The organism is Catellatospora sichuanensis, assembly GCF_007483665.1.
Classification (GTDB): Bacteria; Actinomycetota; Actinomycetes; order Mycobacteriales; family Micromonosporaceae; genus Catellatospora; species Catellatospora sichuanensis.
Genome location: NZ_VIQO01000023.1, coordinates 115344 through 172454, shown reverse-complemented (window position 1 = coordinate 172454; position 57111 = coordinate 115344). Strand labels below are relative to the sequence as shown.

General features: G+C 70.9%; 51 protein-coding genes (2 of these 51 running past the window's edge). 24 read left to right on the top strand and 27 right to left on the bottom strand.

Annotation, left to right across the window (positions count from 1 at the left end; all coding sequences use genetic code 11):
* The 4 genes from FLL47_RS28940 to FLL47_RS28925 form a co-directional block, all read left to right on the top strand.
* Nucleotides 1-2637 carry the 3' portion of a fibronectin type III domain-containing protein gene (locus tag FLL47_RS28940; protein WP_144124341.1) on the top strand. The gene continues 957 nt to the left of window position 1, outside the view, so the window shows 2637 of its 3594 coding nt (coding positions 958-3594); its start codon lies beyond the left edge, outside the window; the stop codon is at nt 2635-2637.
* Nucleotides 2638-2763: 126 nt separating this feature from the next.
* A complete protein-coding gene (locus FLL47_RS28935; RefSeq protein ID WP_186315965.1) occupies nt 2764-3366 on the top strand; it encodes a DUF2975 domain-containing protein in 603 nt (200 codons plus the stop codon).
* The gene (locus FLL47_RS28930) at nt 3366-3590 is read left to right on the top strand and encodes a helix-turn-helix domain-containing protein (RefSeq protein WP_144124335.1); all 225 of its coding nucleotides are present in this window, start codon (nt 3366-3368) and stop codon (nt 3588-3590) included. Before FLL47_RS28935 ends, FLL47_RS28930 begins: the two co-directional genes overlap by 1 nt.
* Before the next feature lie 53 nt (nt 3591-3643).
* On the top strand, nt 3644-4132 hold the full coding sequence (locus tag FLL47_RS28925) for a hypothetical protein (RefSeq protein WP_144124332.1): 489 nt from the start codon (nt 3644-3646) through the stop codon (nt 4130-4132).
* A gap of 35 nt (nt 4133-4167) precedes the next feature.
* On the opposite strand, the gene FLL47_RS28920 is transcribed toward FLL47_RS28925, so the two are convergent.
* On the bottom strand, nt 4168-4767 hold the full coding sequence (locus FLL47_RS28920; RefSeq protein ID WP_144124329.1) for a hypothetical protein: 600 nt from the start codon (nt 4765-4767) through the stop codon (nt 4168-4170).
* Nucleotides 4768-5000: 233 nt separating this feature from the next.
* Here FLL47_RS28920 and FLL47_RS43705 point away from each other — a divergent pair, with 233 nt between their 5' ends.
* Together FLL47_RS43705 and FLL47_RS28910 are read left to right on the top strand one after the other, a co-directional pair.
* Nucleotides 5001-7520: a type II secretion system protein GspG gene (locus FLL47_RS43705; RefSeq protein WP_222106249.1), complete on the top strand. Its 2520-nt coding sequence runs from the start codon at nt 5001-5003 to the stop codon at nt 7518-7520.
* 15 nt (nt 7521-7535) lie between these two features.
* Complete coding sequence (locus FLL47_RS28910; protein ID WP_144124326.1) at nt 7536-9461, top strand: hypothetical protein; 1926 nt, start codon at nt 7536-7538, stop codon at nt 9459-9461.
* Nucleotides 9462-9552: 91 nt separating this feature from the next.
* Here the strand turns inward: FLL47_RS28910 and FLL47_RS28905 are convergent, their stop codons facing one another.
* Nucleotides 9553-10386, bottom strand: coding sequence for a hypothetical protein (locus FLL47_RS28905; RefSeq protein WP_144124323.1), 834 nt, complete (start codon nt 10384-10386; stop codon nt 9553-9555).
* Nucleotides 10383-10898 (bottom strand): SigE family RNA polymerase sigma factor, encoded by a 516-nt coding sequence (locus FLL47_RS28900; RefSeq protein WP_144124321.1) that lies wholly within the window; start codon nt 10896-10898, stop codon nt 10383-10385. Before FLL47_RS28900 ends, FLL47_RS28905 begins: the two co-directional genes overlap by 4 nt.
* Nucleotides 10899-11196: 298 nt before the next feature.
* On the opposite strand from FLL47_RS28900, the gene FLL47_RS28895 reads away from it, so the two are divergent.
* The 5 genes from FLL47_RS28895 to FLL47_RS28875 all read left to right on the top strand — a co-directional run bounded on the left by FLL47_RS28895 (nt 11197) and on the right by FLL47_RS28875 (nt 16317).
* Complete coding sequence (locus FLL47_RS28895) at nt 11197-12144, top strand: aldo/keto reductase (RefSeq protein WP_144124319.1); 948 nt, start codon at nt 11197-11199, stop codon at nt 12142-12144.
* 46 nt (nt 12145-12190) lie between these two features.
* A complete protein-coding gene (locus FLL47_RS28890; protein WP_186315964.1) occupies nt 12191-13261 on the top strand; it encodes an ADP-ribosylation family protein in 1071 nt (356 codons plus the stop codon).
* Between the two features lie 95 nt (nt 13262-13356).
* Entirely contained in the window at nt 13357-13665 is a 309-nt protein-coding gene (locus tag FLL47_RS28885) for a hypothetical protein (protein WP_186315963.1), read from the top strand.
* Between the two features lie 9 nt (nt 13666-13674).
* Entirely contained in the window at nt 13675-14511 is an 837-nt protein-coding gene (locus FLL47_RS28880) for a hypothetical protein (RefSeq protein WP_144124313.1), read from the top strand.
* A gap of 192 nt (nt 14512-14703) precedes the next feature.
* Nucleotides 14704-16317, top strand: coding sequence for a hypothetical protein (locus FLL47_RS28875; protein WP_144124309.1), 1614 nt, complete (start codon nt 14704-14706; stop codon nt 16315-16317).
* A 121-nt stretch (nt 16318-16438) separates the two neighbouring features.
* Here FLL47_RS28875 and FLL47_RS28870 read toward each other — a convergent pair whose 3' ends face one another.
* From FLL47_RS28870 to FLL47_RS28855, 4 genes are read right to left on the bottom strand one after another with little or no spacing between them, the layout of a single operon-like run.
* A complete protein-coding gene (locus FLL47_RS28870) occupies nt 16439-17452 on the bottom strand; it encodes a LacI family DNA-binding transcriptional regulator (RefSeq protein WP_144124306.1) in 1014 nt (337 codons plus the stop codon).
* On the bottom strand, nt 17452-18300 hold the full coding sequence (locus FLL47_RS28865; RefSeq protein WP_144124304.1) for a carbohydrate ABC transporter permease: 849 nt from the start codon (nt 18298-18300) through the stop codon (nt 17452-17454). The genes FLL47_RS28870 and FLL47_RS28865 overlap by 1 nt, the downstream gene beginning before the upstream one ends.
* Nucleotides 18297-19223 carry a carbohydrate ABC transporter permease gene (locus tag FLL47_RS28860; protein WP_144124302.1) on the bottom strand — a complete coding sequence of 309 codons (927 nt, stop codon included), beginning with the start codon at nt 19221-19223 and terminating at the stop codon, nt 18297-18299. The genes FLL47_RS28865 and FLL47_RS28860 overlap by 4 nt, the downstream gene beginning before the upstream one ends.
* Entirely contained in the window at nt 19224-20522 is a 1299-nt protein-coding gene (locus FLL47_RS28855) for an ABC transporter substrate-binding protein (protein ID WP_144124299.1), read from the bottom strand.
* 307 nt (nt 20523-20829) lie between these two features.
* Between FLL47_RS28855 and FLL47_RS28850 the strand changes: the two genes are divergently transcribed.
* Nucleotides 20830-22818, top strand: coding sequence for a beta-galactosidase (locus FLL47_RS28850; protein ID WP_186315962.1), 1989 nt, complete (start codon nt 20830-20832; stop codon nt 22816-22818).
* Nucleotides 22819-22963: 145 nt separating this feature from the next.
* On the opposite strand, the gene FLL47_RS28845 is transcribed toward FLL47_RS28850, so the two are convergent.
* Together FLL47_RS28845 and FLL47_RS28840 are read right to left on the bottom strand one after the other, a co-directional pair.
* The gene (locus FLL47_RS28845) at nt 22964-24520 is read right to left on the bottom strand and encodes a glycosyl hydrolase 53 family protein (protein ID WP_144124296.1); all 1557 of its coding nucleotides are present in this window, start codon (nt 24518-24520) and stop codon (nt 22964-22966) included.
* 152 nt (nt 24521-24672) lie between these two features.
* Nucleotides 24673-25200 carry a GNAT family N-acetyltransferase gene (locus FLL47_RS28840; RefSeq protein ID WP_144124293.1) on the bottom strand — a complete coding sequence of 176 codons (528 nt, stop codon included), beginning with the start codon at nt 25198-25200 and terminating at the stop codon, nt 24673-24675.
* Between the two features lie 170 nt (nt 25201-25370).
* Here FLL47_RS28840 and FLL47_RS28835 point away from each other — a divergent pair, with 170 nt between their 5' ends.
* Both FLL47_RS28835 and FLL47_RS28830 read left to right on the top strand, forming a co-directional pair.
* A complete protein-coding gene (locus tag FLL47_RS28835) occupies nt 25371-25826 on the top strand; it encodes a MarR family transcriptional regulator (protein ID WP_222106248.1) in 456 nt (151 codons plus the stop codon).
* 89 nt (nt 25827-25915) lie between these two features.
* Entirely contained in the window at nt 25916-26476 is a 561-nt protein-coding gene (locus FLL47_RS28830; RefSeq protein ID WP_144124290.1) for an NADPH-dependent FMN reductase, read from the top strand.
* Nucleotides 26477-26629: 153 nt separating this feature from the next.
* Here the strand turns inward: FLL47_RS28830 and FLL47_RS28825 are convergent, their stop codons facing one another.
* The 3 genes from FLL47_RS28825 to FLL47_RS43155 all read right to left on the bottom strand — a co-directional run bounded on the left by FLL47_RS28825 (nt 26630) and on the right by FLL47_RS43155 (nt 30188).
* Complete coding sequence (locus FLL47_RS28825) at nt 26630-26977, bottom strand: DoxX family protein (RefSeq protein ID WP_144124287.1); 348 nt, start codon at nt 26975-26977, stop codon at nt 26630-26632.
* A gap of 250 nt (nt 26978-27227) precedes the next feature.
* On the bottom strand, nt 27228-29969 hold the full coding sequence (locus FLL47_RS28820; protein ID WP_246158796.1) for a helix-turn-helix transcriptional regulator: 2742 nt from the start codon (nt 29967-29969) through the stop codon (nt 27228-27230).
* 72 nt (nt 29970-30041) lie between these two features.
* Entirely contained in the window at nt 30042-30188 is a 147-nt protein-coding gene (locus FLL47_RS43155; RefSeq protein ID WP_186315961.1) for a hypothetical protein, read from the bottom strand.
* Between the two features lie 366 nt (nt 30189-30554).
* Here FLL47_RS43155 and FLL47_RS28815 point away from each other — a divergent pair, with 366 nt between their 5' ends.
* The 6 genes from FLL47_RS28815 (at nt 30555) to FLL47_RS28790 (ending at nt 35764) form a co-directional block, all read left to right on the top strand.
* Complete coding sequence (locus FLL47_RS28815) at nt 30555-31559, top strand: ABC transporter substrate-binding protein (protein ID WP_144124284.1); 1005 nt, start codon at nt 30555-30557, stop codon at nt 31557-31559.
* A 10-nt stretch (nt 31560-31569) separates the two neighbouring features.
* Nucleotides 31570-32598 (top strand): FecCD family ABC transporter permease, encoded by a 1029-nt coding sequence (locus tag FLL47_RS28810; RefSeq protein ID WP_144124281.1) that lies wholly within the window; start codon nt 31570-31572, stop codon nt 32596-32598.
* 1 nt (nt 32599) lies between these two features.
* Nucleotides 32600-33658 (top strand): FecCD family ABC transporter permease, encoded by a 1059-nt coding sequence (locus tag FLL47_RS28805; protein WP_144124278.1) that lies wholly within the window; start codon nt 32600-32602, stop codon nt 33656-33658.
* Nucleotides 33655-34431 carry an ABC transporter ATP-binding protein gene (locus FLL47_RS28800; protein ID WP_144124275.1) on the top strand — a complete coding sequence of 259 codons (777 nt, stop codon included), beginning with the start codon at nt 33655-33657 and terminating at the stop codon, nt 34429-34431. Before FLL47_RS28805 ends, FLL47_RS28800 begins: the two co-directional genes overlap by 4 nt.
* A gap of 72 nt (nt 34432-34503) precedes the next feature.
* Entirely contained in the window at nt 34504-35214 is a 711-nt protein-coding gene (locus FLL47_RS28795; RefSeq protein ID WP_186315960.1) for a DUF998 domain-containing protein, read from the top strand.
* Between the two features lie 64 nt (nt 35215-35278).
* Entirely contained in the window at nt 35279-35764 is a 486-nt protein-coding gene (locus FLL47_RS28790) for a hypothetical protein (RefSeq protein ID WP_144124269.1), read from the top strand.
* Nucleotides 35765-35891: 127 nt separating this feature from the next.
* Here the strand turns inward: FLL47_RS28790 and FLL47_RS28785 are convergent, their stop codons facing one another.
* The 9 genes from FLL47_RS28785 to FLL47_RS28745 form a co-directional block, all read right to left on the bottom strand.
* Nucleotides 35892-36251 (bottom strand): DoxX family protein, encoded by a 360-nt coding sequence (locus FLL47_RS28785; protein WP_222106247.1) that lies wholly within the window; start codon nt 36249-36251, stop codon nt 35892-35894.
* 61 nt (nt 36252-36312) lie between these two features.
* Nucleotides 36313-38253 (bottom strand): asparagine synthase (glutamine-hydrolyzing), encoded by a 1941-nt coding sequence (gene asnB / locus FLL47_RS28780; protein ID WP_144124264.1) that lies wholly within the window; start codon nt 38251-38253, stop codon nt 36313-36315.
* Nucleotides 38254-38630: 377 nt separating this feature from the next.
* Complete coding sequence (locus tag FLL47_RS28775; protein ID WP_144124262.1) at nt 38631-39104, bottom strand: alpha/beta fold hydrolase; 474 nt, start codon at nt 39102-39104, stop codon at nt 38631-38633.
* Between the two features lie 24 nt (nt 39105-39128).
* Nucleotides 39129-39458, bottom strand: coding sequence for an alpha/beta fold hydrolase (locus FLL47_RS28770; protein WP_144124260.1), 330 nt, complete (start codon nt 39456-39458; stop codon nt 39129-39131).
* Nucleotides 39459-39629: 171 nt separating this feature from the next.
* Complete coding sequence (locus FLL47_RS28765) at nt 39630-40187, bottom strand: DUF5994 family protein (protein ID WP_144124258.1); 558 nt, start codon at nt 40185-40187, stop codon at nt 39630-39632.
* A 306-nt stretch (nt 40188-40493) separates the two neighbouring features.
* Nucleotides 40494-41966: a glycoside hydrolase family 130 protein gene (locus tag FLL47_RS28760; RefSeq protein ID WP_246158791.1), complete on the bottom strand. Its 1473-nt coding sequence runs from the start codon at nt 41964-41966 to the stop codon at nt 40494-40496.
* The gene (locus tag FLL47_RS28755; RefSeq protein ID WP_144124256.1) at nt 41963-42973 is read right to left on the bottom strand and encodes a glycosyltransferase; all 1011 of its coding nucleotides are present in this window, start codon (nt 42971-42973) and stop codon (nt 41963-41965) included. Before FLL47_RS28755 ends, FLL47_RS28760 begins: the two co-directional genes overlap by 4 nt.
* On the bottom strand, nt 42970-44115 hold the full coding sequence (locus tag FLL47_RS28750; protein WP_342780357.1) for a glycosyltransferase: 1146 nt from the start codon (nt 44113-44115) through the stop codon (nt 42970-42972). The genes FLL47_RS28755 and FLL47_RS28750 overlap by 4 nt, the downstream gene beginning before the upstream one ends.
* 157 nt (nt 44116-44272) lie before the next feature.
* Nucleotides 44273-45274, bottom strand: coding sequence for a glycosyltransferase family 4 protein (locus FLL47_RS28745; protein WP_144124251.1), 1002 nt, complete (start codon nt 45272-45274; stop codon nt 44273-44275).
* A 193-nt stretch (nt 45275-45467) separates the two neighbouring features.
* Here FLL47_RS28745 and FLL47_RS28740 point away from each other — a divergent pair, with 193 nt between their 5' ends.
* Complete coding sequence (locus FLL47_RS28740) at nt 45468-45728, top strand: hypothetical protein (RefSeq protein WP_144124249.1); 261 nt, start codon at nt 45468-45470, stop codon at nt 45726-45728.
* Between the two features lie 132 nt (nt 45729-45860).
* Here the strand turns inward: FLL47_RS28740 and mhpA are convergent, their stop codons facing one another.
* The 4 genes from mhpA to FLL47_RS28720 form a co-directional block, all read right to left on the bottom strand.
* On the bottom strand, nt 45861-47486 hold the full coding sequence (gene mhpA / locus FLL47_RS28735) for a bifunctional 3-(3-hydroxy-phenyl)propionate/3-hydroxycinnamic acid hydroxylase MhpA (RefSeq protein WP_246158789.1): 1626 nt from the start codon (nt 47484-47486) through the stop codon (nt 45861-45863).
* Nucleotides 47487-47692: 206 nt separating this feature from the next.
* Nucleotides 47693-50749 (bottom strand): ATP-binding protein, encoded by a 3057-nt coding sequence (locus FLL47_RS28730; protein ID WP_246158784.1) that lies wholly within the window; start codon nt 50747-50749, stop codon nt 47693-47695.
* A gap of 151 nt (nt 50750-50900) precedes the next feature.
* Entirely contained in the window at nt 50901-51377 is a 477-nt protein-coding gene (locus FLL47_RS28725; RefSeq protein WP_144124245.1) for an iron chaperone, read from the bottom strand.
* 346 nt (nt 51378-51723) lie between these two features.
* Nucleotides 51724-52782, bottom strand: a complete 1059-nt coding sequence (locus FLL47_RS28720; RefSeq protein ID WP_144124243.1) for a DUF5937 family protein — start codon at nt 52780-52782, stop codon at nt 51724-51726.
* 99 nt (nt 52783-52881) lie between these two features.
* Here FLL47_RS28720 and FLL47_RS28715 point away from each other — a divergent pair, with 99 nt between their 5' ends.
* Both FLL47_RS28715 and FLL47_RS28710 read left to right on the top strand, forming a co-directional pair.
* Nucleotides 52882-54129 carry an MFS transporter gene (locus FLL47_RS28715; RefSeq protein WP_144124241.1) on the top strand — a complete coding sequence of 416 codons (1248 nt, stop codon included), beginning with the start codon at nt 52882-52884 and terminating at the stop codon, nt 54127-54129.
* 198 nt (nt 54130-54327) lie between these two features.
* Nucleotides 54328-54885, top strand: coding sequence for a hypothetical protein (locus tag FLL47_RS28710; RefSeq protein WP_144124239.1), 558 nt, complete (start codon nt 54328-54330; stop codon nt 54883-54885).
* A 47-nt stretch (nt 54886-54932) separates the two neighbouring features.
* On the opposite strand, the gene FLL47_RS28705 is transcribed toward FLL47_RS28710, so the two are convergent.
* On the bottom strand, nt 54933-55739 hold the full coding sequence (locus FLL47_RS28705; protein WP_144124237.1) for an FYVE zinc finger domain-containing protein: 807 nt from the start codon (nt 55737-55739) through the stop codon (nt 54933-54935).
* 331 nt (nt 55740-56070) lie between these two features.
* Between FLL47_RS28705 and FLL47_RS28700 the strand changes: the two genes are divergently transcribed.
* On the top strand, nt 56071-56445 hold the full coding sequence (locus FLL47_RS28700; protein ID WP_144124235.1) for a hypothetical protein: 375 nt from the start codon (nt 56071-56073) through the stop codon (nt 56443-56445).
* Nucleotides 56446-56525: 80 nt separating this feature from the next.
* On the opposite strand, the gene FLL47_RS28695 is transcribed toward FLL47_RS28700, so the two are convergent.
* On the bottom strand, nt 56526-57111 hold the 3' portion of the coding sequence (locus FLL47_RS28695; RefSeq protein ID WP_222106246.1) for a Rid family hydrolase. The gene runs 86 nt beyond the window's last position; 586 of the gene's 672 nt are visible here — the last part of the coding sequence; its start codon lies off the right edge, out of view; its stop codon occupies nt 56526-56528.

Here is a 57111-nt window from a genome sequence, read left to right as displayed (position 1 = left end):
GGCATCTCCTGGGGGCCGCGCGGCAACTTCGGGTTCACCGCGGGCGGCATGGTCGACCTGGTGGAGAAGATCAAAGCGGTCGACCCGAGCAAGGTCGTCGCCTCCAACCGGGGCTACTGGTACTTCAACCCCGACGAGGGCACCTCGCAGTTCGCGGCCCGCTACCGGCACGCGATCAACATCTTCGTGACCGAGTCCTGGTACTACAACACGTACATCCCCGGCTTCTACGACACCAGCCCCGGCTTCGAGGCCAACTGGAACACCAACCCGGCCTCGCCGACCTATCGCAGCCGCGACAACTTCGGCGGCTTCTGGAAGGAGTACGTCGACGCCCAGGCCGACCAGGCCGACGGCTTCAACGTCGCCATCATCGACTTCCGGGTGCCCGCCGCGAGCACCCAGAAGTGGATGAACGAGGTCGTCAACAACTCGGGCTACCTCGGTTACGACGTCTCCGGCGCGAACCACTTCAACTCGGCGGTCTACGACGACGCCAAGAACTGGCTCGACGCCCAGGGGCTGGCCTCGCCCAGCCAGGCCGGGGCACATCCGACGAACCTCTACGGCGGTTTCGTGGCCGACGGGACCGTGGGGGAGTGGTCCGCGGAGACGCCGATCTTCAGCGATCCCGCGGGCGCCAACGCCAAGGGCATCACCAAGGTGTACGTGAAGTTCGTGGGCAACCGGTTCTTCATGATGGTCGAGGCGAAGCAGACCATCAGCCTCGCCCAGGAGATGATCTACTTCGACTACGACAAGGACGGGCCGACGGGCTGGCAGCCGTCCTGGCCCACCTCGCCCGACTCGCGCCTCTACCTGGAGAACCTGAACCAGGCATACCTGCTACCGCACGCCGGGGCGGGCCAGGGCGACGTGTTCAAGTTCAGCAGCCCCAGCGCGCCGACCAACCGCGGCTGGCCGGTGCGGGTGGTGCAGTCGGGCACCCGCGCCGAGTTCGAGTTCGACCGCGACTACGTCTTCCCGGCCTCGATGGCGGGCACCGAGGTGTGGACGTGGCTGCGGGTGGCCAACTTCGGCGGCTCGTCGGTCAAGTTCACCGTGCCGGGCGGCGGCACCCCACCGTCGGCGTCCCCGACGCCGTCCAGCTCGCCGCCCCCAGCGCAGCCACCGGTCATCTCGAACGTGCAGTACTCGAACGTCACCAGCACCGGCGCCACGGTCACCTGGACCACGAACGTCGCGTCGTCGTCGGTCGTCGAGTACGGCACCTCGACCGCCTACGGCTCGACGGCGACCGGTGCGAGCAACGTGACCAGCCATTCGGTGACGTTGTCGGGGCTGTCGCCGGGCACGGCATACCAGTTCCGGGTCCGGTCGGTCTCGGCCGGCGGCACTACGAACAGCCCCAACGGCACGTTCACCACGGCCTCGTCCGGCGGTTCCTATCCGGCGATCACGGTCGACGGGTCGGTCGGGGACTGGGGGAGCATCACCCCGGCGATGACCGGCAGCACCACCGTGCAGTCGGTGTCGGTGGCCAACAACGCCACCAACCTCTACCTGCTCGCTCGCGGCACGGGGCTCAACGTGTTCAGCCAGTTCTTCCTGAACACCGACAACAACCCCGCCACCGGGTACAACGCCACCGGCTGGAGCAACCCGTCCGGCGCGGACTACATGCTCGAGAACGGCAACCTGTACCGCCATGCCGGTGGCGGCTGGGCCTGGACGTCGCTGGGCGCGGTCACCTTCGTCCGCAACGACACCGCGGCCGAGGCGGCGATCCCGCTGTCCACGCTGGGGCTGAGCCCCGGCGCACAGCTGCGGGCGGGCTACCTGAAGAACAACTCCGCCACCGACCGGCTCCCGGCCGCGAGCGGCACGTTCCCGGTGGTGACCCTGCTCAACGGCTCCGGCGGCGGGGGCGGCGCACCGGTCGTCAGCAACGTCCAGTACGCCGATGTCACCAGCACCGGTGCGACGGTCACCTGGACCACGGACGTGGCGTCGTCGTCGGTGGTGGAGTACGGCACCTCCACCGCCTACGGCTCGACGGCGACCGGTGCGAGCAACGTGACCAGTCACTCGGTGACGTTGTCGGGGCTGTCGCCGGGCACGGCGTACCAGTTCCGGGTGCGTTCGGTCTCGGCCGGCGGCACCACGAACAGCCCCAACGGCACCTTCACCACGGCGTCGTCCGGCGGCGGCTATCCGGCCATCACCGTCGACGGCTCGGCCGGCGACTGGGCGAGCGTGACACCGGCGCTGTCCGGCGGCACCGGCGTGCAGTCGGTGTCGGTGACCAACAACGGCACGACGCTCTACCTGTGCGTCAAGGGCACCGGCCTGAACGTGCTCGGCCAGTTCTTCCTGAACACCGACAACAACTCCGGCACCGGCTACAACGCGGCCGGCTGGACCAACCCGTCCGGCGGTGACTACATGCTGGAGAACGCCAACCTGTACGACCACGGCGGCAGCGGCTGGTCCTGGACTCCGCTGGGCGCGGTGACGTTCGTCCGCAACGACACCGTCATCGAGGCGGCCGTGCCGCTGGCGAGCCTGGGCCTGAGCCCCGGCGCTCAGTTCCGCCTCGGCTACATCAAGAACAACACCACTGAGCGCCTGCCGATCGCGAGCGGCACGTTCCCCGTGGTGACCCTGCTGAACTGACGCCCGGCCGAGCGGGTGCCGGACCACCGGCACCCGCTCGCCGCCAGGCGAGCTTGACGCGCACGGCGTACCGGCATATCGTTTTTCGATATGCGTATCGTTTTTCGATATGACCGGGAGGCCGTCATGGGTGAAGGCAAGCAGCTCACGAAGTGGCTGGGACGGTTACAGGGGACGGCCACGTTCGTCTACATCGCGGCGCTATGCGTCGGCGTCGCGCTGTTCGTGATCGCGTTCATCCCCGGATCGCCGGTCGCCCTGGCGCTGCCGACCGAACTGCTGTCCGGCCTCGACCGGATCGGCGGCGTCGTGCCGGGCGTCGTGGTCGACCCGCTCGGCAAGGTCGTCTTCGAGGTCACCGACCCGACACTGGCGCAGCGGATGCTCTACCTGGCCACCGTCCTGCCCGGCCTGCTGCTGGCCGCCGAAGTCGCGCGCCGGCTGTCGGAACTGCTGAGATCAGCACGGGACACCGACCCGTTCACCACGCGGACGGTCCGGGAGCTGATCCTGGTCGCGAAGATCACGGCCTTCGGCGGTCTCGGCGTATGGGCGGTCGGCAACGTGGCGATGTGGCTGCTGTCGGCGACCATGCTCAGCTCCGGAGCCAGGGTCGATCCCGAGCAGTCGCCGTTGGGCTGGCTCGCGGTCGGCTTCATCTTCGCCGCGTTCGCGCAGCTCATCTCGCGGGGTGTGGCCATGCGCGCGGAACTGGACACCGTCATCTGATGGGGGAGCCGACCGAACACCGGATCATGGTGCACCTCGACGAACTGCTGGCCGCGCGCGGCATGACGCTGGTGGAGCTGTCCGCCCGGGTCGGGGTCACCGTGGCCAACCTCTCCGTCCTGAAGAACGGCCACGCCCGCGCCATCCGCTTCAGCACCCTGACCGCCCTCTGCGACGTGCTCGACTGCACCCCGGGCGAGCTGCTCGGCCTCGACGGCCCGTGAACACGGTCGGCGCGGGCCGACGCCCAGGTCGCCGACGGCGGCACAATGAGCCCGTGCTGAACGACGACGCCCAGCTTTGGCAGCTGCTGCGATCCCTGGACGACCCCGATCGCCTGGAGTATCCCATCGGCTACGACCACCGCGCCGAGCGCGCACGGTTCGAGCGGTTGGCACAGCGGCTCGACGCCGCGTTCGGCTGCCGTTGCGAGGTGGACCGCCATGTGGAAGACGCCAGTCTCCACGGCCGCATCGACATCCCCGCTACGGCGACAGCGACCGGTCGTCCACTCGTCATTGTCGTCAGCAACTTCGGCGGACTGGCCGTCCTCGCCGTCGACAACCCAGGTGTATGGACCGATGCCGAGGCGGCAGACCTGCTGCACACCGGCGACCGCGATCGCGCAAGCGCGGCGCTCGCCGAACTCGGCTACACCCATATCCCGGAAGGTCCCCTCTGGCGACGCTACGACGGCACGTGGGACCCAGCTGTCTTCTCGCCCGGGGACAACAGCTGGTGGGTTCGATACTTCGACTACCTTTAGCGCGACTCGTAGCCGGGCGCGGTCCCCTGACCGGCTCAGGCGCCCTCGCGTTCGAGCCGTTCCTGCCGCCGGGCCAACACCGTGCTCAGGCTGAGCTCGACGGTCTGCGTGCGGTAGTGATCCATCGCGTCCTGCCGGAGCAGTTGCAGGCATCCCAGGATCAGCAGGGCGAGTTCGGCCGTGGTCAATACGCTGCGCATGCCGGGATGCCAGGTCGGTAGGAGTCCGAGTTCGGTGAGCGCCCACCAGCGCTGCATCCCGTCGGTCGGAGCCGTGTAGTCGGAGTTGGCGGTGACAGCGCAGGAGAGCACGAAGAGGGCGACCGAACCGATGATCCACACCAGGTTGCGGGCGATCGCATACGGGCGGCGGATGAGCGGGCCCAGCACGCCGAAGGCCACCAGCATCGCCGCGGCGATCACGGCATGCCACCGCAGGTCCTGTTCCACGGTCTTCACGACCAGCTGCGGGTCGGCGACCTGCTGGGCGAGCACCGACGCCAGGAACCCCGGTTTCGCGTCGTCGAGCCGGATCAGGCCGACTGCCGAGACGACGGCATCGGTCAGCGCGACCGCCGCCAGGGCGATCAGCAGGTACGAGGAGAGCGAAACCGGGCGGGGCAGGCGTTGCGCCATGCGAGTGCCTTTCGCGTGGAGGCGTGGCAGTGGACGCTAACCATCCGAACGACGCCGGGCAAGCACATTCGTGGTCCCGGCCGATCGGCAGGCTGATCGGCCGAGGAGGTTGGACGACAAGCCGGGCGCCATCCCTCCGCCGGGTGGAGCATCTGTCGCACAGGCGATGGATCGCGCGCGGATCGGCCGTCGACCGCACACCATGTGCGTACACCTGACGGCGGGAGTGGGGCATGGATCTGGTCAACAGCAAACGGGTGCTTCTCACCGCAAGCTACGTCACCGTCGAGCTGACCGAGGAGGAGCGGAGTCACGCCGCCCGCGTACCTGGCCGCGCCCTGGACAAGCTGAGCTTCGTGCGCCAGCTCAAGGCCTCGCCCGAGGACGTCGCGTGGCTGGAGGGCATGGCCGGGTCGCACGGCGAGGAGTCCGTGCGAGAGGGGATGGCGTCGCTGGCCCGCCTCCTGCGCGGCCTGGACGATGCGGGCCGCCGGTCCGGCATCGCCCGCGAGGCGGCGACGGTGCCGGCCGCGGCGATCGAACGCTTCGCCGACCAGCTGGTCGAGCGGCGCGGCGGCGGGTTCACCTCCTTGGTGGCGCGGGTGTTCGCGCGCCGGGTGGGGGCGTCGCCGGTCGGTACGCTGCATCTGGAACGCCTGGAGATGTACCCGGCCGGCACCGAACAGGGTGAGCTGGTCTTCACCGTGCCGATGACGCCGATGGAGACGGTGACCATCTCCCACAAGGAGTGGTCGACCTCCAGCCAGGAGTACGAGAACATCGTCTCGGACTACTTCGAGACCTACAGCGAGCGCGGCGTCGCCGAGAAGACCGACGCGTCCATGTCGGCGGAGAACGAGCGGCGGCATTCGAGCGCGTTCGACTTCGGTGCTTCGTACACGGGTTCGGGCGCGGGCGTGTCGTTGACCGTCGCCGTGGGGTTGAAGAACGCGACGGAGACCCGCGAGTCCGTCAAACAGAGCGCACAGCGGTCCCGGGAGATCACCGAGAAGGCGTCGGCGCGGGCGCGGCAGGAGCACAAGGTCTCGGTGAAGCTCGCGACCCGGCAGGGTGTCGAGGACATTTCGCTGCGGACGCTGACCAACCCGTACGAGGACCGCGCGATCCGGGTCGACTACTTCCGCATGATGCGCAAGTGGCGCACCGACCTGTTCCGGTACGGGATGCGGTTGACGTTCGACCTCGCGGTGCCCAATCCGGGCGCGCGGCTGTGGGCGCAGTACCGCCGGCTGGCCGAGCTGGACCGCCAGCTCGCCGAACCGTTCGCCTTCAAGCTCGCACCGTACGAGATCACCGACGGGACCTGGCGCAACCTCGAACGCACCCACCAGATAACGCTCGACCCTCCGCCGAGACCGGAGGAGCCGAAGACCGTCAAGGTGGACCTCGAAGCGGGCAAGGGCGCGATCATCGAGTTCGTGCCACCGCCGGGTTACCGGGTCCAGCCGACGGTCACCTGCATCCTCAGCTACTGGGGCGGTTTCAACACCGAGCCGCTGCTGAACATCTCCGACGAGAACTGGCGCGCCAAGCGCAGGAAGCTCCCGAACGCCGGCAGCGGTTCGGGCGACGGTGTGTACGAGATCAGCCTGGACACGTTCGGCGGCGACGACCGCCGCACCGTCCAGCTGATCGCCGGGGCGGGCACCGAGATCAAAGCCAGCTTCCGCTACACCGTGAAGCTCACGCCGGAGCATTTCGAGGCGTGGCAGCACAAGTGCTGGACCGCGCTGCGGGAGGCGCAGGCCGTGGCGCACCGGGAGAACGCGGCACGCCTACAGGAGGAGCGGGACCGGCTGTGGCGCAGGCTCGCCGGCTCCGACACGCTGTCGCTTCGCCGGCTGGAGCGCGAGGAACTGGTGCGGTGCACGCTGCTGTGGCTGCTCGGCGCCGATTTCGACGCGGCACCCGACGACGTCGGCGAGGTGGTGCAGCGGCTGCTGCGGTTCGAGACGGACGACCTGTCCGACGACGGGCTGTTCGGCGTCGCGGGTGGCGCGGCGACGCGCCGCCTGAGCCAGTCCGAGTGGCTGACCGCGTCCGGCTTCGGTGACCTCGTGAAGTTCCTGCACCATGCCGTCGAGTGGGAGAACCTGCTCTACTTCCTGTACCCGTACTTCTGGGGCTCCGACGACCTCGGCCGCGAGAAGATGCTGTTCGACCACCCCGATCCGGCGCACCGCGACTTCCTGCGGGCCGGATACGTCCGCGTGGTGATTCCGGTGCGGCCGGGTTTCGAGCACGACCTGATCCAGCTGCTCGACACCGGCGTGTTCGGGGGCACGGGCAACTCGCCGTACCTGTCCCTCGGCGAGGAGGTCGCGGCTTTCGGGCGCACCAACTACACCGGCATCCCGCCGGCGAATCCCGAACTGCACGCGCGCCCGCTGCTGTACCCGCAGCAGCGGGCGACATGGGAGACGATGCAGCGGGTGGTGCGCGCCATCGAGGTGTATCACGAGGCGAACGGCCGGCACCCGGCACAGCTGTCGGAGCTGCCGATTCCCGGGCCGTTCACCGATGCCTGGGGCCGCGAGCTGGTGTACCGGCTGCCGGGTTCCGGCAACGACTACGACCTCATCTCGTTCGGTGCCGACGGCGCGGAGGGCGGCACGGGCCTGGACGCGGACATCTCCGCGGGGGCAGGTGCCTCGCTCGTGGCCAGCTGGTTCGACTACTCGCCGACGAGCGGGCTGGACATCAGCATCGACGTCAAGCCAGCGGCTGCCTGACGGCGCACGCGAAAGATGGCCGAGTTCGAATTCCTCCACACCCCGGGCGAGCTGGTGGAGCGCTACGGCGCGATGCTGCTCGGCTTCGAGGTCGAGTGGCCCATCATCGAGGACTACCTCGAAGTCACCGGCGGCGCGCTGGAGTTCCATCCGAAGCGCGGCTACCGCAGCGACTGGTCCGACGAGCTCAGCCGGCGAAGCTACATCGAGATCCTGGTCGAATGGCTCGGCGTCAGCGAGAGCCGGTTGCAGGCCGACGCCAGGGTCAAGGGGAAGCTGCGCTGGCCCGACGTTCTGACTTTCAAGGGTGCGCGGGTGCCGCCCGCGGTCGTCAACGGGGTGGACAAGCGCGACAGGTTCGAGTTCTACGACATCAAGCCCTGCAGTGACACCGGCCGCATCGCCGGCGACGAGAAGGTGGCCGACTGCGGCAAGACCTATTCCCGCTACAGGATGCCGTTCAAGCCGGGGACCGTGTACCCCGACCGGAACCCCAAGATTCTCAAACTGCGCTGGAGCCGGGCCTTCGATGCGGTCCTGCGCATCGGCATGGCCAGGAACGGTCTCAAGACCGCCAAGGTCGAGCTGGAGGTGTCGCGGGAGAAGCCCGGCATCCTGCTGTACCGGTTCAAGTTCACGTTCGAGTCGTACTCGGCGAAGAAGCTCACCCGGCAGATGGCGGAGAAGTTGGCCGAAGGCCTGATGATGGCGCTCATGGGCTGCGCCGCCGAGGAGGCGCTCGAACTGGGGCTCGGCGTGGCCGTGGCGGCCGTGGGCACCGCAGCGGCGGCCGGCAGCGCCGCTGTCGGCACCGCCATGACCGTGGCGGAGGCCGCGTCGGAGGCGGCCGCGGCAGCGAGAGCGGCGGGGGAGGCCGCGGCGGAAGCGGCCAGGGCCGCGAAGGCGGCGGCCGAGTACGCGGCGGAGACCGCGCGGGCGGCAAGGGCGGCCGCCGAGGCGTTCCTGGACCGCATGCCGGAGTCGTCGATCCCGCACGTCCGGGTGGACGTCCCGGACGGCTTGCCGGAACTGTTGGAGCTGTCCGGCTCCTTCGAGGACGCCATGATCAGCCGCGGCCAGGGCGTACCCGGCGAGGAGTACCTGGTCTGCTGCGACGAGGCGTACTTCCAGAACGTGGTGCTCGACCGGCGCTTCGCGGCGCAGGCCGCGGAGCTGCTGAAGGTGCAGGGCTACCAGCAGTGGAAGACGTACTCCGCGTATGCGGCGGGCCGGGCGGCGTGGAAGGCGCTACCGGACCGCATCGAGAAGGTTGGTTGGCTGTTCGACCAGCACCGGGACCTGTTCCCCACGCAAGCGGCCATCGTCGACGTGCTGCGCAGGCTGGTCGGCGCCGACCCGTCGCAGAAGGTCTCCGCCACGAACGTCGTCCTGGTCGCGAACGCCGCGCTCGTCGGCTACGCCGCGCCCGAACTCATCCGGAACACGTTCGTCCGCCAGCCGCGCGGGGGCACGCATCCTGAGGAGCAGAACGGGATGTTCGCGATGCCCGAACGCCTCCTGTCGAAGAAGACCGGCGGGGCGAACGCGGCCGGCGCGGGCGCGCGCAGCGGGCAGCCGACCCGGGCCGACATCCTCAAGCGGCTGCTCACCGTGCCCGTCGAGCCGTCGCGGGTCCGGCAGCTCAACGATGCGTTGGGCGACGTCGCGCAGCTGCGACGGGGCCTGCTCACCGGTGCCGGCTTCACGCTCGCGACGGCGGTGCACGGCATCTACCGCGCCGGCCTGCCGACCCGGCCCGATGACCGGGACTTCGCCAAGCCGCTCGTGTTGGAGACGTCACGCATGTTCGCGGTGCCGGCCGGGTCGAACAGTTCAGGACTGCGGAAGCTGGATCGGATCGACGTGGCGACGTACATGGCCGGCCCGCCCGGAACGACGGCCATCCCATGCCGGTATCTGGGCCGCCTGCGCGTCAGTTGAACGGCCCGCCACGAGGCGCTCAAATTCAGCACCTCGAGGGGAGACCGTGGGCGATCACGCGCAAGGCTCTCCGCGGTGATCGCCCGCTCAGTCACCGCTTCGGGGGTGTGGACGCCTCGACTCCCGGCTTGGCCGACGAAGTCGGCAGCGGACCATCCGCTGTCGGGATGAGGTTCAGCAGATCCTGGTCGGCGACTACGACCTTCAGATCGTCGACACTGATCACCGCGACTGCCTCTTTGTCATTGCGTTCCATGACCACTGCCCGGTGATCCGCATAGACGGCTCCGACGGTGACCGTGGTGTCGGAGTATGCGGTTCCGTAGAGCATGGGCTGGGCATTCACGCCCTCTTGGCAGAACAGGACCCTCATGCCCGACTTAGGAGCCGTGGCGTTCAGGTCGGCGCAGGAGTTGGGCACCCATTGGTTCTCGTACACATACAGGTTCACGGTCAGATGGCCGTGTTCGCGACCGTGACCTAGGTTGATCACGGTGTATGCGTTCGAGGTTCCCGGCTCGCCCCAATTGCAGAGGTCATGGGTGTTCTGTACGACGTAGTCACTGCGGTCGGGCAGCAAGCTCAGGACCGTCGCCACATACTTGGGCCAATGCTCGTTCGCGACCTCCTTGGTCGTGGGGTTGACCATGGGCGCGGCCTGACAGCCACCCAGACTCGAGGGCGGTGCGGCAGGTTTGGACGGTGCGGCAAATCCGGGCGAAACGGCCGGCGGCTTCTCCTGGATCGTGAACGGAAGGGACATGCCGCCCACGGCGGCCACCGCGGCCAGTGTCGTCAGGGCGCCACGCACGCGCCGCATGCGCTTGGCGCCCCGGAGTGCGGCATCGGCAAGGTCCGCAGGCCCGGCAACGTCCGACAGCCGCTGCATGGCTGCTTTCAGATCAGGCTCGTGTGGCGAATTCATACCAGCTCCTCGATGGATCTCAGTTCCGGATACAGCACACGAAGGCGGGTCAAAGTGCGATGAACCTGACTGCGAACGGTCCCGACCGAGGTGCCCATCAGCGCAGCCACCTCGGCCTCGGGCAGGTCCTCGTAATAACGCAGCACCACCACTGCCCGCTGCTTGCGGGTCAGCTCGCCCAGAACCCGTGACAACGCCAGTTTGAGGACTGTCTCGCCGGCCGGATCCTCGACCGCTCTCACCTCGGGCATTAGTTCCATCGTCTGTTCGCGACGGTTTCGGCTGACCCGCCAGATGCTGATGTGCTGGCGATACAGGATCTTGCGGAGGTACCCGTCCGGTGATCCCGATCGATGCACTCTGGGCCAGTGCAACGCCAGCTTCGTCAGCGCGACCTGAAGCAGGTCCTCGGCGTCCTGGTGATGCCCGGTGAGCAGGTAGGCGACGCGATACAGCGTCCCTTGCCGCAACGCCACGTACTCCCGGAACTCCCGCTCGGCGAGTTCGTCCATCAGGTTCCTCCCTCGTGTCACCCATCTACACGCGACCGGCGAGGCGTCACTATGTCGTGCGAGACACAAATTTCGCGGGCTTCACCGGAGACCTCGCCGTTCGTCGATCACCAAAGCACCGTCCTTCCCGCAGGGCGGGCCCCGAGGCAGTCGTATCCGCAGGCGCACAGGCGATACCGATTGGTTCGACAGTGCTTGCGCGTGCACTCCGGACGGTCGAGGTCGCCGTCCTTGCCCCAGCCGCACTCGAGAGTTCGGAGTTGACCTGGAGTGCGCTCCAGGTGCCACCATCGGCGCCATGACCGAGCTGAACCTCGCGTTGGGCACCATGCACTTCGGCACCCGACTGGACGACAAGGCATCGTTCGCACTGCTTGACGGTTTCGTCGACGGCGGTGGCACGATCATCGACACGGCCGACTGCTACTCGTTCTGGGCCGACCCGAGCGGGTACGGCGGTCAGAGCGAAGCGGTGATCGGGCGCTGGCTGGCCGCCCGGCCCGGGACACGTGACCGGGTCACGCTGAGCACCAAGGTCGGCGCGGAGCCGACGACCCCCGGGGACTGGCCCGCGAACAGGCAGGGCCTGTCCGCGGCCGCGATCGGCGGAGCCGTGCGAGGCAGCCTCAAGCGGCTGGGCACCGAGCACGTCGACGTCTACTGGGCACACATGGAAGACCGGTCCGTGCCGCTCGCCGAGACCGTGGCGGCCCTGGGCCGACTGGTCGACGACGGCCTCGTCGGACGGCTGGGCGCGTCGAACCATCCGGTATGGCGCGTCGAGCGCGCCCGCCGCATCGCCGACGTGAGCGCGACCGCCGGCTACTCCGCGCTGCAACTGCGCCACTCCTATGTCTACCCGCGTCCATGGGCGACGGTGCCCGACCAGGGCCACCGCTTCGGCTGGGTCACCGACGAGGTCCTCGACTACGTCGCCGCCGAACCATCGATGTCGCTGTGGGCGTACACGGCACTGCTCAACGGCGCCTACACCCGGGACGACCGGCCACTGCACGAGGTCTACGACCACCCCGGCACGGCCCGGCGCCTGGCCGCGCTCGCCGAAGTCGCCCGGGAACTCGGCGTGTCCCGTAATGAGGTCGTACTGTCCTGGCTCGTCGGCGGCCAACCGGCGCTCACCCCGATCGTCGGCGTGAGTACACCGGCACAGCTCGACGAAGCGCTGGCCGGAGCGCGGCGCACGCTGGACCCGCACCTTCGCCGGATCCTGGACGAGCCCCGCTGACGCCATGACCGCGGTGAGTCCGATCGGCCGCGTGTGGTGCGGTCCGATGGCGGTGCGCGCAGAGGCGGTGCGTGTGGCATCGTGGCGGGTCGAGCAGATCGCCGACGGAGGCAGGCGCATGGACGACGACACCGCGGCACTGCCGGACCGGGCACGGCGCGAGGCCTCGCTGTCCGTGATGCACGACCGTTTCGACGGTGTCGGGACGCGCTTCCGGGACGTGTACGGCCTGCGCCTACCGCGGCACATGGCGGTGTTCGCGGCGTTCTTCGACAGCCTCGGCAAGGAGGGCCGCGACCTGGCCGACGACGTCCTCGGCCTCCGTCCGGACGGCATCACCAGCTACTTCGACGCCGACGGGCTCGCGCTGACCGGCCGTGACGGCCTGGACGAGCGGCTGGAGAGCCGGTTCCGCTGCGACCCGCCGGAGTTTGTCACGATCATGTCGGGAGACAGCGACGGACTGCACTTCGGACTGTGGTACGACGATCCCGCCGAGCCGCCCTCGTTCGTGGTCCACAACTACGCCCGTGATTCGGCCGAGACCTGGACCGGTGGCCGACGGTCCGGGCTGGGCGAGATCCTGCGGCAGATCGACAAGCGGGACGAGGACGCCTCACTCGATCCGGAGATGGACGATCCGGCGGCGCAGCGGCGCCGGGACGCGCTTCGGCAGCTCGTCGAGGAGTTCGGTGACGCCGACCGGCAGGCGTGCGCGGTCGACGGGCCCAGTCGCTGGGCCGATGTGCACCGGCCGCCGATCCTCGGCGCGCTCTGCCCCGCTCTGCCCGCCGACGCAGGCGACCCGCGCGGCGGGTACGAGCGCTCCAACGAGCGCTACCAGGCCTACCGCGCAGGAGCCCCCGAGGTACGGGACTGGATCGCGCAGGCGGAGCGGGAACTTGCGGTCGGTGCGCCCGCGTACGCGCTGGTGCTGGGCCAGGAGTTGCACTGGATGGACGCCGCCGCCTTCCGCGCCGACTCGCTGCGGCTGCTGACCGGCGCGTACCGCGCGCTGGGCCGCGACGCCCTGGCGGGGATCGCCGCCGTGCATCACGCCCACCGCGGCCTGCGGTCGGTGGGCGTGCTGACGCGGGCCTCCACACCTCTCGCGTGACCTGCGCTGACTCGCAAGTCCGGTCGACCGTGACGGATCGCCTGTCAGCGTCAAGCCCGTGTCCGGCGAACCTGACCGCCCATCGCGACCTGGTCATGTCGTTCAGTGCGGGATCAGGGGCGCGTCCCAGTCGGCGTGCCGGGCCATCGACCCACCATCCGGAGCTCCGCGACATCCTCGGCCACGGCGCCGCTTCGCGCGTGCAGGCCCGCGCCATGCTGGCGGCGGCGGGCGCCACGGACCCGGACCGGGCCGGTGACCACTTCGTGGCCTGCGTGGACGGGCTGCTGTTCGACCGCCTCGCCGGGGCGGGCGCGTTGACGGCCCCGCCGCCCGGCACCCCCGAGAGCAGGGCTGACCTTACCGCGGCCGTGCGCGCCCCGCTCCGCGCGATGAGGACCTGAACCCCCCGCGTGACCAGCGCAGAGAAGAGCGCCGCGCCACACAGTGTAAGAAGGTGCCCTTCCACCATGTACAGACATCTGAAGGCGCCCTTCCTTCGGGCGGATTCGGGAGGGCGGCAGGGCGGGCAGGGGCTGTGTACGCTGCGCGCCGTGATCCCGATCCGGCCGCTGATCCGCACCCGCATCATCCTCGTACTGATCCTGACCGCGACCCTGGCAAGCCAGGTCCTCGCCGACGGAGTGCTCGCCGACAGCCTTTGGGAAGGGCCGTTGCGGGCGGCTGCGCCGCTGGGCGGACTCGGCGTGATGATTTACATGCTCATCCGCCGTTCCGGAGGCGCCGCGGCGTTCACCGTGACGGACCGGGCATTCGTCACGTCGTCCCACACGTCGCGCCTGCTGGGATTCGGGCTTCTGCTCTTGTCGGGCCGCACCGCCTTCGCCGACCTGAGCAATCACGGACTGGGCGCCAGACTGCTGGTCACGGCGTCCGTCGCGTGTGGCACGATCTTCGCCGTCATGATCTGGTGTGGCATGCCCACGCTGGAACTGCGTGCCGAAGGCATCAGGATGTCCGGACCCGGCGGCACGGACATCCCCTGGGAGGCGCTGGCCCCCGGGTTCCCTCGGCATCCCGCCGTGTCCAGTCGGACCCTCGCCCTGACCGTCGCCCGGCCCGACCTCATGCCCGCGCGAATGCGCCGCAGTCCCGTGCTCCCGCTCGGCTGGGACACCCACCCGCAGCTCGTGGCGGCCGCGATCAGGTGGTACGTCGACCACCCCGAGGACCGTGCCCGGATCGGCACTCAAGCCGAACACGACCGGCTCGTGGCGGCACTCAGCTGAGCTGTCCGGCCAGGGTGACGATGATGCCCTCGTGGCCGCGGACATAGCAGAGCCCGAGCACAGGGCCCGGATCCGTCACCACGGGTCCGGCGGCCGACGCGGGACAGCACACCGTCTCTCGTATACGGAGTTGCGATCACAGCAGCCGTTCGGTGCCCCCACCTGAGGAGCCGGGGCGGCTAGGCTCCGGCGGTGGCGAATGAGGAGATCCGCTGGGACCGGCTCTTCCACGCGTACGGCCTGGCAGCCGACCTACCTGCGCGTCTGGGCGCGCTGCGTGGCGACGACACCGACGCGGCATCCGACGCCGGGGTATTCCTGATCCAGCGGCTGCACGGCACCGGCCGGCTGACGCCCGCGACCGCGCCCGCGATCACCGCGATCCTGCCCCTGCTGCACGATCCGGCGCTTGACGGCGGCGTCCGCGACAGCCTGCTGTTCCTACTGGGCGAGGTGGCCCGGACCGCGGTCGGCGCGCCGAGCCCGCCACCGGTCGACGCCGCGGTGCTCGCCTGGCGCGATGCCTACCTCGCCGACCCGGCACGCCGGGCCGTTCATGAGTGGACGGACGAGGACGCCCCGGGCCGCGTGCTGCTCGCCCATGCGGCCCGCGAATGCTTCGATCTGTTGCCGACCGTCTTCGGCGCGGTATGGCCGGTGCCGGCGGCCTGGCCCGCATGGACCCGTGCCCTGGCCGCCTCGACCCTCGTCCCGCTCGTCCGGCACCCCGACCTGGCCGACCGGTGCCCCGAGGTGGTCGCCCACCACCGTGATGCGGCCCGGACCACCACCGACCGCCGCGAGTGCGCCGCGTACGTACTCGGGCTGGGCGAGCTCGGTGAGGCACCGCGGGAATGGCTGGACGATCCGCGTCTGGCGGTGCGGACCTGCGCCGCGCTGGCTCCCGCGCTGGCCGACGATCCGCAGGCGGTCGACCTGCTGGTGCGCGTCGCCGTGGCCCCGCGGGCTTTCGATCACAGCTTCGTCGAGCCGTTCGTGCCGCGCTCGCACCGCCTGACGGTCCCGACCCGGGAGCTGCCACGCCGACTGCTGATCCGTACGGTCTGCGAACGGGTCGCCGACTTCGGCAAGCTGCTCAGCGCCGCGTTCGCCGCCGCGGAACTGCACCGCACCGTCGAGTTCGGGCCGTACCTGCGGGTCGCGTTCCCCGACGGACTGCCCGCGGTGGGCGAGGCGACGGGCGACCAGGCCTCGTTCGCGCGGGTCATCGCCGATCGTGACGACCTGTGGGACGGCAGCCGGCCGGGAGCCGCCGCGATGTTCGCGGCGGCGGGCCTGCCAGCCGACCGGGACCGCTGGCGCGAGGTGCGGATGAACCCGGAGAGGTGTTACGACGTCTCGACGATCACCGTGCTGGGGCCGGGTCAGGCCGTCCGTATGCGTCCCAGCATGTATTTCGGGGTCGGCCGCACCGATCCCGAGCTGCCGTCCCGGATGCTGGCGGAGTTTGCGGACAGCGGCATGTCGGTGCAGGTGCAGGGACCGCTGCGGTTCACCGCCAGAGGGTCGGGGGAGCTGAGGGTGAATCCGAACGCGGACGGGCTCGACGCGGCGTACAGCGTGGCCCACTGCAGGGTGGCGACGAGCTTCGCGGCCGGGCTCAGCCTCTGGATGACGGTGCACCGGTGGGCTGACGGGGTGGCGTACCGGCAGCAGTTCGTGGACGGAGCAGCGATGGGCCCGGCGGAGACGGTCGGGCCGACCGACCAGGCCGACGGTGTGCTTTTCGAGTTCGAACTGGACGACGACTGGCTGCCGCCCGGCGCACGCCTGCCCGGCGCGTAGTGCGTTCGACCTCGACGGCTGCGACCTGCGGCCACTGCGCGACGGTGTTAATAAGGGCACCTTCCTCTACGTATTGCGATAAGAAGGTGCCCTTCCTTCGGGCGAGGCGGGTGCGCTGCCTTCAGGCGGATTCGCGGGTGACGAGTTCGGTGGGGAGGACGAGGGATTCGACGGTGTCGGCGCCGTCGATCAGCTCCAGGAGGAGGCGTACGGTCTCCGTTGCGACCTGTTCCAGGGGCTGGCGGACGGTGGTGAGTCTGGGGTGGGTCGAGCCCGCGATGGCGGAGTCGTCGAAGCCGCCGACCGCGACGTCCTCGGGGACGCGGCGGCCGCGTTCGCGCAGGACTGCGAGAGCCCCGGCGGCCATGAGATCGGAGCCGACGAAGACGGCGTCGAGGTCGGGGACGCGGTCGAGGAGTTCGTGCATGGCGGCTTCGCCGCTGTGGCGGGAGTAGTCGCCGTGGGCGATGAGCTTCTTGACCGCCTTGCGGCCGAGCACGTCGCAGAAGCCTTCGAGGCGGTTCAGGCCGCCGGGGGTGTCCAGCGGCCCGGTGATCGTGGCGATCTTCTTGCGGCCCTGGTCGACGAGGTACTGCGCCATCTGGCGGGCGCCTTCGCGGTCGTCGGCGGCGGCGTACGGGATGACGCCTTCGCGGCCGAGGACCGCACCGCACGCCACGGCCGGGATGGCGAGCCCTTCGATTTCGGCGAGCAGCGGGTCGCCGGAGTGGGCGGACAGCAGCAGCACCCCGTCGGCGTGGCCGCCGCGCAGGTAGCGGACCACGCGCTCGCGGTCGCCGTCGTCCCCGGCGACCATCATGACCAGGGCGACGTCGCGCTGGGCGAGCCGCCGGGTGGCCACCCGCAGCAGCACGCTGAAGTTCGGGTCCTCGAACAGCTTCTCCTGCGGCTCGGACAGCACCATGACGACGGTGCCGGTGCGCTGGGTGACCAGGCTGCGCGCGGCACGGTTGACGACGTACCCGGTCTCGGCGACGGCGCGGGTGACGGCGGCGAGCGCGGCGGTGCTCACGTAGGGGTCGCCGTTGAGGGCGCGGGACACCGTGCCCCGGGAGACTCCCGAGGCACGGGCCACGTCGTGGATCGTGGGACGCCGCTTGTTGGTCACGGTCATCAGCTTTTCACAGACCCGCCGGACAGGTCCGTACGCCAGTACCGCTGCATGGTCAGGAACAGCGCGATCAGCGGGATGATCGACAGCAGCGCGCCGGTGATGACGAGGTTGTAGAGCGCGGGCTGGTTGGCTCCGGTGGCCAGCAGCGTGTAGAGGCCGACGGTGAGCGGGAAGCGTTCGTCGTCGGCGAGCATGATGAACGGCAGCAGGAAGTTGTTCCAGATCGCGACGAACTGGAACAGGAAGATCGTCACCATGCCGGGCAGCATCAGCGGCACCGCCACCACCCGCAGCAGCCGGTGCTCGCCCGCCCCGTCGATGCGCCCGGCCTCCAGCAGCGCGTCCGGGATGGCCGCGGACGCGTAGATACGGGCCAGGTAGATGCTGTACGGGTGCAGGATGCTCGGCAGCAGCACGGCCCAGTACGTGTTGGCGAGCCCGGCCTTGGCCAGCAGCAGGTACTGCGGCACCGCGAGCACCACGGCCGGGACCAGGATGCCGCCGATCAGCACGTTGAAGATCATGTTGCGGCCGAAGAACCGGAACTTCGCCAGGGCGTATCCGGCCAGCACCGACACGGCCGTGGACAGCAGCGCGCCGACGCCCGCGTACAGCGCGGTGTTGGCCATCCACTGCCAGAAGATCCCGTCGCGGTATGCCGACAGGTCCGCGATGTTGCTGAACAGGCCGGTGCCCGGTGCGAACGCGTTGGTGGTGAACAGCTCCCCGCGTGTCTTGGTCGACGCGGCGAGCACCCAGCACACCGGCAGCAGGCAGTACAGCGCCCCGAGCAGCAGCACCGCGGTGGGCGCGAGACCCAGCGGTCTGCGTACCCCCTTGGTCGTCATCTTTCCTCCCCGAAGGCCTGGCGGCGCACCAGGCGCATGAACAGCAGTGACGGCACGACCGAGATCGCGGCGATGACCAGCGACGTGGCCGCGGCGCTGTAGAGGTCGCCGGTGACGAACGCGTCGCGGTAGACCTTCATCAGCGGGCTCCAGGTGGAGCTGACCGCGTTGGAGATGGGCCGCAGCGTCATCGGCTCGGTGAACACCTGGATCGTCGCGATGATGGAGAACACCGTGGTCAGCACCAGTGCGGGGGCCAGGATGGGCACCTTGACCCGCAGCGCGATGGCGAGTTCGCCCGCGCCGTCGATGCGGGCGGCCTCGTAGTAGTCGCGGGGGATGGCCCGCAGCTGGGTGTAGAGGACCAGCATGTTGAAGCCGGTGCCGCCCCAGATCGCGACGTTGACCATGGAGAACATGACCGTGCTCGGGCTGAGCAGGTCCACGTTCTCGAAGCCGAACGTGCGCAGCGTGGCGTGGATCGGGCTCAGGCTGGGCAGGTAGAGGAAGCCCCAGAGCAGGGTGGCGACCACGCCCGGCACCGCGTACGGCAGGAAGATCGCGATGCGGGAGAAGCGGGCCAGCCGCACCCGGGCCGAGTCCAGCAGCAGTGCGAACACCAGGGCCAGACCCAGCATCAGGGCGAGGACCAGGCCGGCGTACCCGAGCACGCGCAGCCAGCCCGCCCAGAACTCCCCGTCGGCGACCGCGGTGCGGTAGTTGTCCAGCCCGACGAAGATCTCCGTGCGCGACTTCTTGCCCAGGCCCAGCCCGGAGAACTGCACCCGGCGCAGGCTCAGGTACGCGGTGTACCCGATGGGCGCGGCGATGAACAGGGTGAACAGCACCACCGCGGGGGCCAGGTAGAGGTAGGGGGTGGCGCCCGCGCGATCAGCGCGGGCGCCCCGGGTTGGCGTGGTCATCTATAAGCTCGCCAGCGGGGAGCCGGACTTCTTCATGTCGGCGACGGTCGCGTCATGCATCGCGCCCAGCGCGTCCGTGAAGGAGGACTTGTTCTGCAGCGCCTTGTCGAAGGCGTCCTTGTACGCGCTGTACGCGACGTTCACGTTGGGGCCGAAGGTGAAGCCCCGCGCGGTGCCGGCGATGTTCGTCGCCTGCTGCCAGAAGTCGGCCTGGTTGGCGAAGTACTCCGGTGCGGTGGTCATCAGGTTCTGGCCGCTCTTGGCCGCCGGGTAGATCGCGGCTTCCTTGATGAGCAGGTCGAGGGCTTTCGCGTCGGTGTTCAGCCAGGACGCGAACTGCGCCGCGGCCTTCTTGTGCTTGGAGCCCTCAGCGATCGCGATGGACGAGCCGCCCCAGAAGCCGGAGTAGTTCTCCCCGGCGCTCCACTGCGGCAGTGGCGCGATGGCCCACTTGCCCTTGCCGTCGGGGGCGTTGCTGCTCAGCACACCCGGTGCCCAGACCGCCGACGCCCAGCTCATGATCTTTCCGCCGTTGAGTGCCGCGTTCCACTCCGGCGTCCACGGGGCCTGCGTGTCGACGACGCCGTCCTTGGCCAGGCCGCCCCAGAAGTCGGCGACCTTCTTCGTCGCGTCGTCGTTGATGCCGACCTTCCAGGCCTCGCCGGTGATGGACCACCACTTGGCGCCCGCCTGCTGCGACAGCCCGGCGAACCAGCCCGGGTCCTTGCTGGAGAAACCGCCGAGGTAGACGGTCTTGTCCTTGGCGTGCACGGTGCGGGCCGCGGCCGCGTACTCGTCCCAGGTCTTGGGGACCGCGATGCCGTACTTGGTGAACAGGTCGGTGCGGTAGTAGAACATCATCGGGCCGCTGTCCTGCGGCAGGCCGTAGACGCCGTCGGTGCCCAGGGTGACCAGGTTCCAGATGCCGTCGGAGAACTGATCGCGTACGCCGGCGACCTCGCCCTTGATGTCGGCGACCGCCTCGGCGGCCACGAACGAGGGCAGCATCTGGTATTCGGCCTGCACCAGGTCGGGTGCGTTGCCGGCCTTGGCCGCGGTCAGGAACTTCGCCGCCGCCTCGTCGCCGCCCGCCTGCTTGCTGACGGTGACCTTGATGTCGGGGTGCGCCGCGTTCCACACCGCCGCGATCTTGTCCATGTTGGGAGCCCACGTCCAGAACGTCAGCTCGACCGGTCCGGTCTCCTGCGGGGTCTCCTCCTGCCCACCGCCCGAACAGCCCGCTGCCAGGGCGCCGACCAGCATTGCGGACATCACCATCCTGAGCCGCTTCGTACGCATAGGTCCTCCGTTGAATGGCGAATTCTCTGTGAACGTTCACAGTGCGGCAAAGTGTGCTCGCCCATATCGAGCCCGTCAAGACTCCGTGTCCGAGGCGTTACACGCCCCGCCCGCCGGCCCCGCCGCCCCGCCCTCGCCGCAACTCTTAAAGACTTGGCCTGTCAAGGGTTCGCCGATGCCGCGACTCTTTAAGAGTTGCGCCAGGAGGGGCGGGCGGGACGGACGATGATCGCCCGGCTCTTTGCGGGGGGCGGGTGGTCCGTTACTGTGCACGTTCACAGACGTGCCGTGCTTGTCAGGGGGATTCGTGTCCGAGACCGAACATGTGGTGCCGCGGCTGCGCGGGCTGGCCTTCGGCGGCGACTACAACCCGGAGCAGTGGCCCCGCGAGGTGCAGGAAGAGGACGTCGCGCTGATGCGCCAGGCCGGGGTCAACCTGGTCAGCCTCGGCATCTTCGCGTGGGCGCTGCTGGAACCGGAGCAGGGCCGCTACGAGTTCGGCTGGCTCGACGAGATCATCGACCGGCTGCACGCCAACGGGGTCAGCGTCGACCTCGCCACCCCCAGCGCCGCCCCGCCCGCCTGGTTCGCCCGCCGGTATCCGCACACCCTGCCGGTCAACCGCGACGGTGTACGCATCGGCTTCGGCAGCCGCGAGACCGCCTGCCCCAGCTCGCCCGAGTACCGGCACGCCACCGTCGAGCTGGCCCACCGGCTCGCCGAGCACTACCGCGACCACCCCGGCGTGGTCATGTGGCACGTGCACAACGAGTACGGCGCCCCGCTGGGGGAGTGCTACTGCGACGCCAGCGTGCAGGCCTTCCGCGACTGGCTGCGCGAGACCTACCACGACCTCGACGCGCTCAACGCCGCCTGGGGCACCACGTTCTGGAGCCAGCGCTACGGCGACTGGGACGAGATCGACGCGCCGCGCGCCAACCACACCGTGGTCAACCCGGCGCAGCGGCTCGACTTCGCCCGCTTCAGCTCCGCCGAGAACCTGGCCTGCTTCACGCTGCAGCGCGACGTGCTGCGCGCGGCCACCCCGCACCTGCCGGTGACCACCAACTTCATGGTCACCAACTGCAAGTCCATGGACCTGTGGCGCTGGGCGCCGGAGGTCGACGTGGTCTCCAACGACCACTACCTCAACGCCGAGCAGCCCGACAACCACATCGACCTGGCCATGGCCGCGGACCTGAGCCGTTCGCTGGGCGGGGGCCGGCCGTGGCTGCTGATGGAGCACTCGCCCGGCGCGGTCAGCTGGCAGCCCCGCAACATCGCCAAGCGCCCGGGGGAGATGCGCCGCAACAGCCTCGCGCACGTGGCGCGGGGTTCGGACTCGGTGCTGTTCTTCCAGTGGCGGGCCTCGCGGGCCGGGGCGGAGAAGTTCCATTCGGCGATGCTTCCGCAGGCCGGCACCGATTCGGACCTGTGGCGCGACGTGGTCGCGCTGGGCGGCGAGGTCGACAGGCTCTCGGGGGTACGCGGCACGCGGGTGGCCGCCGAGGTCGCCGTGGTCTGGGACTGGGAGTCCTGGTGGGCGCTGGACCTGGAGTGGCGTCCGAGCGTGGACCTGAACTTCCGGGAGCGCGTCGAGGCGTACTACGCCGCGCTGTGGCGCGAGCACGCCACCGTCGACTTCGTCCACCCGGCCGCGGACCTGTCGGCGTACAAGCTGGTCGTGGCGCCCAGCGCTTACCTGCTCGGGGAGGCCGCGGCGAAGAACCTGCGGTGTTTCGTCGAGTCGGGCGGGCACCTGCTGGTGTCGTACTTCTCCGGGATCGTCGACGAGCACGACGCCGTGCATCCGGGGGCATACCCGGGCGTGCTGCGCGACGTGCTGGGACTGTCCGTCGAGGAGTTCCACCCGCTGCGCGAGCACGAGACGGTCGCGCTGTCCGACGGCGGCACGGCCCGGGTCTGGTCGGAGCGGGTCCGCCCGAAGGGAGCGGTGACGGTGACCGAGTTCGCCGCGGGCCCCGACGCCGGGCACCCCGCGGTCACCCGGCACGAGCTGGGCCGGGGCACCGCCTGGTATGTCGCCAGCAGCGTGGACGGGTTGCGGCCGCTGCTCTCGGCGGCCCTGGACGCGGCCGGGGTGTCGCGCCCGCGCGGCCTGCCGGACACGGTCGAGGCGGTGCGGCGGGGTGGCCACCTGTTCCTGCTGAACCACGGCGACGAGCCGGTGGTCGTGCCGGACGCGGCCGGCGTGGACGTGCTCGACGGGACGTCGTTTCCCGCCGGGGTGACGGTGCCGGCGGGCGGCGTGCGGGTAATCGACGTCGCCTGCTGAGCGGCCGTCGTCCGCGCGGTGCGGGGTGACGCCAGATGTCGGACATGTTGCCGATGTGTCTGTGAGCGTTCACATACTCGCAACAGTCGCGTCGGCTGTCAACGGCGGCGTCGCCGGGTGCCCTACCACCCGGCGGCGTCGCTCTTTACATGGAGCCGTACACCGACATCGCGGTCAGCGCGCGGGAGTTGTAGTCGAACAGGGCCTGGTTCTCCCAGCCGTTGCCCGACGACGGGTTGGCCGGGTCCCAGCCCGAGCCCGCCTGCGCGGTCCACGCCGGTTCCCAGTAGAAGACGCCCATGCCGCGCCCGTTGGGCACGTTCTTGACGATGTTCACCACGGCCTGGAACGCGTCGCGCTGCCCGGTCGCGCTCGCCGGGTAGCCGCAGGTGCTCGCCATGGACGAGTTGAAGATGTTGGTCTCGCCGTCGTCCTGCGCCGTGGTGAACCCGTACGCGGTCTCGGCGACGATGACCGGCTTGCCGTACCGGGAGGCCATGTCGTTGAGGTTGGCCTGCAGCCCCGACAGCGGCCCGTGCCAGTAGCAGTAGAACGACGCCCCGATCACGTCGAACGGCACTCCGTACGCCACGGCCTGGTCGAACCACCAGCGGAAGGTCGCGTTGTCGCCGCCCTCGGCCAGGTGCAGCATCACCAGCGTCGAGGAGTTGACCGCCTTGACCGCGTTGACGCCCGACTTGAGCAGCTGGGACAGGTTGCCCCAGTTGGACGTGCTGCCGGTCGGCAGCAGCATGCCGGGGTTGATCTCGTTGCCGACCTGCACCATGTCCGCCGTGGTGCCCTGCGCCTTGAGCGCGTTGAGCACGTCGTAGGTGTGGTTGTAGACCGCGGTGTTCAGCTGCGCCAGCGAGTAGTTCGCCCAGGCGGCGGGCTTGACCTGCTTGCCCGGGTCGGCCCAGGAGTCGGAGTAGTGGAAGTCGACCAGCAGTTTCAGGCCCTGCGCCTTGATCCGCTGCGCCATGGTCAGCACCCGGGCCTTGTTGTTGTAGCCGTCGGCCGGGTTCACCCACACCTTGAGCCGGGCGTAGTTCATACCCGCGTTCTTCAGGATGGCGATGGCGTCGCCCTGCGTTCCGGAGCTGGTGTAGTACAGCGCGCCGAAGTCCTCGTTCTTCTTCAGCGACGACAGGTCACCGCCCTTGACCTGCAGCGACGTGCCGCCGGTGGTGCCCTTGACGAACGTCACGTCGTCCACGTTGATCCACTGGTTGGCGGAGGCGCTGGAGTAGACGCTCAGCGTGCACGACGTGGAGGTGACGTTGGCCGTCACCGACACCTGCACCCAGGTGCTGCTGCTGGTCGGGATGTTGACCTGCGCCTGCGCGCCGCCGCAGTTCTTCATCGCCAGGTAGGCCGCCGACTGCCCGCCGCCCGAGCGCACCCAGGCGCTCAACGTGTACGAGCCGGTGGTCAGGCCGGTCAGGGTCTGGTACGTCTCGACGGTGTACGCCGAAGCCGACCAGTGCGTGCCGCGGTAGCTGCCGCTACGCCCACCCGCCTCGCTCTTCGACGCCGCGACGGTGCCCGACTCGGACCAGCCGGTCGGGGTCTGGCTCGCCCCGTTGGACTCGAACCCGGGGTTGGTGACCGTCGACGCCGCCGCGGCCGGCAGCGCGGGCGCGGCCAGCGCCGCCACCGCGGCGAGTGCCGCCGCGGCCAGCAGTGCCTTTGCTCTGTGCATGATTCCTCCTGATGTGTGAGTCGCTCACAGACACATCGGGGGGAGCATCCACAGCAGACCGGGCGGCAGCTGTGAACGTTCACAGAAAACATCGACGGAGGTGTGTTGTCAAGAGCGGTGTCCCTGACCTGCGGCGCGCCGCAGCGGCCGGCTCAGCGGTCGGCGTACTGCTGCCGGCTGATCGCGTAGAACCTGGTCGGCTCGCCGTCACCGGCGTCCCTGCCCGGCTGCTCGACCATGCCCAGCTTGCCGGCAACCCGGATGGAGGCGTGGTTGTCCGGGTCGATGGTCGCTGCGATCTCGTCCAGCGACGAGATTTCGAAGACGTGGCCCAGCATCGCCCGGCCCGCCTCCGTGGCGTAGCCGCCGCCCCAGAACCGCTGGTGGAAGACGTAGACCAGCTCGTCGAAGTTGCGATCACCGGCCCGGACCACGCCGCAGTAGCCGACGAAGTCGCCCGAGGACCGCTCGAACACCGCGGACGTGCCGTAGCCCCGTTCGGCGTACCGGCGCTCGCACACCTCGATCCAGTAGGCGACGTCGGCCCGGTCGAGGGTCGAGCCGTCGCCGACGTACCGCATCACCGCCGGGTCGGCGCACAGCGCGGCGAAGTCGTCGAGATCGTGGGGTTGAAAATGGCGCACCGTCAGCCGTTCGGTGCGGAACATGTCCTCGGTCACGGGCGCGACCTTACGGTGATCGTTTCGCGTGCGCGACCGGTTTGCCCGCGGCGGTGCCGGTGCCGCCGCCAGTGTGCCCCGACTCGCGGAACCGGTCGGACTTGACCTCAAGTGATCTTTAACTTCTAGCGTGGTCCGTATCCGTCCAGCCAATCGACAGGAACGGCATCGTGGTCATGAAGGACTATTCCCCCCAGGAGCTCGCCACCCAGCCCATCGGCTACTGGAGCGGCGAGGCATACCGGCGCGTCGTCGGACGTATCCGGGCGGAGCTGGCCGTGGAAGATCTCACCCAGCCGCACTGGTGGACGTTGAACCACGTCGCCGGCTCGCCCGGAAAATGGGACCGCGCCGCACTCGCGCAACGCCTGGCCCCGTTCGACGACCTCGACACCGACTTTGAAGCGGTGTTCGACGACCTGGCCGCCCGCGGGTGGATGAGGCAGGATGCCGCGCGGCTGACACTGACCGACGCGGGGCAGGCCGGGCTGGTGCGGGCGCGAGACCGCAATGCCGAGGCGCACGCCCAGATGCACGAAGGCATCAGCACTGCCGAATACGTCGCGGCGCTCAACGTACTGCGCCGCATGATCGACAATCTGGGCGGCAGCAGCGACCTCCCCTGAACGACCCGCCCGCATCGATCGCTTCGGCAGCCGACGGACCGCAGGTCGGCAGCAGCCGCCCTCGCGCTCAGACTTTCTCAGGAGAACACGTGCCCAACACCCAGGTGAGGCTTGCCGTCGTCATCGGCAGCGTCCGTCCCGAACGATTCGGCCCGACGGTGGCCGACTGGTTCGTCGGTGAGACACAGCACCGCAACGACGTCCGGGTTGATCTGGTCGACCTGGCAGCCGACCCGACCGGCTCGCCGCCGACCACGGAATCGTCCGGTCTCACGCACCGGCTCGACGCCGCGGATGCGTTCGTCGTGGTGACCCCGGAATACAACCACAGCTATCCGGCCGCGCTGAAGAACATGATTGACTCGCATGGCCGGGAGTTCCACGCCAAGCCCGTCGCGTTCGTGTCGTACGGCGGTCTCTCCGGCGGCCTGCGGGCCGTGGAGCACCTGCGCCCTGTCTTCGCGGAACTGCACGCCGTCACCACCCGGGACACGGTCAGCTTCCACGCCGCGTGGAAGCAGTTCGACGGCGCCGGACGGCTGAAAGACCCGGCAGCAGCCGCCGCCGCGGCGAGCAGACTGCTCGACCAGGTGACGTGGTGGGCGCGAGCGTTGCAAGCCGCGAAGGCGACCTCTCCGTACCCCGCCTGACGAGGTCACCATGGCCCACGCGGCCGTCCCGGTTCATCCGGGACGGCCGCGGCAACCAGTGGATCATCAGGTTCCGGTCGGCGTTGCTACAGTGCCTGAGCCCGAGCCGCAGGCCGAATCGCCTCGCGTCGGCGCCCGCCTCGGCGGCCCTGATCAGGCCGTGGAGGCCAGGACCAGCGAGGCGACGACCGGGCCCAGGTAGAGCAGCGGGAACGGGACGTGGGCGTACGACCTGGCGCGCAGCACGGTGATCACCGCGCCGGTGAAGTAGCCCACCAGCCCGATGCCCGCCAGCACGCCGACCACCGGGACGAACAGTCCGACCAGCAGGCCCAGTGCGCCCGCGGCCTTGGCCGCACCGAGCCAGGTCCACCAGGAACGGGGCACGCCGTAGTCGGCCAGCGGCTCGACGACCCACTTGGCCCCGGCGAAGACGGACGCGGCCGAGAAACCGACCCATGCGGCGGCCAGGACGGTGACGACGGTGTACGTGGTGGACATCAGATGTGCTCCTCAGCGTGCTGTCAGGTGCCTCTCACCGGTATGACTCGGCCCGTCGCCGGTATGTGACAGCCCGGCCGGATCTCTTTCGGACACCCGACCCGCCGCGCTGGATCGGCCGACTTGCCTGGCATCTGTGCGTATCTTCGACACGCATTCGCCCGTTTGCCTGGCAAGTCGAGCGATCTTGGGCACGGCACGGCACGGCACGGCGCGGCGCGTTGCGGTGCCGCGGGGCCGGGCGGGGTGGTCAGCGGGTGAGGGCGGTGGTGACCTCGGTGCGGGAGGCGACACCGAGCTTGCGCAGGATGCTCGACACGTGCACGGCCGCGGTCTTCGGCGAGATGTACAGCCGCCGGGCCAGCTCCGCGTTGGTCAGGCCGTCGGCGACCAGCAGCGCCACTTCCCGCTCGCGGGTCGTCAACGCGGCGACGCCGGATACCGTCTGGCGGCCGTCGGCGGGAGCCAGGCCCAACTGCGCCCGCAGCTGCCCGAGCTGCTCCACCCGCCAGCCGGTCCAGCGGCGCAGCAGCTCCCCGGCGCGCTCGACGCTGCCCGCCGCCTCGGCGTCGCGGCCCAGCGCCAGCAGGCAGCGGGCCGCGCCGAGGTGGGCGGTGCCGCGTACGGCCAGGGCCAGCATCGGCGACTCCGCGACCGAACGGTAGCCGTCCAGCGCCGCCGAGTCCTGCCCGCACACCTCGGCGAGCTGCGCCTCGACCAGCGCCCGCCAGTGGTCCCAGACCTGCCCGTCGAGCAGTTCGGAGGCGAGCTGCCGCAGCCGGGGCAGCGGCAGCCCGACGTACAGCGCCGCGGACAGCAGGTCATGCGCCTGCTCGCCGCTGCGCCACGCCTGGCGGCGCAGCCCGTCGAGCACCTGGTCGAGCAGCTTGTCGGCCCCGTCGAGGTCGCCGCGGCGGCAGGCCAGGTGGAAGCCGAGGCCGTCGAGCACCATCGGGTCGACTTTCTCGATGCCCGACAGGTCGGTGATCAGCCGTTGCACCCGGTCGAGGGTGCCCGATTCCAGGCACAGGCCGGCGAGGAACACCGCGTGGAAGTCGGCGCGGCGGCCGGAGTGGAGATAGCCGCGGTCGCGGGCGCGGCCCTCGTCGAGCGCGCCGATCGCGGCCTGCAGGTCGCCTTCGCGCATGGCCAGCCGGGCCAGACCCTGGAAGTATGCCGCGACGGCCAGCGACTCGAACCCGGCCCGCTCGGCGTCGCCGCGCATCCGTTCCAGCAGCTCGGCCTGCTCGGTCAGCGAGGACGTCTGGGGCATGTTGACCAGTCGGTTCAGCGCCCGCGCGGCCAGCACCCACTCACCGAGCTTCTCGGCCTCGTCGACGAGCCCGGACAGCGTCGCCCGGCCCTCCTCGGACCGGTCGGGGTGCCCGGTCAGCACGATGCCCTTCTCGACCAGGGCGGCCAGCCGGATCTGCGGCAGCTCGAACTCGGCCGCCAGGGCGAGGGCCCGGTCGGCCCATTCCAGGGCCTCGTCGTCGTGGTCGCGCAGCATCGCCGACTGCGCCACGGCGGTCATCGCCCGTGCCTTGTCCGCGCCGGGCGGCAGCTGGGCGATGAGTCGCTCGATGTCGGCGGTGACCCGCTCCAGCCACGGCTCGTCGTCGGTCTCCCACGCGAGCCGGATCAGCAGGTAGAGCGCGTCGGCGCGGTCGGCGGGCCCGCCGGCCAGGTCGCGCCAGCGCTGGGCGTAGCCGGCGGCGTCGCCGAGCAGCCCGGCCAGCCACGCCGCGCGGGCCGCGGCCGACAGCAGGGTCAGGTCTTCGGGGTCTTCGGCCATGCCCATCTCGGCCAACTGCAACGCCTGGTACGCCGACCCGATGGCCAGGTACAGCACCGCGCCGCGGCGGGCCGCGGACACCATGTCGGCGTACCGGCCGGCGGCCTGCGCGTGATGGGCGATCAGGGCCGGGTCGGCGTCGCCGCCGTCGAGCAGCGCCTCCAGGGCGCTCTCGTGCAGGCGGCGGCGCTGGCGGCCGAGCATCTGCCCGGTGATGGCCTCGCGCACCAGCGCGTGCCGGAAACTGAACTCGTCCTCGCCGGCCTCCACCAGCACCCCGCGCACCACCAGGTCGCGCAGGACGCCGATCAGCTCGTCCTCGCCGGCGCCGGTAACCGTCGCCAGCAGGTCGAACGGGGCCCGGCGGCCCAGCACCGCGGCGGCCTCGACCACCCGCTGCGCGTCGGCGTCGAGGCTGGCCACCTGGCGGCGCAGCACCTCGGCGAGGCTCCACGGCAGCGGCTGCTCGACCAGCGCGTCCAGGTCGTCGGGCTGGCATGAGCCGAGCAGTTCCTCGAGGAAGAACGGGTTGCCGCCGGTGCGGTGATACAGCGCGGCGGCGGTGCGGTACGACACCGGCTTGCCGGTGACCGTGGCCAGCAGGGCCGCCGTCTCCGCCTCGGTCAGCCGCTCCAGCCGCAGGTGCGCCACGGCGTGCCGGCGCTCCATCCGCTCCAGCAGCGACGCCAGCGGATGCCGGCTGCTGACCTCGTCCGGCCGGTACGTGCCGATGAGCAGGCGGGGGCCGTCGGTGTCGGCCAGGCGCTCGAACAGCGCGGCACTCTCCGAGTCGGCCCAGTGCAGGTCCTCGAACACGATCACCGACGGGTCGTCGCCGACCAGGTCGGCAACTAGTGCCAGCCCGGTGTGCAGACGCTCGACGGGGCTGCGGCGCGCGTCGGTGAGCGCAGCGAGCTGGTCGGCGTCGACCCGGGCGCCGTCGGTGCCGTCGATCGCGTCCAGCAGCAGCTCGTACGGCCGGGCCAGGGAGTCGGGTTCGGCCTGGCCGACCAGCACCACGGCCTGCTCGGGAAGGGTCGGCAGCAGCTCCCGGACCAGCCGGGTCTTGCCGATGCCGGGCTCGCCGCCGACGAACACCACCGCCGGCCGACGTGACGCCACGAGCTGCGTCAACTGCCGCAGCTCACGGTCACGCCCGACCATCGTCGAGCTCACCCCACCTCGCTGACTTCCCACGCGCGACAGCGTACCGGCGCAGACGGACAGGCCCGGGGCCCCTTTCGGGCTCCCGGGCCTGTGTGCTCGCTCTCATCGGTGTACGCGGTCACGCGTCTTGCCGCCCGACCGGCGGTGCCGCAGCACGCGTGCCGCGATCCGCTCCCGGGCGGCCTCGTCGATGAGCTCCTTGTGATGCATCTTGGCGAGATCGAAGTAGAACTCCGGTGATCCGAACATCGCAGACTCCTCAGTCCGTGCGTTGTCTTGCCGACAACATCGATGTTCGGCTCGCGCGGGCAGTCCTCCATCCGCAGTGATGGCGTATCTTCGCCGGCCGCGCTCTCCTAGGCACGCGTCCGGGCGGCCTAGGCATACCTAGACGACACCGGCGGGTCCCCGCAGCGCATCGAAGATGTCGAATACTCCCACCTCGCGCGACGATCAGAAGTGCGGGAGCGCGGTGTCGCGTTCGGACTGGGCGAGGAGAGGGCGATTTAGCGGGTGGTGACGTGGATCACCTCTAGGCTTCCCGGTGCTTGCAACCGCGGTTAGCCTTACCTAACTTTAGGCAACCCTTTCTTCAGTGAGAACGGAAACCTCCTCATGCGCATCTGGCGCCCGATCGTTGCCGCAGCGGCACTGAGCCTGACGCTCGCCGCCTGCGCATCGACCGATACTCCTGCCACGACCCCCACCTCGGCCGGCCCGTGGCAGTTCACCAACGGCAACGGCGAGGTCGTCAAGGCTGACAAGACGCCGACCCGGATCATCGCGCACGCCGGTGAGGCCGCCGCGCTCATGTCCTTCGGCATCAAGCCGGTCGGCGTCTACGCCGACGAGTCGGTCAAGACCGACCCCAACCTCAAGGGCCTCGACCTCACCGGTATCGAGATCCTCGGCGAGGAGTGGGGCAAGATCGACGTCGAGAAGGCCGCGGCACTGAGGCCGGACCTGATCGTCGGCGACTACTGGCCCGCCGAGAAGGCCCACAGCGGCCTCGAGGAAGGCGTCGACGAGAAGAGCAAGAAGCTCAAGGAGCTCGCCCCGGTCGTCGGCGTCTCGCAGGGCAAGTCGATCGTCGACCTGGCCGAGGGCTACGAGGCCCTCGCCAAGAGCCTCGGCGCCAAGGTGGACGCCCCGGAGATCGCCGCATCGAAGAAGAAGTTCGAGGACGCCGTCACCGCGTTCAAGGCCGCCGTCGCGACCAAGCCCAACCTGACCGTGCTGGCCATGTCCCCGGCCGACGACAAGGTCTACGTCGCCAACCCCGAGTTCGCGCCGGAGCTGCTGGACTTCCAGAAGTGGGGCCTGAAGGTCGTCAACCCCGACAAGCCCGACCCCGGTTTCCCGTACTGGGAGAACCTCAGCTGGGAGAACGCCGACAAGTACCAGCCCGACCTGATCCTGTGGGACGGCCGCTCCTACACCGCCACCGCCAACACCGAGTGGGGCAAGAAGCAGCCGACCTGGTTCTCGATCAAGGCCGCCAAGGCCGGCGCCGTCGTCTCCTGGCCCGCGTACTGGCTGCACACCTACGGCAACTTCGCCATCGAGTTGGACAAGCTCACCACGGCGATCAAGGCCGCGGACGAGAACGTCGGCAGCTGATCCTCCGCACATGAGCAGCTCAACAGTGCGAGCACGGCGAGCTCTGGCCCTCGGGCCCGGGCTCGCCGTGCTCGGCGTGATCCTCGCCCTGGTCGCCTTCCTCAGCATCACCCTCGGCTCGCGGGACATCGGCCTGGCCGACGTGCTGCGCGCCCTGGTCGGGCTCGACGGCGACGGCTCCATCGAGCACACCGTCACCGTCGACATGCGCGTGCCGCGCACCCTGCTCGGCATCGGCGTCGGCGCGGCCCTCGGCGTCGCCGGCGCGGTCCTGCAGGGCGTCACCCGCAACCCGCTGGCCGACACCGGCATCATGGGCGTCAACTCCGGTGCGGCCGCTTTCGTGGTCCTGGCCATCACCGTGCTCGGGGTGCGCGGCGTCGGCGTCTACATCTGGTTCGCGTTCGCCGGCGCCATCCTGGCGACCCTGCTCGTCTACGCGATCGCGTCCCTGGGCCGGGAAGGCGCCACCCCCGTGAAGCTCGCCCTGGCCGGGGCGGCCGTCACCGCGGGCATGGGCTCGCTCACCACCGGCATCGTCATGACCAACGTCGACGCCCTCCACGAGCTGAGGTTCTGGCAGGTCGGCTCACTCGCCGGGCGATACGCGCCGATCCTCACCGGCGTCGCACCGTTCCTGATCATCGGCCTCGTCGCGTCACTGGCCTGCGGCCGGGCACTCAACGGCCTGGCCCTCGGCGAGGACACCGCCCGCGGCCTCGGCCAGCGCGTCGGCCTCACCCGCGCCGCAGCGTTCGCGATCGTCGCCGTGCTCGCCGGCGCCGCGACCGCCGCCTGCGGCCCCATCGTGTTCGTCGGCCTGATCGTGCCACACCTGGCCCGGTTCATCTGCGGGCCCGACTACCGCTGGATCCTGCCCTACTCGATGCTGCTGTCACCGATCGTGCTGCTGCTCGCCGACATCGTCGGCCGGGTCGTCGCCCGCCCCGGAGAACTGCAGGTAGGCGTCGTACTCGGCGTCCTGGGCGCGCCGGTCTTCATCGGCATCGTCCGCTACGCCAGGTTGTCGGAGGCATGACATGACGGCTACCGCCACCCGAACCAGCGCCGCCACCGCGGCCACGCTGCGCGCCACCCGCCGCCACCGCGCCGTGCGCGCCTTCACCGCGACGACCGGCCTCACCGCCGCCGTAGCGGCCCTGTTCGTGCTGACCATGATGGTCGGCAGCTTCCGGCTCACCGCCGGTGAGGTCATCACCTCCGTGCTGCACCTGGCCGACACCCCCAGCGTCGACTTCGTCGTACGCGGCCTGCGGCTGCCGACCGCGCTGTCGGCGCTGACCGTCGGCCTGGCCCTCGGCGCGTCCGGCACCGTGTTCCAGCAGCTGCTGCGCAATCCGCTCGCATCACCGGACTTCGTCGGGATCACCGCCGGTGCGAGCCTGGCCGCCGTCAGCGGAATCGTGTTGGCCCAGGTGGGCGGACTGGCCGTCTGCGCGCTGGCACTCGGCGGCGCGGTCGCCGCCGCCTTGATCATGTACCTACTGGCCTGGCGTGACGGCATCAGCGGCTACCGCTTGATACTCATCGGCATCGGCATAGCCGTGTTCTTCGAGGGCCTCACCGGCTACATGCTCATCAAGGCGGAGCTATTCGAGGCCCGGCAGGCCATGCACTGGCTCACCGGCTCGGTCGGGCAGGCCAGCGACGACGAGCTGAAACTGCTCGGCGGCGCACTCGTCGTCCTGCTGCCGCTGGCCGTGATCCTGTCGCGCAAGCTGCGCGTCCTCGAACTCGGCGACGACACCGCCCGGGCACTGGGCTCACGCGTCGAGCTCACCCGCGCCGCGCTGCTGGCCACCGCGGTGCTGCTCGTCGCGCTGGCGGTCTCGGTTGCCGGGCCGATCGTGTTCGTCGCGCTGGTCGCCGGCCCGATCGCCAACCGGCTGCTCGGCCCCGCGACCGGCGGCATCGCCGCCGCGGCCCTGGTCGGCGCGGTCCTGTTGCTCAGCGCCGACCTCGTCGCCGTTCACCTGCTGCCCACCCCGCTGCCGACCGGTGTCGTCACCGGTGCCGTCGGCGCACCGTACCTGCTGTGGCTGCTCGCCACGACCAACCGAAAAGGAGCAGGCGGATGAGCCGACTGCGCGCCGAGGGCCTCACCCTCGGCTACGACGCCGAACCCATCGTCCGCGACCTCGACGTCACCGTACTCGACGGCAAGGTGACCGCGATCGTCGGCGCCAATGCCTGCGGCAAGTCCACGCTCCTGCGCGGCCTGGCCCGGCTGCTGCGCCCGCGCGAAGGCAACGTGCTGCTCGATGGCAGAGCCATGGCCGACCTCAGCACCCTGGAGGTCGCCAAGGTGCTCGGGCTGCTGCCGCAGGCCCCGGTCGCTCCCGACGGCATCACCGTCGCCGACCTCGTCTCCCGCGGCCGCTACCCGCACCAGGGCTGGTTCCGCACCTGGAACGACCGCGACCACGACGCGGTCGCCCGTGCCCTCGACGCCACCGACACCGCCGACCTGGTGAACCGCCCGCTGCGGCAGCTGTCCGGCGGCCAGCGCCAGCGGGTCTGGATCGCGATGGCCCTGGCCCAGGACACCGACCTGCTGCTGCTGGACGAGCCCACCACGTTCCTGGACATCAATCACCAGGTGGAGCTGCTTCGTCTGCTGCGCACCCTGAACGCGCAGGCCGGCAAGACGATCGTCGCGGTACTGCACGACATCAACCTCGCCAGCCGCTACTGCGACCACATCGTTGCGATGGCCGACGGGGCCATCGTCGCCGAAGGCGCACCGCGCGACGTCATCACCGCGGAGCTGATCGAGAAGGTGTTCGGCCTGGCCTGCGTGATCGTGCCCGATCCGGTGGCCGGTACGCCGATCATCGTGCCGGCCGAGTAGCCGGGCAGGCGCCCGTGGTGGCGACGACATGTCTGCGAGATGCGTGCCGGATCCGCGGAGGTAGGGTGGATCATGATTTTGGACAGATCCCGATGGTCGGCGGGGCTCGCCGTCGTCCTCGCGGTCGCGGGCACCGCCGCGGTGATGTACGCGCTCGGCGTGCTGCCCGAGCCGTGGACGCGGGGTTACGTCAGCGAGGGCGGTGTGGCCTCCAGCCCACGTGACGGGATCTACCGGGCCGGGATCGTGGCCCTGGCCGGCTCGCTGGCCCTGCTCGGGGTGGCGCTGCGGCGGCTGGTGCCGTACGTGTTCACGATGCTGGTCACCGCGAGCGTCTTCGGCGCGGTCTCGTCGGCGGTGTCGTGTACGCCCGGGTGCCCGCTGCCGCCCTACGAGCCGTCGACGGCGCCGGATCTGGTGCACGCCGGTGCGAGCGTGTTCGCTGTCGGGCTGGCGGTGCTGGCGATGGGTGCGGTGGCACTGATCTCGTTGCAGCCGGTGCTTCGGCGTACCGCGCGGGTGTTCTTCGGGGTGACCTTGCCTTTGGTGTTGTTGCTGGTGTTCGGTCTGCTGGCGATCGGCCGGGGGTTGTTCACGAGTGTGCTGGAGCGGGTGGCGCTGGCGCCGGTGGTGCTCTGGGTCGTGGCGACCGGCGTGCTGCTGTGCCGCGGGCCCTTCACGGTCGCCTCACCTGCGACACAGATCGCGGAGCGGCCGAAGACGGTCTCCGGGGTGGCGCGGGCCAACGGCAGGGACGCAGCAGATCGGGCCACGGCCGGATAGCCGACAGATCCGGGTGCGGTTCCCCTCTCGCGGCAGATCATCGGTCTACTGCACTATGTCGACCGTGGACATTCTTGGACCGGTGCTCGGATTCCTCGGCGGCGCGCTGGCCGTCGGGCTCGGCTTCCTGCAGTGGCGGCGCACCGAGCGCAACCGTCGTACGCGGGAGTTGAGCCAGCGCAGCGCGGGTGTGATCGAGGAGCTGCAGACACGGCTGCGCCAGCTGCAGATCCTGTCCCGCGGCGGGGCGATCTCGGCGGAGGCGCTGGGCGAGCAGACCCGGCATCTCAACATCTTCCTGATCGAGAAGCGCAGCGTGCTGGATGCGGAGATCGAGACGGCCGCCCGCGACTACCTCGCCGCCCTGGGCGACATCCACCGCGAGATCGCCGACGAGGGTACCGCCACGCAGGACGACTGGGCGAACACGCTGGCCCGTCCGCAGAGCGAGACCGAGGCGCTGCGTCACGCCGTCGAGCGGATGGAGGCGGCCGAGACCGCGCTGACCGGGCGCCTGCACCGGGCCTGGGAGAACATGCCCGCCGCCTGACCGTGGACGGTGCGCGTGGTGGCGGCGGGATTTCGGCACGGCGGTGCCGCCGCACCGCGCGGGTGCCGAGGGCCGGCCGAGGTGCGCGCCGCACCGGCAGCCGGCAGCCGGGGCACCGGCTGCCGGGCTAGGCCAGGAAGCTGTAGCTCACCGTGGCGACGCTGATGGCGAGCATGCCCGCGGCGTTGACGAAGAGGTTGCGACCGAAGTCGCGGGCTGCGACGTGCATGGCGATCGCCACGATGAAGTATGCGATCAGGGCCGCGCAGGTCAGCGCCCCGAGCAGCGGCACCCATACTCCTGCGACCAGCCCCGCGGCGGCGCCGAACTTGAGCGGCGGCAGCAGCCGCCACAGCCGGCGCGGCCAGCGCACGGCCTCGAGGCACTCGGCGACGAAACGCGCCGGCTTGACGCACAGCACCCCGTCGACCACCTGGATCAACGCGAGGACGACCACCGGCCAGGCCGGGTCGGGCAGCGTGGACACGGATGCCTCCGATATCGACCGGGATGAAGGGCGCGAACGGCTGTCGGTGCAGTGCTGCTGATCATGAGCGGGCGAGGCGGGACGCGGCGTGCACAGCGCCGCCGCTGAAGGGATCCATTGTGCCGCTGACGAAGACGGCATGCCACAGGCAGAAGATCAGGACAGTCCAGATCTTCCGCGAGTGGTCGGCCTCGCCGGCCCGGTGCGCCCGCAGCAGACCGTCCACGTATGGCAGGTTGACCAGCCCGCCGGCACCTGACGTGTGCAGGACATGACGGGCCCACTCGAACATCGGGCCGGCCAGCCAGACCCGGGTCGGTGTGGGGAAGCCCATCTTCGGCCGGTCGACGATGGCCGCCGGCACGATCCGGCGCAGCGCCTGCCGCAGGGCGTATTTCGTGACGGACGGGCAGTGCCGGGGCAGCTTGAGTTCGAGCGGGATGCGGCTGGCCACCGCGAACACCTCCTTGTCCAGAAACGGCACGCGCAACTCCAGGGAATGGGCCATGGACATGCGATCGGCCTTGGTCAGGATGTCGCCGGGCAGCCACGTGTTGAGGTCGATGAACTGCATGGCCGTCGAGTCGTCCAGGCCGGCCGCGGTCGCCTGCTCGTACAGCGGCGCGGTGATGTCGGTGAACCGCACCGCGCTGTCGCCGCGTGGCAGCAGCCGAGCCAGCTCGCCGTCGTCGGAGAAGATCCGGGCGTTGCCGTTGAACCGCTCGCGTAGCGGCTTGGTTCCCCGCTCCAGGAAACCGCGTCCCTTGACCCCTTCGGGCACGGCCCGGGAGACCGCCCGCAGGCCGCGCCGCAGGGGGTCCGGCAGGCTGGTCAGCGGCCGCAGCGACAGGGGTTCGCGGTAGATGGCATAGCCGCCGAACAGCTCGTCCGCGCCTTCTCCGGACAGCACCACGGTGACGTGCTGAGCTGCCGACCTGGCCAGGAAGTAGAGCGGCACCAGCGACGGGTCGGCCACCGGGTCGTCCAGGTGCCACACGATGCGCGGCAGTGCCGCCATCACCTCCTCGGCGGTGACGACGGTCGGGATGCTGCGCACCCCCAGGGCCTGCGCGGATTCGCGCGCGACGTCCGTCTCGGAGTATCCGGCGATGTCGAAGCCCACGGTGAAGGTGCTCAGGTCCGGATGGGTTTCGCGGGCCAGCGCCACGATGGCGGTGGAGTCGATGCCGCTGGACAGGAAGGCGCCGACCGGCACGTCCGAGCGCAGGTGCATGCGGACACTGTCGCGCAGCGCGTCGGCGATCTGCTCGTAGAGCCGTTGCGGAGCCGGTTCGGCCGCCGGCGCGAACTGCGGCCGCACATAGCGGCGCCGGCGGATGCCCTGGGCCGGTGTCCAGGTGAAGCACTCCGCCGCGGCCAGCCGTTCCACGCCGACGTCGAGGGTGCGCGGCTCCGGCACGTACTGATACGTCATGAAGTACTTGAGGCTGGCCGGGTCGATGCGCTCCGGCGCGGCGGCGGTGCGGTCCAGGAACGGCAGCAGGGCCTTCTTCTCGCTGGCCAGGTAGAGCCCGGTCGGGTCCTGCATCAGGTACATCGGCTTGATGCCGAACTGGTCCCGGGCACCGAAAGCCTGTCTGGCCTGCCGATCCCAGATCACGAAGGCGTACATGCCGCGGAGGCGGTCCAGCACCGTCTCGCCCCAGTAGTGGTAGCCGGCCACGATGACCTCGGCGTCACCGTCGGTGCTGAACTCGGCTCCGCAGTCGCGCTGCAGTTCCTCGCGCAGCTCCAGGTAGTTGTAGATCTCACCGTTGAAGGTGAGCACATAACGGTCGTCGCGGTAGTACAGCGGTTCGTGGGACCCGGCCAGGTCGATGACGGCGAGTCGTTTGTGGCCGAACACCGCATCGCCGTCGATGAGCACCACGCCGGTGTCGTCCGGACCGCGGTGGTGCAGTCCGCGCAGCGAAGCCGCGATCATGTCGACACACGTGCCGGCGGTTCCGTCCGAACTGAAGTGAGCCAAGATTCCGCACATCGTGCTGTCCCCGTTCCCTCGGTGGCCGTGCCTGCGGCCGCTCCGAAGCGCAGACGTGCTACCTCTGCGGCGTCGGTGCGGCGGTGGTCACGGGCCCGCCGGTCCCTGCTCGACAAGCACGCGTTCCGCCTCCGTCTGCGCGTGCCGCACAAAAGCACCGAACTCGGTCGGCGCTTGCATCACTTGCCTTGTAACGGAAGTTTCGCCGTCGAAGGTTGCATGACCGACGCGATTCCTGCCGCGTCCGCAGGTGACAGCCCGGCACGTCGACAGCGCGCGCCGGTGCCTGATCGGTGCTCCGTCAGCAGGCCAGGGGACAGCACGCGTGGCGTCGAGCCGAGGTTTCGCGGGTCGCTGGTGCCGTGGAGTGATGGGGGTCAGGCGTTGAGCGGGGAGCCGGCCAGGAACCTGGAGACGGGCCGGACGAACTCGTCGTGGGCGATGGTGGGGGCGTCGTGAGCCCCGCCCGGAATGATGATCGCCTGTCCGTGGGGGATCGCCTCGGCCAGCGCCCGGCAGTTCTCGGCGAAGTACTCCGGGCTGCGGGCACCGGCGGCGAGCAGGACCTCGGCGGTGATAGCGGCGTAGTCGCCGGGCGGCCCGTCGTGGTCGCGGATGCGGCGGATCTCCGGAGCCACGGTGGGCAGCAGGTCCGCCATGGCGCGCCTGCCCGGTCGACGCAGCAGTGCCCGATTGAGCCGCAGCGCCATCGCGAACGGCAGCTTGGCCGCCGGCCCGTCGGGATGCGTCGCCCGCTCCAGCACGGTCAGCGCACGGGCGGTGTCACCGGCGCGCAGGGCCTGCTCGAACGGGTCGAGGAAGTCCGCCGCGGGCCGGCCGAGGACGGACATGCTCGGGTCGTATACCGCGACGCGTTACAGGGGCAGGCTCAGCGCCGCGCGCAGGGCGAGGAAGCCGCCGCTGCCGTGCCCGAGCACGCTGCGGGAGCCGGTGTGCTTGAGCACGGCGGACAGGTCGGCGAGGTCGGTCGCGACGGTCTCGGTGCCGTCCAGCGGGGCCGCGTCCGGCAGGCCGCGGCGGTGGTAGAGATGCACCGTGAACCGGTGCTCCAGCGCCTCTGCCAGCCGGTGGTAGTGCTGCTGCGGGACACCGCCGCCGTGCAGGACGACGATGCCCGGCCCGGTGCCGGTGGTGTGCACCGTGATCGGCGCGTCGTCGCCTGACGTGATCGTGTCGACCCGCATCGAGCCTCCTTCAGTGGCGAACCGTGATCGCAATGCTAGGACGCGTGCGATGCCCAGATCGGTTCAGCCCTGCGGGCCGTGCGGCGGCGGACGTGACGCGAGGAGCCGCCGGAGGGCCGCTTTCGACGGCGGTCCGGCGGCGGCCTGCAGGTGCCGCCCGAGTCGGCGTGCCTACGCTCCGGCGTTCGCGGCACCGGCCGGGACCGGTGCTGCTGTGTTGCGGCCACCACCGTCGACCGGTGCGCCGACCCGACTGGTGCCTGCGGGGTCGGGTGCGGTCAGCGCGGCGATGATGTCGGCGGCGTGCGTGAGATCGGCCGGGTCGGCGGCTGCGGCCAGTGCCCGCTCGGCCGCGGCGGTCGGGGTCGACGGCGGCACCACGAGCAGGTCCAGTTGCTCGTCTCGGGCCGTGAGGGCGATCGCCAGCGCGGGGTCCTGGGTCGCGAACCATCCGATGCGCACCACCTGCGAGCCGACGGTGAGACGCCGGATGTGATCCGGCCACGTGGCGTCGTTGAGCATGAGATGGCGGATCGGGCCATACCGCTGAGACAGTGCTGTGACCAGGGCGGGCAGTTCCACGGCCGGGTTCCAGGAGCGCGGCCACCAGCCTCCGTCGAGAACCGCTCGGTCGGCCCGGCGGGGCGTGAGAGACACCCTGGCCGGGGGTGTGCCGGCGCGGGTGGTGGGGATTTCGGCGAGTTTGTCGGTGTCGGAGATGTTGCGCATGATCGACCGTCCTCTACTGATTTGCCATGTTGCATGGTCGACGGACGGCCGGTCTGCGATACCCGTTCCGGTCGATCGTCCATGCCGAATCCGTCGATCGATGTCGACCTCATCAGCGGCGCCTGCACTGAAGCGATGGCGGCCACCGGGGTCCGGAGCGGCAATTTCAGCCTACGCCCTCCGGGCGGTGCTCAGACCTGCCGCGGGGCGGCGATCTCGCACCTCACCTCGGCGACCCGCCGGCAGCGGCGGTGCGCGGGCCGGCAGGCCGGTTCGCGAAGGCGGCCACCGGGTCCGTCGACCTGGTCACGCCTCTCGCATGGCGTCGAGGAGGCCGGCGACGCCGACGGTGGCGAAACCCACCCGCGCGTCGCTCGCGCCGTAGGGCATCCACAGGGTGCCCTGGTGCAGCAGCCCGCCGCAGGAGTAGACGACGTTGGGGACGTATCCGTCGCGGTCGCCCGCCGCCGGAGCCAGCAGCACCCCCGGCAGCTCCGCGATGATCCGTTCCGGCCGGTGCAGTTCCAGCAGGATCGCCCCGATGGCGTACTGCCGCATGGGTCCCACGCCGTGCGTGAGCACCAGCCAGCCGGCGTCGGTCTCCAGCGGCGAGCCGCAGTTGCCGACCTGGATCAGGCTCCAGGTGCGTCCGGGCCGCAGCAGCGGCACGGGTTCACCCCAGCGGTTGTCGCCGTCGAGGGTGGTCAGGCCGAGGGTCTCGCCGTCGGACCGGCAGAGGGCCACGTGACGGCCCTCGATCGTGCGGGGGAACAGCGCCACCCCCTTGTTGCGGGCACCGGGCCCGCGCATCGGCGTCACCTCGAAGCGGGTGAGGTCGGCGCTGCCGAGCATCCGCGAGGCGATCTGCCGTCCGTCGTAGGCGGTGTAGGTCGCCCGGTAGGCCGGCTCGCCGTTCTCGTCGCTGACCTTGACGAAGCGGGCGTCCTCCATGCCGTTGCTCTCCGCCGGGTTGTTCGGCCACAGCACCCGCCGGCTGAGCGGCACCTGCGCCGGGAAGACGACCGAGTAGCTGTCGGCGATGGTGCGGCGTAGCTGTTCCACCGTGCGCTGCGCGGTGGCCCTGTGCAGCAGGTCGGGCGGGATCCGGGTGAGCGTCTGCTCGAACTGCTGGTCGTCGAAGCGTTCCGGCAGCAGTCCCAGGACCGTCGCGGAGACCTCGTCGTCGTACGCCTCCTCGTCCAGCCCGGCGGCAAGCAGGTCGCGCCGGTGCACCGCACTGGCGCGCGCCCCGACTACCAGCGAGCCGGACCGCGGCGTCAGGGTCAGGTCCCTGCCGGGTCCGAGGACGGCGGTCGCGAACCCGATGGACGACAGGTGGCCCTCGCCGATCTGCCGCAGGCTGACGGCCACGCGTAGCTGCCCGTCGGACAGTCCGGACTGGTCGGGGTGTTCCACCATGGACGGGTTGCACAGGGCCGCGCCCTCGACGGCGTACTCGTGGCTGAAGAACGCGCCGATGAGCGTCCGCATCGTGGGCGGCAGTTCACGGTCGGAGCTCACCCGGTGCCGGACCAGGTCGAAGTGGTGGCGGAAGGTGGCCGCGAGCTCGTCATGCCGGCTGCCGAAGCTGTGCATGACCTCGTCCAGCAGGCGCGCGGCGGCCTCGTCGTCGAGCGCGGTGACCCGTTCGACGAGGCCGGAGGCCCGGGTGCGCGCCATCACGGCGTCCTCACCGGGCACGAACAGTTTCACGATGACTCGCCGCGGGTCGGGTTCCAGCGTCACTTCATGCCTGACGGCGAGCTCGGCGGCCGTCACGCCGGCACCGTCGTCCGCGCGTGCTGCAACGTGGACAGCAATGCCAAGGTGGACTCCGCGCCCTGGTTGAGGTTGGGCCCGTACGCCGTCAGACCGTCGTAGCCGCCGCCGGTGCTCACGTCCCACATGACCGCGGCGGCGTCGTTGGCGCCGAGGAACCAGGCGACGGTCCGATCCAGGTCGGCATTCCAGGACGGGTCCCTGGTCACCGCTGCGGCGGTGGCGAACGCGTCGGCGAGCGCGGCGACCTCGATGGGCTGCTGGTCCCGGTCGGCCCGCTGCTCGCCGCGGGCCCAGCCACCGGCCGGCACGACGCGCAGGCCGTGCGGGCCGGTCTGGACGTCACGCAGCCAGGTGAGCAGACGCAGGCCGGTGTCCAGGGCGGTGTCGTCGCCGCGCGCCGCTGCGTCGGCGATGACGACCTCCGCGAGCGCGGCGTTGGCGTACGTCAGCCGGGGCAGGGGCCATGGCCAGTCCGGGTCCGGTCCGGGTGGGCCCACCGCGGTGGCGGCGTCGGCCAGCAGCGCGGCCGCGTCGACGTCACCCGGGTCGGCGCGCAGCACCTCGGCTGCGCCCAGTCCGGCGAACGCCATGGCGTGTGGGTAGGCGGATCGCTGCGACGTGCCGAGCCGGAACGCGGTCAGCGCGGAGTCGCGTATCCACGCCGCCGGGTGACGTGCCGCCGCGGTGCCCAGGCCCCACAGCGCCCGTCCCCACCAGTCGCCGAGTCCGGCCTGGTCCTCCCAGCGCCGATCGTGGCGGAGCCGGTTGTGGAACGCCCCGGTCTTGGCCTGTGCGTGGTTGAGGAAGGTCAGGTAGCACTCGGACAGCCGGACGAGCTCCGCCGACGGATCGGCTTCGCGGCTGGTGACGACGAGCCCGCGGGCGACGTCGTCGGTGCAGTAGCCGTGCTCGCGGCGCACGACGGCGAGCCTGGCGTGCTCGAACAGGCCGGTGTCGTCGGTCAGCCGGATGAGGTGGGCGAAGTTCGGTGCGGGGACCTTCACGCAGCGGCCGCGATCAGGGCCCGGTCGCTGGTCAGCAGCCGCTGCGCGAGCGCGGCGTACCGGTCCGCGACGGCGGGCCACAGCATGGCGGTGCCGGGTGCACCGCCGAGGCGGGCGGCGTCGGGGCTGGTGAGGATCGTGCGGATGGCGTCGGCCATGGCCGAGGCGTCGCCGTGCGGCACCAGCAGGCCGGGGCCGTCGGTCAGCAGCTCGACGGCGTGCGGGAAGCGGGTCGCGACGACGGGCACGCCCGCGGCGACGGCTTCGATGAGCACACCGGAGGTGACCTGCTCCCGGGAGTCGTAGGGCAGCAGCACCACGTCGGCGGAGCGGATCAGGCGGCCCAGCGACGCGTCGTCGCGGTACACGGGGTCGAAGCGGACCGACTCGGCGATGCCGAGCACCCTTGTCAACTCGACCAGGCCGTCGCGGTACTGCTCGCCGTGTTGTTCGAGCACGCGCGGGTGGGTCTTGCCGGCGATCGTGTATACGGGTCGCTGCGGCAGGTTGCGGAGCCGGGCGAGGGCGCGCACGGCCCATTCGATGCCCTTGCCGGGCCCGAGCAGTCCCCAGGTGAGCAGGTGCGGTCGCGGGCCCTTGTCGGCCGGGGCGGCGGTGTGGTCGTGCGCCCCGTGCGGGATGACGGTGACCTTGCCGAGGTCGACGTCGTAGCCCGCGGCCAGTCGGTCCCGGGCGGTGGCGGTCATGACGACCACGGCGTCCGCGGCGCGCGCGATCTGTTCGAGCACGGTCTTCTGCCGGGCGGTGGGGGTGGCCAGTACGGTGTGCAGCACCACCATGCTCGGTACGGTGAGCTGCTGGAGCATCGGCACCACGTCGTGGCCGTCGGCGCCGGGGTAGATGCCGTACTCGTGCTGCACGACGGCCACGTCGAAGTGGTCGAGGGTCTTCGCGGCGAGCTGCCAGCCGTCGGCGTCGTCGGTCGACCAGGTGTGGACGACCTTGGGGTCCGCGGTGTCCGGTTCCCCGGCGGCGGTGACGCGCACGATGCCGCCGGGCATGCCGTCCGGGCACAGCGCGGTCGACAGGGCGGAGTTGAACGTGGCCAGTCCGCACGCGGTCGGCGGGTGGGTGCTGACAAAGCCGTAGCTGGTGGGCATCGATGGTGCCTTCCGGTTCATCGGCGCACTTCCTTCAGGAAAGGCGGCCTCACGCGGTGAAGGCGTCCGCTCGGCCTGCGTGTGCGGCGAGCGGTCCGGGTCTCCCAGGGCGTCGCCCGGGAACCACATTGCACCCTTGCGGGCGTCTCAGCACCTTGACGGTAGCAGTAAGCAGGTGTTAATCGACGATCGTGTGATAGAGACGTAGATAGTCGTCGACCATCCGGTCCGCGGAGAACCGTGCTCGGGCGTGGTCGCGGCAGCGCTGCCGGTCGATGTCGCCGATGCGGGACACGGCCGCCACCGCCTGGGCGACGCTGTGCACGAGGTGCCCGGTGACGCCCTCGTCGACCACTTCGGGCATCGAACCGCGGGCGTATGCCACCACGGGTGTGCCGCAGGCCATCGACTCCACGACGGCCAGCCCGAACGGCTCGGCGAAAGCGATCGGATGCAGCAGCGCCGCGGCGGACGACAGGATCTCGCCGCGCTGCTCGGGCCCGACCGAGCCCAGGTAGACGACCTGCTCGCCGTCGATGTGCGGCAGGATCTGCTCCTCGTGGTAGCGCTGGTCGGCCACGATGCCGCAGATGGTCAGCGGCAGCCCGGCCTGCCGGGCGATCTCGATCGCGGTCCGGGTGCCCTTGTCGGGGTGCACCCGGCCGAAGACGACCAGCCCGTGCCCGGGTGCGGAGCGGTACGGGAACCGGTCGAACGCGATGCCGTGGTGGATCGTCGCGACGTAGTCGAGGTCGGGGGAGCGGTCGGAGTCCGAGATGGACACGTATCGCGACCGGGCGCGGGCGTACGCGGGCAGGATGGCCGGGCCGGAGAAGCCGTGCACGGTGGTCAGCAGGGGTGCGCGGCACTGCTCGGAGAAGGCCAGCGGCAGCCAGTCCAGGTGGTTGTGGACGAGGTCGAACTCGGCCGATCTGCCGAACGCGTGCGCGACGTGCATCGCCTCCCAGACGCGGCCGTCCATGACCGGGTCCTCGGCGTAGCCGTGGGCGCACACGCCGTCGAGGGTCGCCGAGGTGAGCGAGTCGAGCGTGGCGAACAGGGTGACGTCCACCCCGCGAGCGGTCAGGCCCTCGGCGAGCAGGCTGGTGACCTGCTCCCACGGCCCGTAGTGGTGTGGCGGCGTACGCCAGGCCACGGGTCCGAGCAGGGCTACCTTCACACGTACCTGGTTCGCGACATGAGGCCCACCCTACGGGAGGAGCCGGGCCGGGTGGCACCATGATCAAGACTGGCGTGGTTCTGGTACGGGTGTCCGGCTGCACCGGCGGGTGGATCGTGAGTCCTCCGTCACCCCATCCGGGTCCGAAGTCGTATAAGGTAGGGGGCATATGGCTACTTATCGAAGTCCCGCAGTGCTGCTGTCCGCTGACGGCACCCGTACGTCCGGCACCGCCGCTCTTTTCTCCGAGCCTGGGCGCAAGGGTGGCCTCCGCCCGTGGGCGGGCGATTTCCGGGTCGCGACCGATGCGACCGGCGTAGAGATTCCGGTCGGCATGGCCCTGACGCTGGAGATGCCGGACGGCCGCTCCGGCAAGGTGATCGTCCAGAGCCGCAAGGGCGGATCGAAGAACACCGTCCTGGCGCTGCTCGGCGAGGACCAGGCTCCCTTCTGACCCCTCCGGCCACCGGAGGTTCATCAGCGCGGCGGGTGCCTCCGCCGCAGCGTCGAACCCGGTTGCGCCGTAGTTCGCGAAGACTTGACGTATGGCCGGGCGCCTGGAGCGCCCGGCCATACGTGCTGCCGCTCAGCCGACGCGCGGCGGTGACGCCGCCGTCCGGTTGCCCGCCCGCAGGGCACCGGCCAAGGTGCGGCCCAGCTCGGCCGCGGCGGAATCACCGGCCACGCCGTAGACGAACCGGTCGGGGCGCAGCACGGCCACACCCGCGCGGTGCCGGGCGAACCAAGCCGTCAGACGCCCGTCCACATCGGCCACCTCCCGGTAGTCCCCGTCCGTGATTGCCGGGGCCGTCCCGGCCGGGCAGACCCTGATGAAACGCACCGGCATGCCGTGCCAGCGCGGATCGGCGGCGACGGCCGGGCTCACCTCCGGCCCGATCAGCGCGAAGCCTCCGCCCAGCACGTCGTCCAGCGGCACCGGAAGCGCCGAGCCGGGGACCGCGACCCGGGGCTGGGGGAACATCGTCCCCGCCGGGCGGGCGCCGACATGCCAGCCGCGGCGGTGCACCGGCAGCGGCTTGAACTCGAAATGCCGCACGAAGCGGCGCACCCGCGGCACCAGCTGCACGCCGCGCAGCAGCAGGTCGCGCAGCTTCGCACCGGCCCGGCTGCGCGCCAGGAACACCCGCCCCACCCGTACCGTGATCGCCGCCATCTCCTCGGTGTGCGGGCGACGCTCCTGCTCGTACGTGTCGAGCAGGTCCGGCTCGGCGATCCCGGCCAGCACCAGGTCCAGCTTCCAGACCAGGTTGGCGGCGTCGCGCAGCCCGCTGCACAGCCCCTGGCCCATGAACGGCGGCATCTGGTGCGCGGCGTCGCCCAGCAGGAACACCCGCCCGGCCCGCCACCGGTCGGCGACCAGATGGTTGAACGTGTACACGGCAGCACGGCGGACCTGGAACCGAGCCGGGTCGACATACGGCGCGACCAGTTCCGCCACCGCCGCAGGGTGCTCCAGCCGCGCGGCGGTCTCCCCGGCCCGCAGCATGAACTCCAGCCGGTAGCCGCCGTCCGCGGCCGGGGACACGAACGCCGGCCGCCGCCAGTCGCACACGAACCGGGTCCGGTCCAGCCGCACCGCGTCGGCCGGCAGGTCACCGGAGACGGCCAGCCACGGCTCCTCGTACGTGGACCCGCGCAGCCCGATGCCCGCCAGCGCCCGGGTCGTGCTGCGCGCCCCGTCGCAGCCCAGCACGTACCGGGCGTGCACCTCCCGGGTCAGGCCGGTGCCGAGGTCGCGGATCCGGGCGGTCACGCCGCCGTCGCCGGGGTGCAGCGCCTCCAGCTCGACGCCCAGACGCAGCGCCACGTGCGGGAACCGGCCCAGGCCGGTACGCAGCGCGTGCTCCAGCCGGGGCTGGTCGAAGAACTGCAGCGGCGGGTGCCCGAGCCCGAAGTCGACCTCGGACAGCGCGATCTCGGCGAACGGCCGGCCCGCACCGTCGGTGTAGTCGACGACCGGCGCGCTGCGCATCCCGGCCGACACCTCGGCCAGCAGCCCTGCCTGCTGGTAGATGCGCAGCGCCTCGTCGTCGCAGGAAAAGGCGCGGGGCTGGCCGTGCGGTTCGCGGCTGCGCTCCACCACGAGGGTGCTGACACCACGCCGGCCGAGCAGGTTGGCGGTGAGCGCGCCGACCGGCCCGCACCCCACTATCAGCACGTCGACATCGATGGGGCTCGCTGGGGTGGACACGATGACTCCTTCACGTGGGGGATCGGTGCCCGTCCAGCGGACCATCCTGGCGTGGAGGCGGCATGGAGCCCGCGTGGAGGGCCCGCCTCCACGCGGCCGCCGTGCAGGTCGTCCCCGGACAGGTGCGGCGCGATCGGCCCGCGTGCAAGGTCACCGCCGGAGCGGTCCGGCGGGATCGGCCCGATGCGGAGCCGCGCAGCGGTGGGCTACAGCTGCTCGGCGGACGCGGCCACCCGTGCCGCGAGCAGCCGGGCGCCCTGCTCGGCGGCGATGGCCGCCGCCGCCCGCAGCCCCTGAGGGTCGGTGGTCGCGACCGCGCGCACCCGCAGCAGCTCGGCCAGCACCACCCGCTCACCGGTCGCCTCCGCCAGGGCCAGCCCCTCCGCGGCCAGCGCGGCAGCGCCGTCGAGGTCGCCGACGGCCAGGTGCGCGTTGGCCATGGCGCTGAGCGTGACGGTACGCGTGGCGCGCAGCCCCAGCCGGTACAGCGCCTCGTAAGCCGCGCGCATCCGCGGCCGCTGCGCGGCGTCACCGGCGTACACCGCCGCCCACGCCGCGAACACCTCGGCCGTCGTGACGAAGTGCGGCATCCCGTGGGCCAGGCCCAGCTCCCGGAAGCGCAGCGCCGCGACGTGCCCGGCCTGCGCGTCCAGCTCCTGCAGCTGCAGCCAGGCGGCATACAGCCGCGCGTTGGCCCGGCCGTAGGGGTCGTCGAGCCGGTCCGCCAGATCCGCCGCGGCGGCGAGGTCCGCATCGGCGGCGGCCCGCTCACCCCGCAACGACCGCACCAGGGCCCGGAAGTTGTAGGCGGCCAGCGCAGGCCGCCGCGCCACCTCCCGGCCCAGCACGCGCGGGTCCATCCCGGACAGCAGCTCCGCCGACGTGGTCAGCCACCGCTCCGCTTCGGCCAGCCGGCCCAGGAAGTAGCAGGCCGCGCCGAGCAGGTAGGAGCCTGCCGCGCGGGTCAGCGGGTCGCCGTCGGCGGCCAGCGGCTCGGCCAGCTCCAGGCAGATCACGTACTCGGCCCGGTTCGCGGCCAGCTCGCCGAGCACCCAGCGCGCCGAGGCCAGGTCCGTGCCCGCCGGGACGAGGCCGAGCAGCTCGCGTGCGCGTACGCAGGCCTGGTCCACGGCGTCGCTGCCGATGCCGACGGTGACCTGCAGCAGCGCCGCCCGCCGCAGGTGCACGGCCAGCTCCTCGGCCACTGCGGCGCTGTCGGCGAGCCGGTCGGCGGCCAGGTCGAGATGGGTCAACGCATCCTCGAAGGCCAGCCGCCGCGTGGCGTCGTCGGCCGCACTCAGCAGCCAGCGCAGGTGGTCGCCGTCGTGGCCCAGCCCCGCGCAACGGCCGTAGTGGTAGGCGATCTCCGCGGGTGCGGCCCCGCCCAGCCGCTCGTGCGCGCCCGCCAGCCGGGCGTGCAGCAGCGCCCGCCGGGGCGGACTCAACGTCGCGTAGCCGACCTCGGCGAACAGCGGGTGCGCGAACCCGGCCCGGCCGGGGCCGTCCTCGGCCACCAGCCGTGCCGCGTACGCCGGCTGCAGCTCTTCGGCCACCGTGGCCGCGGGCCGGCCGAGCACATCGGCAAGCACCTGCAGGCGCAGGCCGTGACCGGCGACGGCGAGCACGTCCAGGCATTCCCGGGTCGGCGCGGGCACCGCGTCCAGCCGCAGGCACAGCGTGTCCCGGATGGTCGGCGGGAGCTCGCCCGCGCCGCCGTGGCGCAGCAGTTCGGTGACGAAGAACGGATTGCCGCCGGTGCGTCCCGACAGCGCCGCGACCGCACCCGGGGCCGGATCCGCGCCGGTCTCCCGGCGCACCAGGTTCGCGATCGCGGCCTCGTCCAGGCCGGTCAGGTCCACGCGGGTGAAGCCGGGCGTGCGGGCCAGCTCCGCGGTCGTGGCGACCAGCCCGGGTTCGTGCTGGTACGGCCGCGTCGTGGCCAGCACCAGCGCCCGCGTCGAGGCCAGCGCGCCGGCCAGGTAGCGCAGCAGCAGGAGCGAGTCGGGGTCGGCGGCGTGCAGGTCGTCGAGCACCACCAGCAGGCCGCGCTCGCGGGAGGCGGCCCCGATCAGCCGCGCGACGGCCTCGTACAGGCGGAACCGTGCGGCGGGGTCGGCTCCGGGGGTGGCGTCAGGGGCGTTCACGCCCAGCGCCGCCAGGGCGGCGTCCCCCGCGCCCGGCGCCCCGGCCAGCTCGCCCACCACCTGGATCCAGATCCAGAACGGCGGGGCCTGGCCGACCGCGGGGCAGCGCGCCCGTACGACCGGTGTGCCACCGTCCGCGGCCGCCGCCGCGGCCAGGGCGACCAGCGTGGTCTTGCCGATCCCGGGCTCGCCTGCCACCAGCGCGACCCGGCCAGCGCCGCCGACCGCACCGGCGACGGCGGCGGCGAGCGTGTCCAGTTCGGCGGCGCGGCCGGGCAGGGGCTGAGCGGCGGGCTCGGCAACGGACTGCCGGATCACGCCGCGCGGCACGTCCAGGGCCGGGTCCTGCGCCAGGATCGCCCGGTGTACGGCGCGCAGCCCTTCGCCGGGGTCCAGCCCGTATCCGCCGGACAGCAGCCGGTGCACGTCGGCGAACACGGCGAGGGCGTCGGCCTGGCGGCCGCAGCGGTACAGCGCCACCATCAGCTGTGCACGCGCGTCCTCGCGCAGCGGGTGGGCGGCCGTGAACGCCTGCAGCTCGGCCAGGACCCGCAGGTGCCCGCCGGCGTCCACGGCCGCGGCGAGCCGCCCCTCCTCGGCCTGCACCCGCTGCCCGTGCAGGCGAGCCAGTTCGGGCAACGCGGCGGCGAGGTCCGCGACGTCGGGCAGCGGCTCGCCCCGCCAGAGCCGCAGCGCCGCGGTGTAGTGGCGTTCGGCGGCGACCGCGTCGCCCGCGGCGTGTGCGGTGGCGGCTCGGCTGGTGAGGGCCGCGAAACGGGCGACGTCCACGGCGTCGGCGTCCACGTCGAGCAGGTATCCGCCGTCCCTGCTGCGCAGCGTCGCGGGCGCGGCGCCGGGTGCGCGATCCGGTTCCAGGGCGCGTCGCAGCCCCGCGACGTGGGTGCGCAGGGTGGTCTCGGCGCTGGGCGGCGGCGCGCTGTCCCATAGCGCATCGGTCAGCCAGTCGACGGTGGCGAACCGGTCCGGGCGGATCAGCAGCAGCGTGAGCAGCGCCCGCTGCTTCGGGCTGGCGACGGTGACCGGACTGCCCGCCCGCCGGATCTCCAGCCGCCCGAGGACGCCCATGCTCAGCCCCGGCACGGCAGCGAACTGGATCATGAGGCTGCGGTGTCCACGGCGCCATCCTAGTGAGCCGACCGATGTCGCCCGCCTCGTGCATGCGGCCCGCAGGCCACGTCGACACGGCGGAGGCCCCGCACCTCGGGTGGGGCCTCCGCCGTCGGCCGTCAGCTCCGGCAGGTCGCGGCGTTCAGCTCGCGGCCTTCTGCACGAGCGCGCCGATCCGGGCCTCGTCGTCGGCGGTCAGCTTCGTCAGCGCGTACGCGGTCGGCCACACCGTGCCGTCGTCGAGCGACGCGACGTCGTTGAAGCCGAGCGTGGCGTAACGGGTCTTGAACTTCTGCGAGCTCTGGAAGAAGCAGAGCACCTTGCCGTCCAGGGCGTAGGCGGGCATGCCGTACCAGAGCCTGGGGATCAGGTCCGGTGCGCCGGCCTTGACGATCGCGTGGATCCGCTCGGCCATGACGCGATCAGCTTCGGGCATCTCGGCGATCTTCGCCAGGACGGCGTTCTCCTCGTCCGCCGCCTTGGCGCCGCGTGGGCTGCGGCGCGTGGCGGCCTTCAGCTCCCGGGCGCGCTCCTTCATGGCGCCGCGTTCCTCGTCGGTGAACCCGTCGTACTTCTCGGCGGCGTTCGTGGCGGCGGTGGACTTCTTCGTGGCCTGCATGTCGGCTCTCCTCAGCTCGGGCTTCGTGCTTCCAGCATCTCCGCCGCCCCCTCCGGCGGGCATCCGTGGCGACCACGGAACCGGGTACGGATCGCGGGCACGGATCGTGTCGGGCGGGCGCGGACCTGCCCGAGCTGCGAGCCCGGTGCCGGGCGGGGAAGATCGAGGCAGGAGAGTCTTCCGCCACGCCAGGAGGTGCTTCGCGTGACCGAACTCGACGACGCTCTGCGAGCCCACATCGACTCGTTCAACGCCGCCGTCCGCGGCGGGGGCTGGGCGGACTTCTCGGCGACGTTCGCCGACGATGCCGTCATGGTGTTCGTCGGCGTTCCGGTCGGCCGAGGGGCTAACGCAGGATCGCCTCGACGAAGTCTGCGCCGAGTCGGGCGCAGACCGTGAGGTCGAGTTGGTAGAGCACATATCGCCCGCGTCGGCTGACTGTCACCAGACCGGCCTGTCTGAGCACCGCCAGGTGCCGGGAGACCTCGGGCGCGGTCAGCTGCCACGCGTCGGCGAGCTCGCCGGTGGTGTGCGGTCCGCGGGCGATGGTGCGGGCGAGCCTGCGCCGCACCGGGTGCGCGAGGGCGTCGATACGCCGCTGCACGACCTGCAGCGGGATCGGGTGCGGCAGGCGCGGTTCGGCGACCGGGTATTGAATCACTGGCGGCCAGCCCGGGGCGTGCACCACCAGCAGGTGAGGGTGTCCGAAGGCACTGGGGATGAAGGTGATCCCGCTGCCGTGCGCGGTAGTCGTGTTGTCCTGCAGTTTGTCGACCACGATCCGGTGGTCCTGCAGGGAGACCGACGGTGACACGGCGGTGAGCATGGCCGAAAGACCGTGGTGCGTGAGCAGATCCGCCTTGTGCCGGGAGTCCGCGGCGAGCTGGTGCTGCACCCGTGCCCACGATTCGGCGAAGAACGCCTGCTCGCAGTCCTCGAGCAGGCGCCGTACCCAGGTCCGCACCCGCGGCGGGTCGGCCAGCAGCCGCTCGGCGAACTCAGCCTGCCGAGGGCCGCGGGCAAACGCCAGTTCGAGCGCCTTCTCGCGCGAGAAGCGGCGGTACAGCGGCGTCGCGCCGCAACTGGTCGTGATCAACGCTGAGAACACGTACGTCTCGTCGTCGAGCCGATCGATCTCGTCCAGCTCCTCCGCCAGCGTGGCCCGCGGCCGACTGGGCACGAAGAAGTCGGCACGTGAGGACCGCCAGAGGAAGTCGGCCTCGATCATGCGCTCGCTGAGTTCCGGTTTGAGTGAGGCGGAGGTGGCCGCGATCCAGCTGTGCAGTGCCGGGTGGTGGCCGGGCTCGGACAGCGCATGCAGCATCGAGGTCAGCTCGGCCAGCGGCGAGGGCGCGAACAGGAACCGCTCCTGCGCCACGCTGGTGATGTCGATCGAGATGGCCATGCTCCCATAGTGCCCGCTCACCCGGCCCGGCCGCCCGCGGGTTGACGATCCCCGTCAACCCGCGAGCGTCCCAGCCTGGGTGCGGGGAGATTCGACGGCGTGCGCAGATATGTGGCGGCCCTGGTGGTCGATTCGGTGGGCGGCGGTATGTTGCGGCCGTTCCTGGTGCTCTATGGCGTGACCGTGCTCGGGTTGGGGGTGGGGGAGGCGGGTGTCGCGCTGTCGGCGGGCTTGCTGGCGGGACTTGCCGTGCTCCCACTCGTGGGACGGTGGATCGACCGGGGGGCGCGGTCGGCAGTGGTCGCGGCGACGCTGTTCGTCCGCGTCGCCGGGGTGGTGGTACTGCTTGCAGGCCACGGATTGGTCGCCTTCGCTGCTGCCTCGGTCCTGTTGGGGGTCGGCGGTCAGTCCTTCCCCGCGGCGCATGCGGCGGTGGTGGCAGCGCTCAGACAGGGACGCGAACGGGACGCCGCGCTCGCGATGGCGCGATCGGTGCGCAACGCCGGGCTCGGCGCGGGCGCGCTGCTTGCGATGATCGCCGTGGCCGGTGGCGGGAACGTCCTGAACGGCCTCATGGCCGTCACCGCCCTGGCATTCCTTGTCGCGGGCGGGCTCGCGCTGTCGACAAGAGTGACCGCCGTGGTGCCGAAGCACGACCCTGGTGCCGGCACGCCGCCCAGCATGGCCGTACTGCTCGTGGCCAACCTTCCGTTCGCCATGTGCTTCAGCGTGCTCGAGGTGGTGTTGCCGGCGTTGCTCGTGACCCGGATGCAGGCAAGCGCCGTCTGGCCGGCGGCACTGTTCGTGGGCAACACCGTGCTGGTGATCCTGCTTCAGGTACCCGTCGTCAAATGGTTGTCAAGATGGGCCCGCGGCGCGGTCTTCGCCGCTTCAGGGGTCGTGCTCAGCCTGTCCTATCTGGGCTTCTGGGTGGGCGAGGGGATGGGGGCGGTGGCCATCGCCGTGGTCGGCGTCGTCTACACGCTGGGCGAGATCCTGTACACCGGAAGCGGAACCGCCCTCGCGATCGCGGCCACGCCACCGGCGCAACTAGGCCGCGCCCTGGTGCGTTTCCAGCTTTCCACCGGACTCGGCATGGCATGCGCCCCGGCCGCGCTCATGGGGCTGCTCGAGGCTGACTCGGCCGTGCTGTGGGGATGCCTCACGGTAGCGACTCTTGCGGCGGCTCTCGCCGTTGGCCGGCGGCCCGTCGCTGGAGGCGCGCCGTTCGTGCCGACCTCGGTGCGACAAGAAGGTGAGCGGGAGGCCCAGCCGTCCCGAGCTGATCGACCGGCATCGAGCTGCGGAACTGGGCCAGCGAGACGGGTGGAATCGGTTCTTGGTTGACCGCGGCCACCGCCACGGGCCGCCGGTGCTACCGAGCCCGCCTGAGGATCTTTCACCCACAGCTCCTTCGCCGCTCGCATTCAGCGCGTTCGGTGAACGCGAGTGATCAGTGGTCCGGACGGCTGATGTGGGAGCTGGTGAGCGTCGTGAATCAGACCCGGATCGCCATCATTCGGCCCGCCGGTTCATGCTGGCCGCATGACCGAATGGACCGCGAGGAGCGCGGCCGGTGCGAGGGCCCTCCTGCGTGTCGCTGCGGCGTTCGCGGCCGGCGCCGTCGCGATCAGCGCGTACGTGGTGGCAACGGTCGACCTGGCCCTCGACCGGTACGTGGAACGACACCACAACATCAACGTCGAAGACTGGCGCTTCGGGCCGTTGCTCGACGTGGTCGTCAACCTCACCGTCGTGACGGCGGGAGCGCTCGCCGTCGCGGTGCCGGCGTTGCGCCTGGCCCAGCGTGGCGGGCGGCCCGGCATCGGCACGGTCGCGGTGCTCGGGACCGGCGTGATACTTATCGGACTGCCCCTGCTGCCCTGGTCGATGTTCGACCCGGTGCTGGCGTACGAGGCCCACGTGCACGCGGCGCAGGCCGGTGCGTACGGCTGGTGGTACTACCCGGCCCTGGCCGGTACCGCGGTCGTTGCCGCCGCCTGCGTGCTCTGCGCCGTCGTGCTGGGGCGAAGCGATCGCCAGGCTGGAGGTGCCCCGGTCCCGCTTCCGCGCCTTTCCCGGAGGCGTCGTCCTCGAGGTTGATCAAAACGGGGCGTTCGCGGGCCCGTACTACGTGCAAGGCATCAAGATCAACGCGGGTCGGCCGTATTCCACGGGTAGTCGAACCGCATCGGGGCCAATCCCCAGTCGGCCAGCAAGGAAAGAAGGTCGACGTGGTTCTGCGCGGACATGGTCGCGATACACGTCGCGCCGACGTCGTAGTCGAACGTGTCAAGCAGCTGTTCGTCGTACTCCCAGTGCTGCACCTGGTACGTGCGGGCAGGGTCGCTTCGAACCCAGCCCTCTCGCTCGGCCGCACGATCGGCATCGGTCCGGCCCGGAACGATGTCGACGAAGGCGCGGCGGCCCGGCTCGCTCGCCGGGACTTCTGCCACCAGCCGTCGTGCGTTGCGCAGCGCAGCCAGCATCGGTGGCGAAAACCCGGTCATGGGCGTACGCCTCCAGATCTCACGCCACAGGTATCGCGTACGCGAAGCCGCCGTCAGTCGCGGGCCGCCATCGCGGCCGTGCGGTTGGATTCCGCACCGGGCGCAGATCTTCTTGCGCAGCGGCTCGCCGCACAGGGGACATTCATCGTCGACCAACGCCCCCGAGCCGTAGACGTCGATGAGGCGCCCGACGATGACCGGCAATGGATCGCCGGGGTGGCGCATGGCGTCCGGGCAGAACGCGATGCCGAAGATCCCGTGCTGCTGCCACCGGTCACGCAGAGGCACCGCACGTTGCCCCCGTGCCTTGGCCGCCCTGCGCTCGGCCGCGAAAGCCGCGGCGTGCCGCTGCCAGATCGCCCGTGCCGCAGACAGCTCGTCCACTGCCCGACTCAGCGCGGCCGGGTCGTCCTCGAGCCGTTGCGGGATTCCGGCGTTGACGATCAAATGGTGCCAGGTGGCACGGAACCCGTAGGGCGCGCAGCGCAAGGTGCACTCTCGCAGGTGCAGGAGCCGGTCGTACTCCGGCAGGGATTCGTCGCGTACGCGGAGGGCCGCTGCCGGGAAGCTCGTCATGGGAGTGACATATTAGACACACTCGGCGGCGCTCGGTTGAATGTCGACCGCCAGCCACCGACTGTAGGTCAGCCCACCGGCTGGGAGCTTGACTCCAGGCGCGCCCCATCTGCCTCGTCGCACGATCCTGCGACCTCATGCCAGGTGAGCGCGACAGTGCCGCAATATTGGTGCCATGCATCCGGTGGCACTGAGAGCGGGTATGACGGTCAGCGTCCGGTCCCGGCGTGACGTGGTCATCGTCGACCCTGAACGGTTTCTGGCAGCCGCGCGCCAAGCGCTGCGAGAGGCCGAGCCCGAGCTGACCGAGGAGCAGGCCGCCGCCGCGATCGTCGACGTCTACGATGCAGTTCACGCGCTGCTGGACCGAGACGGGCAGCTCGCCGGCGACGCCATCGGCAGCTCGATGGATCCCGAGGCAGGCCGCGGTGCGCCGCTGCCCGGTATCCGCGTGGTGGACCGTCCGGACGGGCTTTCTCCCGCCGGCTGGCTTCAGCAGATCGTGGTGGACGAGCCCATGCCGTTACAGGACTACGGCTGCTTTCCGCCGGAGGACCCCTTCGCGCCGCGGGCCTGACCCGACCCGGCTCTTTCGATCATAGGATCGCCCACCTCGCCGGTTGACCATGAGGGCGAGGTGGGCGACGGTGTCAGGCGCTACTCGTTCTTGGCCGGGTAGGCCGCGTCGACCTCGACCTCGACCAGCCAGCCGTTGACCGGCAGGTTCTCGATCTCGAGCGCGAACCGCGACGGCCTGGCCGGGTTGGCCACCATCGGCGGGGCGGGTGCGGCCGAGCCGAGCGGCACGTTGACCGGCTCGCCGGTGGCGAGGCTGGTGTTGGCGAAGAACTGCCGGTACGCACGATTCCAGCCGGCGAAGTCCATCTTCTCCTGGCCGGCGGGGTTCTGGAGGAAGACGCGCATCGTGATGACGTCGTCGTAGGAGAGACCGGCCCTGGCGAGGTTCTCCCCGATGCGACGCAGGACGTTGAGGCCCTGCGCCTCGGTGATCGTCACGCCCGGCGGCAGCTGGCCGTCGACCAGGTCGACGGGGTCGATGTAGCGGGCCTCGGTGCCTGCCGCGGCGGCGGTGTTGAGACCGCCGGGGCCGAGGCCGCTGGTCTTGTAGATCGCGGTGCCGCGGCCGATGGCCACGCCGTCGGCGATCGACGGGTTGTCCTGCCCGGCCGGCAGCACCGAGACCGTGGTGCCCGGTCGGGGTGGGAACAGGCCGGCGGCGACC

What these genes read in the sequence shown, in the direction of transcription:
- FLL47_RS28935 (WP_186315965.1), top strand. Translation starts at nt 2,764, where the DNA reads ATGGGTGAAGGCAAGCAGCTCACGAAGTGGCTGGGACGGTTACAGGGG.
- FLL47_RS28930 (WP_144124335.1), top strand. Translation starts at nt 3,366, where the DNA reads ATGGGGGAGCCGACCGAACACCGGATCATGGTGCACCTCGACGAACTG.
- FLL47_RS28920 (WP_144124329.1), bottom strand. Translation starts at nt 4,767, where the DNA reads ATGGCGCAACGCCTGCCCCGCCCGGTTTCGCTCTCCTCGTACCTGCTG.
- FLL47_RS43705 (WP_222106249.1), top strand. Translation starts at nt 5,001, where the DNA reads ATGGATCTGGTCAACAGCAAACGGGTGCTTCTCACCGCAAGCTACGTC.
- FLL47_RS28910 (WP_144124326.1), top strand. Translation starts at nt 7,536, where the DNA reads ATGGCCGAGTTCGAATTCCTCCACACCCCGGGCGAGCTGGTGGAGCGC.
- FLL47_RS28905 (WP_144124323.1), bottom strand. Translation starts at nt 10,386, where the DNA reads ATGAATTCGCCACACGAGCCTGATCTGAAAGCAGCCATGCAGCGGCTG.
- FLL47_RS28900 (WP_144124321.1), bottom strand. Translation starts at nt 10,898, where the DNA reads ATGGACGAACTCGCCGAGCGGGAGTTCCGGGAGTACGTGGCGTTGCGG.
- FLL47_RS28895 (WP_144124319.1), top strand. Translation starts at nt 11,197, where the DNA reads ATGACCGAGCTGAACCTCGCGTTGGGCACCATGCACTTCGGCACCCGA.
- FLL47_RS28890 (WP_186315964.1), top strand. Translation starts at nt 12,191, where the DNA reads ATGGCGGTGCGCGCAGAGGCGGTGCGTGTGGCATCGTGGCGGGTCGAG.
- FLL47_RS28885 (WP_186315963.1), top strand. Translation starts at nt 13,357, where the DNA reads ATGTCGTTCAGTGCGGGATCAGGGGCGCGTCCCAGTCGGCGTGCCGGG.
- FLL47_RS28870 (WP_144124306.1), bottom strand. Translation starts at nt 17,452, where the DNA reads ATGACCGTGACCAACAAGCGGCGTCCCACGATCCACGACGTGGCCCGT.
- FLL47_RS28865 (WP_144124304.1), bottom strand. Translation starts at nt 18,300, where the DNA reads ATGACGACCAAGGGGGTACGCAGACCGCTGGGTCTCGCGCCCACCGCG.
- FLL47_RS28860 (WP_144124302.1), bottom strand. Translation starts at nt 19,223, where the DNA reads ATGACCACGCCAACCCGGGGCGCCCGCGCTGATCGCGCGGGCGCCACC.
- FLL47_RS28855 (WP_144124299.1), bottom strand. Translation starts at nt 20,522, where the DNA reads ATGCGTACGAAGCGGCTCAGGATGGTGATGTCCGCAATGCTGGTCGGC.
- FLL47_RS28845 (WP_144124296.1), bottom strand. Translation starts at nt 24,520, where the DNA reads ATGCACAGAGCAAAGGCACTGCTGGCCGCGGCGGCACTCGCCGCGGTG.
- FLL47_RS28825 (WP_144124287.1), bottom strand. Translation starts at nt 26,977, where the DNA reads ATGTCCACCACGTACACCGTCGTCACCGTCCTGGCCGCCGCATGGGTC.
- FLL47_RS43155 (WP_186315961.1), bottom strand. Translation starts at nt 30,188, where the DNA reads ATGTTCGGATCACCGGAGTTCTACTTCGATCTCGCCAAGATGCATCAC.
- FLL47_RS28815 (WP_144124284.1), top strand. Translation starts at nt 30,555, where the DNA reads ATGCGCATCTGGCGCCCGATCGTTGCCGCAGCGGCACTGAGCCTGACG.
- FLL47_RS28810 (WP_144124281.1), top strand. Translation starts at nt 31,570, where the DNA reads ATGAGCAGCTCAACAGTGCGAGCACGGCGAGCTCTGGCCCTCGGGCCC.
- FLL47_RS28805 (WP_144124278.1), top strand. Translation starts at nt 32,600, where the DNA reads ATGACGGCTACCGCCACCCGAACCAGCGCCGCCACCGCGGCCACGCTG.
- FLL47_RS28800 (WP_144124275.1), top strand. Translation starts at nt 33,655, where the DNA reads ATGAGCCGACTGCGCGCCGAGGGCCTCACCCTCGGCTACGACGCCGAA.
- FLL47_RS28795 (WP_186315960.1), top strand. Translation starts at nt 34,504, where the DNA reads ATGATTTTGGACAGATCCCGATGGTCGGCGGGGCTCGCCGTCGTCCTC.
- asnB (WP_144124264.1), bottom strand. Translation starts at nt 38,253, where the DNA reads ATGTGCGGAATCTTGGCTCACTTCAGTTCGGACGGAACCGCCGGCACG.
- FLL47_RS28775 (WP_144124262.1), bottom strand. Translation starts at nt 39,104, where the DNA reads ATGTCCGTCCTCGGCCGGCCCGCGGCGGACTTCCTCGACCCGTTCGAG.
- FLL47_RS28770 (WP_144124260.1), bottom strand. Translation starts at nt 39,458, where the DNA reads ATGCGGGTCGACACGATCACGTCAGGCGACGACGCGCCGATCACGGTG.
- FLL47_RS28765 (WP_144124258.1), bottom strand. Translation starts at nt 40,187, where the DNA reads ATGCGCAACATCTCCGACACCGACAAACTCGCCGAAATCCCCACCACC.
- FLL47_RS28750 (WP_342780357.1), bottom strand. Translation starts at nt 44,115, where the DNA reads ATGAACCGGAAGGCACCATCGATGCCCACCAGCTACGGCTTTGTCAGC.
- FLL47_RS28730 (WP_246158784.1), bottom strand. Translation starts at nt 50,749, where the DNA reads ATGATCCAGTTCGCTGCCGTGCCGGGGCTGAGCATGGGCGTCCTCGGG.
- FLL47_RS28725 (WP_144124245.1), bottom strand. Translation starts at nt 51,377, where the DNA reads ATGCAGGCCACGAAGAAGTCCACCGCCGCCACGAACGCCGCCGAGAAG.
- FLL47_RS28720 (WP_144124243.1), bottom strand. Translation starts at nt 52,782, where the DNA reads ATGGCCATCTCGATCGACATCACCAGCGTGGCGCAGGAGCGGTTCCTG.
- FLL47_RS28710 (WP_144124239.1), top strand. Translation starts at nt 54,328, where the DNA reads ATGACCGAATGGACCGCGAGGAGCGCGGCCGGTGCGAGGGCCCTCCTG.
- FLL47_RS28700 (WP_144124235.1), top strand. Translation starts at nt 56,071, where the DNA reads ATGACGGTCAGCGTCCGGTCCCGGCGTGACGTGGTCATCGTCGACCCT.